The organism is Armatimonadota bacterium (assembly GCA_016223145.1).
Classification (GTDB): domain Bacteria; phylum Armatimonadota; class Fimbriimonadia; order Fimbriimonadales; family Fimbriimonadaceae; genus Nitrosymbiomonas.
In genome coordinates this window covers 57,672-99,072 of sequence record JACRPN010000020.1, presented here as the reverse complement: position 1 = coordinate 99,072, position 41,401 = coordinate 57,672, and the positions used below count along the sequence as shown (strand labels likewise).

Genomic DNA, 41,401 nt, shown 5'->3' with positions numbered 1-41,401 from the left:
TGGTGAGGAGGATTCCCCTCCCTTGTTTCGGTCCGCCGAAATGAGGGAGGGGTTAGGGGTGGGAGACAAGTGCCTCTTGATGATCTCCGGCAAATCTCGGTAGGCCAGGTAGTAGGTGCCGGGGAACTCCAGGGCCGCGTAGGATGCGGCTCTTGCCGCATCCTCGTAGACGTTCGAAAACGTGTCGCTCACGCGGAAGAGATTACTGGAGCGATAGCGTGAACTGGCTCGGGCCGTGACGAATCGGGACGAAAGTCGTCATAGGTATGGGAGACAGGGAATGACCCACATCGCACTTATCCTCGGAGTGATCTGCTTCAGCCCAGTTCAGGCATGGAAGGAACTAGCCGAGCGTCCTCATCTGGGGATCGAGTGGACAATGGCTGCTCCGTTGCCAGGGGAAACCCCAGAGTGCGCCGCAGCTCGTGCGACGTTTTCGCGCGCCATGAGGGGTAGAGACTGGCGGTCAGCGCTGGATTCATCGGCCAAGGCGATTGCCGCGATGAAGGGACTCAAACCGGAAGCTCGGGACTCGCTGGAGTTCTCTCGAGGCGAAATCTACCTGCTCGCCGACGCGCCCGCCGAAGCCATCCGGTTTGCGACGCCTGGACTCGAACCCCTGGGCGTCTACCGAGGCTCCCGCATAGCCACAGTCGCCGACTACTTCAAGTCTTGGCGAAGTCTCGCGCCGAATGACTCCGACCCCGTTGCCAAGGGGCTTCAAGAGAAGTTCTCGTACTGGCACCAAAAGCGGAAGCGGGCGCTTGAGCTCATAGTCAACGCTTTCCGCCTGAAGGGCGACCTGGCGAGTGCACTAAGGGCGCAAGAACTGATTGAAGTCGACATCGATGCCTGGAGCCCGATCGAGCCACCACGGGACCCTTGGTATGTGGACCGGGCCAGCCAGATCGTCCCTCTGCGAGCTGCCGCCAAAGGAAGGGCCGCCCTGGTTCAGATGGCTGCAGGGGGCTACGCGGCTGATCGAAAGCTGGATGTCGACGAAGCTGAGCAGAAGCGGCTCGTGGCGGTTTTCGCCCTGATGGCGCTCGGCGGAGACGCCAAAAGGCGTGGAGATTGGGCAGGAGCAAAGCACCACTTCCTGGAGGCTAAACGACTGATGGAAGTGTGCAAGCCAATCGTCAACAGGGAGATGCTCCAGTGGCTCATCGCACGCGAAGAACTCACCAGGCTGTCAGGAACATCTATCCTCCCGCAATCGCCCCGATCACCATGAACGGCTCGCTGCCGTTCACGATCGCCTCTGGAAGCGCCAACTCCGGATCCTGAAACGAGATGTCCTCGGCACAGGCAAAGAACCTCACGAACGGCCTGCGCTTCAGCGACCCATGCTCCCGAATTGTCCCCCGAAGGTTGGGATGGGCGGCCTCCAGCGCTTCCATGACGGTCCGGATCGTCACCGGATCACCCACTTCGAGGGTCACCTCGGCCCCAACACGAGCCAGGTTGCGGAGGTGGTGGGGTAGGACGACGCGGACCACAGCCATGCTTTCAGTTTATGCCATCTGACGCAGGACCCTCAATCGAAGTCGAAGATCTCACTCAGGAATCCCCCGCGGCGCTTCTTGCGATCCCGATAGTCGTCATCGTCGTCGTCCTCTCGCCTTCGTTGGCCCTCGCGACGCCCATCGTCGCGATAGCCTCCGGATCTTTCATGCCGATCTGAATCGCGGACCACGGTCTGCTCGGAGACGGGCCGGAATCCTGCCGGCGCTCCGATGTGAGGATCTGCCTGAACGATCAGTTTCTCCAGTTCACCGCGGTCGAGGAACACGCCCCGGCATCCCGGGCAGTACTCGATCTCGACCCCGCTGCGCTCGACGATGACCATGATCTGGTCGTGGCATTTCGGACACAGCATCTCAGGCAGCCTCCTCTGACGATCCGATGTCGGACGCCGCAACGGGCCATTTCATCTGGAACTCAAGCTCCTCCTCGGTCTCGCTCCGCTCGTGCTCGATGCTGAGCGACGCGCTTGCCGGCACCAGAATGCGTTCACCTGAGACTTGGAGTGCGTGTGGCTTACCCTGCTCCAGGCTGTCTGCCAGCTTGCGCAGGGCCGCTACGAACTGCGAAACGGAGCGCACGCTTTCCACGTCGCGCTGAATCGGCGGTGTCCTGTTTGTCATCGTCTGTCCTCGAACTCGATGGGTCGAAAAAAAACCTTCGCACACCCAATGTGCGAAGGTCTTGCGCTTTCTTGCCGCGCCGGCCCTTGCGGGCGTACTGACGACGTCGGCGCCGCGTTCCCGCGGGCGCTACTCCCCTTCGGAGTCCTCAGATTCAAACGTCGAATGCTGGGGTTGGGTTCCATCGACGGCACGAATTTGCCGAAGCCCTGCAAAATGACCCTATGAGCCGGAAGAGCGGTCTGGGAGGAAGTACTTGAACCCAATTCGAGGCTGGGTCGAAGAGACCCCGCTCGTGGATACCCACGAGCACCTGATCGAAGAGGAGCAGCGACTGGAAGGCAAGCTTGACGGCATCTTCCCTTGCGACGACTGGACCTACCTCTTCTGGCATTACTTTGCCGACGATCTGGCCAGCGCCGGAATGCCCGAAGAGGAGAAGAAGCGGCTCTTCGATCCAGCAACGTCGACCGACAAGAAAGCGGCCCTGCTCCTTCCCTGGTGGGAGCGTGCCAAGCTCACCGGGTACGGCCAAGCCGTCCGCCTCACGCTTCAGGGGCTTTACGGCGAGGATGACCTGACGGCCGAAAGCGCCCCGCGCATCGCTGAGAAGTACCGCGAGTGGATCCGGCCCGGGTTCTATCGAGAAATCCTTAAGGACAAATGCGGCTTGGACCATTGCCAGGTGAACTCCCTCCAGACGCTGTTCATGGAATCGAGCCAGCCGGACCTGCTGCGCCAAGACCTGAGCATCCTCTCGTTGAGCACCAGCTTGGACCGGGACTTTGTCGAGGGGGAGGGAGCGCGCTGTCTCGATGACTGGCTCGGGGTCATCGAGCGCAAGTTCCGGAAGTTCGGCCCGAAGGCGGTCGCGGTCAAAAGTCAGTGCGCCTATGAGCGCGGTCTTGATTTCGGGGAGCCCGACCAAGCCGCAGCCGAGCGGGTCTTCGTGCGATGGGTGCAAGGCGAATCGTTGTCGCCCGAGGATCGCAAGCCGCTGGAGGATTTTCTCTTCGACGCCTGCGTGCGAAAGGCCACGGAGGTCGGCCTTCCTGTAAAACTGCACACCGGGACGATGGCAGGCTACGGGTACATGCCTCTGGAGCGAGTGCGCAGAAACGCCTCGGACCTCTGCTCACTTTTGCAGCGGCACCGAGAGGCTCGTTTTGTGCTGATGCACATCGGCTTTCCCTACCAGCACGAGATGATCGCGCTGGCCAAGCACTACGCCAACGTGTACATCGACATGTGCTGGGCGTGGATCCTGTCGCCGAGAGCCTGCGTGAGCTTCCTCAAGGAGTACATGCTGGCCGCCCCGGCGAGCAAGCTGTTCACTTTTGGCGGCGATTACATCACCGTGGAAACCGTCTATGGCCACAGTCGCATCGCACGCATGGGCATCGCGCAGGCCGTTTCGGAGATGGTTCAAGAGGGCTGGCTGAGGCTTGAGGAAGCGAAGCCGCTGATCGAGAGGATCATGAACGGGAATGCGAGGGAGGCGTTCCCAAATCCCGCATCGAGCTAAGTTTCAAGCTTGCCCAAGGCGTGTCAACGCGATCGGCGGCGGGTTCCTTGCCGTTCAGCGGCCGATGAGGCAGAATGAGCGCATGACCTCCGCCGCAGCCCGAGTCTTCACTTGGCGTCATCTCGCTGGATATCTCAGCCTTGGCCTCGCCCTAATGTCGTGGTCTCAAGGCAACCCACCCTTGGCCGAGCGGATTCAGGCGCGAGTTCAGGCCAAGCTGGAGACCTTTCAGAAGGAGTCTGGGTTTCCGGGAGCCGTCTTCGGGTGGGCGCTCGCCAACGGCAAGAGCGGCGCCGTTGCCTACGGGCTTGCCGATCGAGACACCGGCGCCAAGATGCGTCCGGAAAGCCGAATGCTGGCGGGCAGCGCGGGAAAGACGTTCTTTGCTGCCTGGATCCTCCGACTCGTCGAGGAAGGCAAGCTCGACTTGGACAAGCCGATCGCTACCTGGATCGGCCAAGAACCCTGGTTTGACAGGCTCCCAAACGCTCAGTCCATCACGCTCAGGCACTTGCTACGCCACCAGAGCGGGATTCGCGAGCACGTCTACAACAATGGCCTCGTCGCCAAGTTGCGGGCCGAACCGGACAAGGTTTGGTCCCCGCAAGAGCTTATCGGCTACATGCTGGACACCAAGCCATCGTTCGAGATCGGCAAAGGCTGGAGCTATGCCGATGCGAACTTCGTCGTTGCGGCTTTCACGGCTGAAAAGGCGACGGGAAGGGCAGCCTACCGCGAGATCGAGAGGCTGTTTTTGAAGCCATTCGGCTTGGTGAACACGAGCCCCTCAGATCGTCGGGACCTTCCGGGGTTGGTGCAGGGCCACGTTACGTCGGGCGCATCATTCACCGGGGGGCCCAAGTCTATCGAGGGGGGAAAGATGGTCATCAATCCCCAGTTCGAATGGGCAGGGGGCGGATTTCTATCCAATGCCCAAGATCTCGCGCGCTGGACGCAAGCGCTGTTCAGCGGCAGGGTGCTGAATGGCGCGATGTCTATGGCGCAGAAGGAAGGCGTGCCGGCGTCGACCGGCGCCGGCCCCGGAGAGCAGTATGGACTTGGGGCCCAGATCTTCGAATCGCCTGGCGGCAAAAGCTTTGGCCACGGAGGCTTTTTCCCGGGCTATTTGACCGAAATGGAACTGCTGCCCAGCGGGGTCGCCGTCGCGATCCAGTTCAACGCGGACGGTGGGCGTGAACTGCTTCGCCATAGACGCCGCTACCTTCATGAACTGGCCGCCATCGTTGAGGAAGAGCTGAAGCTTTCAACGGAGAGAGCTCGCTGATCGTCTGAAAAGACGCTCGGCGAGCCAATCCGGCGCTCTTGATTCGCCTCAGTCGAGCGTCTGAACTTCCACGCTCAAGACGCCAGGGAAGTGCTCGCCGATCGCGTGCCAATGGTCGCCGCCATCCGGCGAGCAATAGACCTCGCCGCTGGTCGTGCCAAAGTACACGCCGCATTCGAGCATGCGGTCCACCGCCATCGCCTCGCGCAGCACGTTCACATAGCAGTTCTCTTGGGGCAGACCGTTCGTGAGCGGCTCCCAGTTGTTGCCGCCGGTTTTGCTGCGATAGACCCTGAGCTTGCCCTCAGGCACGAAGTGCTCGGAATCGCTGAAGATCGGGACCACGTAAATGGTCTCTGGCTCGTGGGCGTGCACGTCGATCGGGAACCCAAAGTCGCTGGGCAGGCCGTCGCTCTTTTCGACCCAGAGGTCGCCCGCGTTGTCCGAGACCATGATGTCCCAGTGCTTCTGCATATAGAGCTTGTCGGGGTTCGACGGGTGAAAGGCGATTCGGTGGACACAATGGCCCACCTCGGCCTCTTCATCCGGCATGAAATTGGACTTCAGGCCCTTGTTGATCGGCTTCCAGGTCTCGCCGCCATCGTCGGTGCGGAAGGCCCCTGCCGCCGAGATCGCGACATACATCCGCTTCGGGTTCTTGGGGTCGATGAGGATCGTGTGCAGGCACATGCCGCCCGCGCCGGGCTGCCAATCTTTGCCGGTCGTGTGCTTGCGAAGGCCGCTCATCTCCGTCCAGGTCTTGCCCGCATCGCGAGTGATGAAGATCGCCGCGTCCTCAACCCCCGCGTAACAGACGTCGGGGTTGTCAAGCGAAGGCTCCAAATGCCAGACGCGCTTGAAGACCCAGGGCACCTCGGTACCGTCGAAGGTCTTGTGGGTGCCGGCAACGCCATCGTAGACGAACCGGTTGCTTTCGCCGCCTGGGAAGCCCCATTCGGTCATGCGCTCGGCCTCCGTGCTGCCGGGCGTGTTCCAGGTCTTGCCGCCATCGTCCGAGCGCTGAATCACCTGGCCGAACCAGCTGCTCGTCTGCGAGCAGTAGATGCGGTTTGGGTCGACCGGTGAGCCCTTCATGTGATAGATCTCCCAGCCGCCGAAGATGGGCCCCTCAATGTTCCAGCTCTTCCTGTCTTCCGAGGTGCAGATGAAGGCGCCCTTCTTGGTGCCCACGAGAACTCTGACTTTTGGCATGATGGATACTATACTCCCGCGCAAAGTTTGGCTTGTAGGCCCGCGTTGACATTCCTCCCCGGGGCGACCTTCCACACTGCCCGTCATCCTTTTCGGGCTGGATTTCACCAAGTTGCGCTACGATGAGGGTGGCATGGTGGCTTTGGCGTTTGCTTTTTTCGTGTTGGGTTCAGCGCTGGATGACACGTATCTTGCCGCCGCCTTGAAGACTGCCGTATGGATCCGGTCCGAAGAGCAACGGCCGGCGGCCAAGACGGATGCGCCGGACCTCTCGCTGTATTCGGGCGAATCGGGAGTGCTCGTGTTCTGGTGTGAATTGGCCCATGCCACCAGGAACGCCATGCTGAAAGCGGAAGTGCAGACGAGGGCAAAGCGCCTGACCGAGCAATCCAAAGGGCTCAAGGACTTCGGCCTCTACACGGGCTTGGCGGGCGTGGCCTTCGCCGTCGACTGCGCGGCCAAGCTCACCGACGATCCGAAGCTCGCCAAGGAAGGCATGGCGCTGACCAGGAGGGCCCTCGATCTTGCCGTCGCGGCACTTAACGACCCAAACCAAAGGGCTCAGCTCTCGAACGACATCGTTTCGGGGCTCGCGGGCCTGGGCTGCCAGGCCCTGAGGGAAGCCGATCTCTACGCGGCTCGGTTCCCAAAGCCGACCGGAGCCAAGCAAGACGGCAAGAGCGAAGACGACGAACTCCGCGATGAAGCCCGCCGAATTGGGGATTACCTCTTGACGGTTGCCAAGAACCCGACCGCCGTTTCTCAGCCCAGCGGTGCCCATCTGGCCTGGGAGATGTCCCCCGGCTATACGCGCGAGATGCCCAACTTCTCCCATGGCACCGCCGGCCTCGCCTACTTCCTGGCCCAGTTGGGTGTTGCCACGAAAGAGCCGAAATACCTGGACGCTGCAAAGAAGGGCGCGGCGTACCTGATGAGCCTAACCGGAAAGGACGGTCTGATCTGGCACCACAAGCCTGGAGGCGAGGATTTGGACTACCTGGGCTGGTGCCACGGCCCCGTGGGGACGGCCCGCCTCTTCGCCGCGCTCCACAAGAACACCCGCGAGAGGGGCTACGCCAAATGGATCGATCGCGCCGCAGAGAGCCTCCAGAAGTGCGGCATCCCGGATAAGCGCGCGCCCGGCTATTGGAACAACTTTGGATTCTGTTGCGGCGACGCGGGCATGCTCCGGTTCTTCCTCGACCTCTATCGGCTGGATGGCAAGCCCGAGCAGATTGGCTTCGCCAAGCGATTGGCAGATTTTCTCCTGGCGAAAGCCGAGCCGGCCGGCGTTGGGCTCAAGTGGACGTTCGCGGAGAACCGGGTCAGTCCTAATGCGGTTCAGGCACAGACGGGCTTGATGCAAGGCGCGGCGGGCGTTGGACTCGCCTTGGTCTGGATGCATGAACTGGAAGCGAAACGCGAGGCGCTGGTGCGTTTCCCCGACGCCCCCTGGAGGTGGTAGGGGCCCCAAACACAGGTCGTCGGTTCTTGTGCACGGCAGTCCTCCGCTTAGGGATCAGCGGTGAACCTGCCGGCCTGGCGGATATTGTCATTGTTCCCGCTTGGAAAGCGAGCAATGGCCGTTCGATTGGAACTCCGAATTCGCTCAAGCCACGTCTCACAAGCAGATTGGCCGGCTCGATCCCCAAACTGGGAGAATCCTCTGCGGCTCCGAACAAAGTACTGCACGGCTGCTCCATTGTTGCCGGCAGCAACCTCAACCGTCCCAAGCTGGAACTCCGTTTGAGCAACCCAACGAGGGTGGGATTTGCCCCGCCAATAGGTCAGGCAGGATGCCAAGATGGCCCTAGCGTCATCAAACAGACCCCTCTCTCTTAAGACAAGGGCTTGCCGTGCGTGAATATCGGTCTCCATATCGCCACCATGCAACCCCTTTAGGGACTGCATGCTCGCTTTGAACCAACTTGACGCGGCGTCAAGGTTGCCTCGCTCAAAGAACAGGGTTCCAAGATCGCGAGACGCCATCGCTATTCCGCCCCGGTCCTTGAGGCGTCGGTATCCTTCGAGCGATCCCCTTAGGTGGGCCTCGGCGCTCGTCAGGTCTCCAGACTTAGTCTCGATGTCTCCGAGAGCCTCGAGGATTGCGGGCTGAGAGACATCGTCCTTTAGCGTTCGTCGTAGCTCCAACGCCTGGACGTAGTTGGCCTTCGCCTCCTGAAAATCACCCTGGGCCGCGGCGATGTCGCCGGCCATCCGCACCGCGCATGCCAAGGGAGCCACCAGTTCGTGCCTGCGAGCAATCTGTACGGCTTTCGCGATTTGGGTGCGCGCTCCTTCGAAGTCGCCCCGATGGAACCTCTTGGTTCCATCGTCGAGGGGGATATACACAGCCCACTCATTCTGGTTCTTGACCGCCGCTCCGATCGCCGGAACAACGAACAGCGGAAAACACACCGCAGTGCAACAGACGACAATGGCCGCCACGGATAGAATCAACCATCGGCGACGGCGAGACGTGCGCGTCTTGGAAAGCGCCACTTGTTCGGTGCCGCCCATTGGGGGCTGGCCCGGATCAGGCCGCTCGACAAACTCACAATAGGAGTCGCTCCACACGAGGCCAAGGCTCCTGAAAGCAAGGATGAGGGTTGCCCGGTCCACCCCTTGCCTGGCGGCCACTCTGTTCGCACTTGCCAGGCTGATCCCCATTAACTCGGCGCGAACCTCTTGTGTCAGCTTGCCTTCACGTTCGTCCCTGTCCCACACGCCGACAAGCGCGTGGTTCATCCGCTCCAGGGCCTCTACGGTGAGCCTGACCGCTCTTCTCCTCGTCTGCTTCTGGCCGCCCATCATGCCGCTCGCTCCGCTTCGAGTGCTTCGCTCAGAACCATTATCCCTTGCCCTCGACACCCAAGATAAGCTGAGATTCGGCGAACCGCTTATCTGAGCTTAAGTTGTCTGGCGAATGGCAGTGCGTTCGCCTATGCTGGGGGCTGTCCATCTGCTTTGGCACCCCGACATCCCTCATCTTTCGGAGCATCTACACCATGCGTTACCTAAAGCTACTGTCCGCTGCAACACTTGCATCTCTGATCGCTTCTTCCTCGCCAGCACAAATGATCTTCGAGGAAGACTTCGAAGCCACCATCCTCGGCAACATCCGAGGCCAGAATGGCTGGCAAGTTGACGACGGAGCTCTTCCTTACGGCAACAACATCGGGCTGGTGGACGTTGTCGATGGCCTCAATGGTCTTGAATCGCGGATCCTGTCAGGTCTTAACGCGATCGCCCCGAACCTACAAATGCGGGCATACCACCCCGTGAACATTGCGGGTGTCAGTCCCTTTGTGACGGTTACTTGGAAGGCATACGCCCAACCAGGCGCATACCCCATGTTTGCATCTCACAGTGCGGGCCTTGGGCTCAGCCCCGGTGCTGGCTCATCTCTCGGTTTTGACGTCGCAGGAGGACAGTGGGTGTTTGAAGCTCGAGGCGTTACCGGCAACGACAGCGCACGCTTTGCTGTGGCGCCGGTCTTGGATCAGCACGCCAAGTTCGAAGTCGTCATTGACAGACAAAACCTCCAAGTCTATGGCAGGTACGACATCGGAGGAGGGATGAAAGGCGAAACGCCTCGATTCACGTGTCCTGCCTGGAGGATCAACGAACTGATAAACGTCGTCGTCCTTCAAGACTTCCGCGAGCCGACGCTTTATACCGGATTTGAGGTTGATGATATCCAAGTCCGCCGGCGGGTCAGGATTCCCAACAACTTCTAGGCAGCAAACTCCCTGAATCCCGGTCTGTGCCGACGCTCGAATAGGAGTCAACACCTCGCCGATTTGCGCTTCTTGCCGATGCGGCCCATTGAGACCACCTTGCGGATGTAGTCCGGCGCAAACGGGACCTTGCACGCGGTCTTGCCCATGTCCACCTTCACCCTGCCGATCTCCTCTCCGGCTTTCAGCGCCTCGTCTGTGAGCGCGCTCACGTAGGAGCCAAGCGAGATCACAAAGCCGTTCATCTTGGAGCGCACGCGGTTTGGCTGATCGTGGATCGTCGTCTTCACACGCTCCAGCAGCTCTTTCAGGGCGTTGATATCAAGCTGGGAGTCCTCCCGCACCGCAACCACACTCGACAGCGTTCCCCAGCCCACGACTGCGGCATCCTCATCGCCCGAATCAATCCACTCCAGAGCCAGATCCCAACCGTGCGGACCCTCTGCCGCGACCCAGGCGACCGCATATTCGGCTACCGGTGAGCTTCCCGCTTTCTTCTGCCAGGAGCGCAGGTCGTCTTGGGTCATCTTGGTTTCGTCCGCGATGAGTCCGGCCAGATACATGGCGTCGTAGATGCCCGTGTCGAAAAGGTCGAGCGCGAGTTGGTAGTCCTTCTTGATCGCCTTCTCGTACTTCTTGAGTTCTTCGATCTTCACGCCTAAGAGCGGCTCCGGCACGCCGTGGTTGCGCAGCACGCGACGGTAGCCCTCGGTTCCGAGCGGCTCGATCTCCGAGATGATTTGCTGTGCGGTCATGCAAGCCTCCGAAACTGGTGCTTGCCGACCTTGAGGACCTTGCCCTTCAGGTCGTCCACGGCCGCCTTGCCGAAGGGGTCGGTGAACTTCTCCCCCTCGATCGAGACCGCACCCGCCTTGATGAGGTCGCGGGCCGCGCCGTTCGATTTGGCCAACGCCAGCGTTGCGATCAAGTGAGCCAAAGAAACTTGGCCTTCCTCGATCAGTTCGGCCGGGATCGCCGCCTCGGGCGCATCCACCGGCTGCTCGCGCTTCGAAAAGGTCTCGTTGAAGTAGCGCACCGCTGCATCGGCAGCCCCCGGGCCGTGATACAGCGCCACGATCTCCCGCGCCAGGCGGACCTTGGCGTCGCGCGGGTTCATTTCCGGGCCGAGCATCGCCTCGACCTCGTTCATGGGCACATCGGTGCAAAGCTCGAACCAGTTCCTGATCATGGAGCAGCGCCGCTTGGCTTCCGGCAGCGCGGCCTGGGCATCGTCGTCCGTGAACTCATCCGGAATGCTCATCACCTTGCCGAACATCTCGTTTGGCTCATCCACGATGGAAACGTAGTTGCCCAGCGACTGGGACATCTTTTCTTTGCCGTCCAGACCGACCAGGAGCGGCATGAGCAGCACGACCTGCGCCTCCTGGCCGTTCGCCTCCTGAAGCTGGCGGCCCATGAGGTTGTTGAACTTCTGGTCCGTGCCGCCGAGCTCCACATCCGCCTCAAGGGCCACAGAATCGGTGCCTTGGAGTAAGGGGTACATCAGTTCGTGCATCCCTATGGCCTGGTGGGCGTTCCAGCGTTTGGTGAAGTCGTCGCGCTCCATGATGCGGGCGACCGTGACCTTGCCGCAGAGCCGCAGGACGTCCTCGAAGCCCATGGCGCCGAGCCACTCGCTGTTTGGCCGGATCTCGGCCTTCTCGACGTCCAGGATCTTGTCGAACTGAGACTTCACGCCCTCGACGTTGTGAAGGACCTCCTCGCGGCTGAGCTGCTTGCGGGTCTTGCTCTTGCCGCTGGGATCGCCGATCATGGCGGTGAAGTCGCCGATGACAAGGCAAGCGGTGTGGCCGAGACGCTGGAAGTCGCGCAATTTGCGCAGGACCACGGCCCAGCCGAGGGTGACGTCGCGCGCGGTGGGGTCGACTCCCAGCTTGACGCGCAGCGGCCTGCCCTTGGCGAGCTTGGTCCTCAGCTCCTCTTCGCTGATGATCTCGGCTGCCCCGCGCTTAAGGATGGCGATCTGTTCGTCGACGGTCATGGAGGGCGGGAGTTTACCGGGACAAAACGAAACCTCCGACCCCAGTCAGGGATCGGAGGTCGAGTGATTCAGAGCAAAGGCTCGCTAACGGTTGCGCTTCCTTCGAATCATCGCCAGCGTTCCCAGACCCAGAACAGCCAAGCTGGCGGGCTCAGGTACCAGACCCTGATCAAAGTTGACGTTGTCGATGCCGATGTTCCAGTTGGTTCCCCACTCGATGGTCAACGCTCCGGAAGACGAGATGCCAGGAGAAAAGGACGTGTGGCCCGCGTTACCCTCAACATTCATGCTAGAAGCGCTCCACACTTCTGTGCCTGAGGCATTCAGGATATGAATTGCATCCGCCGTCAGGTCAGAAGTCGGCCACCCCGCTAGGTCAAAGCTGTTGATGGTCACCGTGTTGCCGGAATCAGGGGTAAGCGTAATTCGCGCATAGTAGCCACTGATGCCGGCATAGGCGACGTCCACGAGGTCCCCGTAACCGGTGTCCCAGTATTCCACCCAGTTCTCAACGCTCGCACCGGTGCCGTCAACCGTGTCATACGAGGCCGTCACGTTTGGCGTCCAGCCGTTCCCCATGAGGTACGAACCCGAAGGGAAACCTCCCGACCCGGTGACATTGTCTCCGTAGCCTTGGTCAATCGCGTCATAGTTCACAAGGGCGGTGCTGCCACCTGAACCATCCGGCTTTCCCAGGTCGGAAAACGTCAGAACAGTCGCACTAGACAGGCATGCAACGCATACGAGCGCAATGCTCAAAATTGACTTCATATTCGACTCCTTTTAGGCTGCAAAGCAGACATGGGCACAAAGAGCACCCTCGACCGCATTATACGAAGTTTCTTTGTTCTGTGCAAGAAGAATGGCCAAAGGCGTGTCGCATAAGCGATGAAACAGCAGTTTTGCCGGGGGATCCATAGGGCATCTTTCGACGCCTCAAGCCTGCATCAGGCACAATCAGCTTGTGACGGGCCGCTGGACCAACCTCGGACGGATGCCCTATGCCGCCTGCACGGAGCTGCAGAAGCGAGTCATGGCGGGTGTCATCGCCGGCGATTTGCCCGACACCCTTCTCTTCGTCGAGCACGATCCGCCTGTGTTCTCTCTCGGAGCGAGCTTCCACGACGAAAACCTCCTCCTGCCGGTGGAGGAGTACCGCAAGCTGGGATTCGACGTCGAGCCCACCGAGCGCGGCGGCGACGTGACCTTTCACGGCCCGGACCAACTCGTCGCCTATCCCATCTTCCACCTCGACCTCGTCGGCAAAGACCTCCACAAATGGCTTCGAGAACTTGAAGAGGCCGTGATCGTGGCGCTTAGGGACTGGAGCCTCGAAGGCTACCGATTCCCGCCCCACACAGGTGTGTGGGTGAACGGCGCGAAGGTCTGCGCGATCGGCATCAAGGTGCGCAAGTGGGTCAGCATGCACGGCATCGCGCTGAACGTCTGCAACGACCTGTCGCCGTTCGACTTGATCGTGCCTTGCGGGATCAAAGGGTACGGCGTGACCAGCATCGAACGGGAATCAGGTTCGTCCGTAACGCTGGCAGATTCGAGACGGGCTTTCACGGACGCTTTTCGGGAGGTATTCGGGATTTCCTTCGAAGAGCAAAGTCGGGAAGCGCTGTTGGCGCGTCTTTCGGATCGGGGGCTTTAGCCGCAGGTCTTCAGCCTGCGCTCCGAAGCCTCACCCAGAGGACGCGGAGGGAGGCAAGCAACCGTCGAGCAACGCGGATCGAGGATCGAAGGAGAGATGGGCAAGGAGGCGCTGCTACACCAAACGGGGATCGCCGGTATCGACGAGGCCGGACGAGGGCCGCTTGCCGGGCCGGTCGTCGCGGCGTGCGTCATGCTCCCGCCGGAATTCGATGTCGAGGGCCTGAACGACTCCAAGCAGCTCGACGCCCTGACGCGCGAAGTGCTCGCCCATAGGATCCGCGCGGAGGCCAAGTGGAGCCTCGCCGTCGTGGACCACGACGTGATCGACCGCATCAACATCTTGCGTGCAACGTTTCAGGCGATGGCGCGCGCCTTTGCCGATCTCTCGGTGCTTCCGCTGAAGGTGCTGGTGGACGGCAACAAACTCCCGCCAGGCCTCCCGGAATGCGCTGAGGCGGTGGTGAAAGGGGACGGGAAGGTGGCCGCCATTGCCGCCGCCTCGATCCTCGCCAAAGTCGAGCGCGACCGGATCATGTGCGCCTACGGCAAGCTCTACCCCGAATATGGATTTGAACGGCACTTCGGGTACGGCACGCCGGACCACCTGGAAGCCATCGCCCACCACGGACCCTGCCCCATCCACCGGCGGTCGTTCCACCCCTTGAGGCCCGAAGACCAGCTCTCGCTGAGCTTCGAGTTCGCCACATGAGCGGTTTGCAGCCCCGAAAAGCGGGTTCGGCCGCCGAGGATGAGGCGGCCCGCTTTCTGCAGGAGCAGGGGTTCACGATCATCACCCGCAGGTTCAAGGCCAGGCACGGCGAGATCGACCTGATCGCGCTGGAAGGCGAGGTGCTGGTGTTTGTGGAGGTCAAGTCCACCGTGAAGGCTGAACGCTCGCCGGAGGAGGCTATCGGGGACCGCAAGCGTGAGCGGCTGTTCGCGGCGGCTGAGGAGTATCTGGCGGGTTACGAAGGGCCGGAGCGTCCGGTGCGCTACGACGTCGTCACCGTCACGCCGACGGGAATCCGGCTTCACCGCGAAGCGTTCTGGCCATAGCTGTGGAAAGCTCAGAACGGAGCGCCCCGATGATCAGGGCATGCAAGTCCACGAGGATCTGCTTCGCGTTCCCAAACCTTTTTGTCAACGGCCGGAGCACACCCTCACCGATCCCCGATCGGAGCCACCCCTTCCATCCAGTTCCACTCGCTGTCTTCCAGGAAGTGGTGGCAGTGCTCGCCGTAGTCCACCGCCATTGGACGCCACGCGTGCATCGCGTCCACAACCCCTTGCGCCGCCTCCTCCGTCCGTTCGTCAAGCATCGCTCGAAGCTTCTCCAGGATCCCTTCAGGCTTGTCACGGCATTCCTCCACCATTCGCATGGCCCACTTGTGATAGGGATAGAGCCGCCGGTTCTCAGCGATCACCATCCGCATCGCAAAGAGTGCCAGCTCCGAGGTTGCTCGCGCCATCAGATAGGGGTCGCCCCGCTTGACAGCCTCCCCGACGAACCACCGCCAGATCATCATTTGGGAGTGAAAGCGGCGGATGCGCTCCTCGACGCCTGCCTCAGGATATTGGAGGATCTGCTCGATCAGCGGCGAGACTTCGCCTGTCCGGTCGAACAGGACGATGGCCCCCAGGAACGCCGAACGAGCCGGTTCGCTGCCGCTGGCTGCCACTTTGTGTAGAAAGCTCAGCGGAACGATCTTGCCATCCGTGTAGCCGCCCTCATAGTCGGTGAGGTCCGTTCGGTAAGTCATCAGCCGCCCTTCTGCGAGCTTGCTTTCGAAAGTGCCATCCGAGACCACCGCGATGTAGTCCACATCGGAATCCTCCCGCGCCCAGCCCTTGGCCACCGACCCGCCCACGATGATCGCCAGCACGTCGGGATCGGGCTCAAAGGCCTCCTTGAGTCGCTGAATGGCGCGCGCGTGGTGGGGGATCATGCGGCGAGCTTACTCGCGAGCCGCTTCTGGGAGCGAACGGCCAGGCGGAGGGAGAAGGGAGGGCAATTCGGAACGTGAAGGGATGAAGAGATGATGAGATGAGGGGACGGGAGTGCGGAAGTGTGGGCGGACGGAAGTACGGAGGATGAGGTCTGAGGTCTGAGGTCCGGGGCCGCAGGTTCCGGCCCCGGACCTCAGACCTCAGACCTCGGACCTCATCTGCCCGCGCCCTTACGCCCTGCCCCGCCTCCTCACGATGGCCGCCACCCCGATAAGCATCACCGAGAGCCCTGCCGGCTCAGGCACCACCCCGATGTCGTCCATGCCCATGTAGGAGCCCTGCAGGACCGGGTCGAACGGGTTCGCCGTAGCCCTAAACTCTAGGAACCCGCTTGCGGCCGGCGCGACGAAAGAAAAGCTGCGGGTCTGCCAGGTGAGCGCCACGGTATTGGCCGAGAAGGTGCCGATTTGGGTGTTGTTGAAGTACACGTCCACCACGCCGAATCCGGAATAGGGGCCGCCGTACTGCGGGATCGAGGCGTGTGTGTCGGTGATCAAGGAGGTCTGGAGCGTGTAGGTCGCGTTTATGGTGAGGCCGCTCACGTTCTGCCCAAAGGCCTCATAGAAGCCCATCGTCGTCGAGACGGCAAACCCGATGAAGCGATGTCCTTGGAACGCCAGAGTGTTGGCGAACATGTTCTGGTAGGCGGGGATGCCGGCCAGATTCCAGCCGTCGGCGCCGGTATTGTCGTACATGTCGGGGGTGAACGCGGTGGCCACCCAGGGCGTAGGCGTTCCTGCTGAGAAGATGTTGGGTCCGCCGGAATAAGCCACCCCACTTTCGAAGCTGCCGTTAACGACGAAGGCATGGCTCACGGCACAAACGGCGGCGAGCGAAGTGATGATTGTAAGTTTCAAAGTGTTCATTGTTTTTGTCCTCTGGATGAAATCGCTGTAACGACTCATTAGCCGTCTGACCCCCTTTTGGGACACTCTGGGGGTGGCTCATCTGTGGGACACGAGCTAGCTCTAGCTCAAACTGTGTTACGATGGGCGCATGGCCGAGGCCTTTGCAGCGACCGTCCGGTTCGAGCGCCAGCGCATGAAAATGTCGCTGCGCGAGTTCTCGGAGTTGATCGGGGTATCGGTCGCTTCGATCAAACGCTGGGAGGCCGGCACCGCCAAACCGGCCGAGGCCCTGCGCGAGGCCGTCTTCGACACGCTGGCCGCGGGAGAACGGTTCCAGCCGCCGGCCCATGGAGTGCACCCCGGCTGGTGGCTCCGGCTCGCGCGCCACACCCGCCGCGTTTCCATCCGCAGCGCGGGAGAGCTCTGCGACGTGTCGCCTTCGGCATGGCAGCGGTTCGAATCGGGCCAGACGCGGATCGGGTTCCAGCAGGCGAGGAAGCTAGTGTTGACGCTCGGCGACGAGGTCGTCGAGCCGATCCAGCCGCTCTCAAGGGATTTTTTGGACCGCGCGGAGGCTGAGTCGTTCCATCAGACCCACCGGTGGGGCTCGGCGATCATGACCTCGCTGCTCAGGCATGGCGGCAGCGCGGCGCACGAAGGCGAGAGCGCCGAGAACACCTGCCGGGCGCTGGTGATCCTCGCGCGGACCCTCATGCAGATCGGAGACCACGACCTCTGCGGCCAGGCCTATTTCGCCGCGTACTCCCTGGGCAAGGAGTCTGGGATTGACCCGGAGACGCTGTCGCGGTGGCAGCTTTCGTCGGTCTGGACCGGGTTTCCGGTCATCAAGACGCCCCGATTTGCCTCGGCGCGGCTCTCCTGGCTGGAGAAGAAGCTTTCGGCGATGGCGCCGGGGGAGCGGGCGGACTACGGCATCATGCGCGCGATGTTCCTGGATTGGGCCGGTTACCCGAGCCTGGCCAAGGAGATGCTGGAGCGGCCGCACGATTCGCCGGACTACGAGGTGCTCGCGCGGCTGATGATCGCCTGGCTCGAGGCCAAATATGGCGACCGGGCGGCGGCGATCCGGGAAGCTGAGCCTTTCTTCGGGGCGGACGCTGCGAACCTGGCGTTCCTGGCGCGCAAGGTGGCGTTTGAGGCGAGCTTCCAGAGCCAGGATTTCCTGAGCGCCTCCGGCCATATGTCTGCGCTGGAAGGCCTCAGGGACCTCCACGGCTACTGGTCGCCCGACCTTGCGTCACGTCGCAAAAAGGTGATTGAACGCCTTGGCGAATGAGCGAGAGGCGAGAGGCGAGAGGCGAGAGGCGAAGGGCGATTGAGCGGGCGGACGGAGCGAAGGCATCCTTGCCTGGCCCCTAGCGCTGACACGTCCTGGATCCTCGAAAAGCGATGGGCGAAGGGCGAGGGGCGAAGAGCGGGCGGACGGAGCGCAGGCATCCTTGCCTGGCCCCTAGCGCTGACACGTCCTGGATGAGCGAAGGGCGAAGGGCGAGGGGCGAAGAGCGGGCGGACGGAGCGCAGGCATCCGTGCCTGGCCCCTAGCGCTGACACGTCCTGGATCCTCGAAAAGCGATGGGCGCTGGGCGCTATTGCCCCTCCCTTGGTTTTCACTCCCGTGGAAACTGAGGGACGGGTTGGGGAGGGAGACGGTGCCCCCTCATAGCTTTTGCTCGCCCAAGCTTCCGAGTCCCTGAAATCCTCCAAATCCTCGGCCACTTCTGGATTTTGAGGACTTTGGGACTGTTATTTCTGTAGTCATCGTGCAGTGTCTACGGCCCAAGCTGAGCCCCATGCAATAGGGAAGGGAGAGGAAGCAAGGTGTCAACCTGGTCTGTGCCTACTTTGACCTTCAACGCAAGGCTTCGGGCCTCAACCCCGAGGATCGGGGTAGCCACACAACAAGAGGGCTAACGGTAGTCGGGGCTCACACGAAGTGGCCACGCAGTGACCGGCCGAACGAATGAGTCCTTCGATCTCAGCAGACTGGCGTCTGCAGCCACCCGACACTACAATTCCTCGGATTGCCCACCCGAAGGGTGGCTTGCCCGATGGAATCGGGGCAGGCACGGGCCCTCTCCCCAGGGGGAGAGGTGGTACCTAAGGTTTCACTCGGTCGGCCCTCAGGGCCTACGGGGAGCGTCCAAGCGTAGCTCTCAGAGCCCCCTCACCCGGTTCACTACGTTCACCGGCCTCTCCCCCAAGGGGCTCACCCCCGTTCGCTGTGCTCCCCGATGGAATCGAGGCAGGCACCGTCCCTCTCCCCAGGGGGAGAGGTGGTTCTTAAGGTTCCACTCGGTGTGCCCTCCGGGCCTGCGGGGTGGTGATGGGCATGCACGTTTAGCTCTCGCCCCCCCCTCACCCGGTTCACTACGTTCACCGCCTCTCCCCCAAGGGGCGAGGTGGTACGCGAGATCATGGCCCTGCAATCCGGACCCCTCACCCCCGTTCACTGCGTTCACGGACCCTCTCCCACGAGGGGGAGAGGTGGTTCCTAAGGTTCCACTCGGTCGGCCCTCAGGGCCTACGGGGAGCGCAGGTGTGCGGTGCGCGGTTGGTGGTTGGTGAGAGCTCTCCGTTCGGACCTCAGACCCCGGACCCCCTCACCCCCGTCCCGTAAGGCGCGGCATCTTCGATTCACTGCGCTCCCCGATTGAATCGGGGCAGGCACGGGCCCTCTCCCCAGGGGGAGAGGTGGTTCCTAAGGTTTCACTCGGTCGGCCCTCCGGGCCTACGGGGCGAATGCTATAGCTCCCTGCACTGCAGGCCAGGCGTGGATGCTTGCGCTCCGTCCCCGCCACTCCCAACACCCTCGCCCAATCAGCACCCTCACCATCGTCGCCGACTCACCGATTCACCGACTCATCCCATCACCGACTCACCACTCTCACCACTCTCACCATTCTCACGACCCTCACCATCCTCACAGACTCACCATCCTCACAGACTCACCATCCTCACCGACTCACCCCATCACCGGCTCACCGTCCTCACCCACTCACCATCCTCACCCCAAGGGGTCTGGCAATCGCAGCCCGAGGTTCGTAAAATACGGGACGCACACCCAATGTCCGACCAAGAGCCTGAGAGTCCAAGTCCGCCCAAATACCGCACCGGTTTCGCCCTGCTGCGAAGGCTGATGCCTGAGCTAAGGCCGTTTCGCAAGCTGATGATCCTGGTCTGGACGCTCACGATCCTTCAATCCGGGTTCGGCTTTGTGCCCCCGCTCATCTTGGGAGACATCGTCAACCGTCTCCAGCGAGGCGAAAACGTGAACGCGCTCATGTACCTTGCGTTCATCGTGGGGTTCTCGCTAACCGCCGGATTTCTCGGATACGCGCTTGGCGTTTCCACGAGCCTCTTCGGGCAGCGTGTGCTTCTCACGGTTCGCGGCAAGCTCTACGACCACATGCAGCAGCTTCCGTTGGCCTATTTCGAGAAAAACCAGACCGGCAAGCTGGTCAGCAACATCATCAACGACGCGAGCACGGTCAACGGCCTGATCACCGGCAACCTGAACACGATGCTGAGCGACCTGGTCCAGCTCACGATCGTGTGCGTGGTGCTGTTCTCGATCAACTGGCAGCTTGCGCTGATGGCCTGGTCCATCATGCCGATCTACGTCTTCAATTTCCGGCGCTATTTGAAGCCGCTACAGAGCACGAGCGAGGACATCCGGCGCACGCGCGACGTGATGTATGGCGACATGCAGGAAAAGCTCTCGGGCGTCCAGGTGGTCAAGAGCTTTGGGCAGGAGCGCTGGGAAGCCCGCAGCTTCATGGGCACGACCCGCGACCTGATGGGACTGAACCTGCGTCAGGGCGCCCTGGGCGGGGGCCTTTGGACCGCCGCCGACGCCATGACCGGTGTGGGCCAGGGCTTGGTGCTTCTGTTCGGCGGGTACTTGTGCCTGAAGGAAGAGATGGGCGCGGGGACGCTGATCATGTTCCTGATGTACTCGATCGGCTACGTGTACAACCCTATCGTGCGGTTCCTGGTGGCGATCGACCCGATGGCACGCGCCGAGGCCGCTTTGAACCGAATCTTCCGAACCTTGGACACCCCCAACAAGGTGGACGACAAGCCGGGCGCGCCGCCGATGCCGCCGATCATGGGCCGCGTGCAATTCGACGGGCTATGGTTTGAGTATGAGCCAGACCAGCCCGTCATTCGGGGGTTGGACCTGGACGTGGCCCCGGGAGAGATGATCGCTCTCGTGGGCTTTTCTGGAAGTGGCAAGACCACTCTCGCCAGCCTGCTTTTGCGCAACTACGACCCCCAAAAGGGCAGGATCGCCGTGGACGGGATCGACCTCCGGGACGTGCAACTGGCCACCTACCGAAGGCAGGTGGGCGTCGTGCCGCAAGAGAGCATCCTCTTCAACACCAGCGTGCTCGAGAACATTCGCTATGGGCGAGTCGACGCAACGGAGGAGGAGGTCCACGCGGCCGCCAAGGCGGCCATGATCCACGATGCCATCGTGAGTCTTCCCGACGGCTATGAAACCAAGATCGGCGAGGACGGCATCAAGCTCTCCGTGGGCGAGAAGCAGCGGGTCGCCATTGCCAGGGCCCTGCTCGCCGATCCGAAAATCCTCATCCTCGACGAGGCCACAAGCGCGCTCGATTCGCAGACCGAGGCCCTGCTCCAAGAGGCCCTCGACAACCTGCTCGCAGGGCGGACGAGCTTCGTCATCGCGCACCGATTGAGCACGATCGTCAAGGCCAACCGCATCGTGGTTCTGGATCGGGGAGAGATCAAAGAGCTGGGTCCCCACGAGAAGCTGCTCGACCACGACGGCCTCTACGCAGCGCTCTACCGGCAACAGTTTGCGGTTGCGCTGGAAGCCGGCGCGGAGTAGCGCGGAAGCGCTCCTCTGAGGGCTATCAGCACTAAAGACTTCGATCTGGACGAGCTGTTTTCACTGTGTCTCAAGCAATGAGTGCCGCTGAGGTGGGCCTCAGGGGCACTCATTGCGGGCACAAGCCTTCCCAACAAGACTCAATACTCGGATGCTTACGAGCGGTGCTTGCGGCGTAGATACGCGAGCACTGGCAAGCCAAAGACGAGGAACGACGCTGGCTCTGGCGTCAGGACCACAGAGCCTGTATTGCTGTACGTCGAGCCGTTGATAACGATCGAGTACGATGTTGAGACGGTGTTAGGCATACCGAGCGCCATCACTCTCGCGACCTCGCTATCAATTTGCGCTTGGTCGGTTCCGGGCCACGGCCACCATGCATTGCCAACTCCAACGTAGCATAGTTCGTTGACAAAGTTCGTGCCAGCTTGACCGCTGGCATAGACGATGTCGTCAAGCGTGCCCTTAATACCGTCCCCTCCATAGTCAATGCCCATGCGCCTGGCTTCGTAGGTGTAGCCAATGAAGTCGCCGTCGAAGTCCAGCTCGTTGCCACCGTCCGAACTGTTCATGTCGAACGTCAGATCCTCGAGCCTGAACCTGTTTGCCGTTCCCAGCGAGATGATCCGCAAACCGAAATGCAGGCGATTGCCTAACTCCGAGGCGAACGCTGGGCCAAAAGCCGTTCCGGGGTCGGCCTTGCCGAGCCAGGAATTGAAGCTCGTGACCATGTTGCGGCTCAGCGGAGCGGTAGTCACCTGATAGTAGGCCGTCGGATCCGTCGCAGGCGTGCCCACACTTGAAAGCCCATTCTCAAGTGCATACATCGCGTTCGAGACGTAGCCTCCCCAACTTGGCGAACCGTAGGCGTTTGGCGCAAACGAGCCGTAGACGTCAATGGTTGGTCCCGACTGTGCGAGCGCGACGCCCGCCAGTGAAGCGCTCAGCGCGCAAACTGAGTATCTCATTACCCTCATGTTCTGATCTCCTTTCATTTAGTGGATACGCGTCTTGTAGCAACGTTACAGCACTGTGATAGCTGTGTTTTGGGATATTGTCAGACTTCGCATCACAACCTGCTATTGTTGCGAGTAAACCAAAGTGTGACAATCTATACTTCTTTTCATAGAATCCGGAATCCAGGTATCTTCCGGCTCGTGAAATATGTGCCTCTGCTGATCGGTATTGCGTTGTCCTCGTCTGCTGCAGCCGATCGCTTTATTCACGGTCCGATCGCACAAAAGCTCCCTTACGGGGCGCTGAAGCTGGAAGGGCTCTGGAGCGGCGCCGAGGGAAGAACGGCCTCACAGCGGGTCGGCCTAGGCTTTGCGACGGTCTTCGACGGAGAGCTCGTCTGGGACCGGCGGCCGGGGCACGAGTCCCAATTCACTTTCGACCTTGCCTACAATTACACCGATCCGGTGGTGACGCTGATCCCGGGCGTCTCGATCGGCGTTCAAGATGCTCTGAACAGGTCGGAGGCCGGCCGGCGGTTCTACTGGGTGACCACCTACCACTACGGCCTTGACGGAAAGCTCAACCAGAATGTGCCCTTGGAGTTCACGCTGGGCGCCAGCCTCGGAGCGCGAAACGGGGCGATTGCGAGCTTCAACATCCCGTTTGCGAACTGGATCCGGCTCGTAAGCGAATACGACGCCGGACGGCTAACCCAAGGGCTCGAATATCGGCCCTCCAAGGAGGCGGTTGTGCGGATGCTCTTCGAGGAGAAAACGGTGCTCTGGACCGCCAGCTTGGTCAGGCGTTTTTGACCGGTTCCAGAAACACGCCCATCACCCCAATCCCAAACGAAACGGCGATCGCCATCAGGCACCCTGATGCTTGGTTCCCCGTCATAAAGGCAACCGAATCGCCCGCCGCAACCTCGAATTCCAGCGACTTGGTGACCAGCGTGTTGTAGACCTTGAGTGCGTGCTTGCCGGGCTCGATTTCCTCCTGAACGGAGTCCCCGGGGTTCAGAACGCCTATGGGGCGCTCATCGAGAAACACGTGCACCTGACGAAAGCCTGAGTCCTTGGGCGAGTCCCTTCTTACGGTTAGCGTCGGCAAGAGCTACTCGACCTCCTGAACCATCCTGGATATGTCCGCCCAAGCCGTTCTCAGATCGGCAAGCAGCGGCGTGGCGCTCCTGGCTATGGCCTGTAGATCGGGATCAATCTTCGCCATCAGCAGGTGCTCCTCGATGAGCGGACTTTCGGCGATCGGGTTGCCCATGGGATCGAAAACCATGCTGCCGCCGACGAAGCCCTTCCCGCCTTCGAAGCCAGTCAATTGAACGTTTGCGGTGAACAGGCCGTGCTCCTCGGAGATGGCCCTCAACATGCGGCGGTAGCGCGCGTGGTTCTCTGGTTCCGACCCGTGGAAGCCCCGTCCAGGAGAAGCGCTCGGAACCAAGATGGCCTGAGCGCCCTGCACCGCGCAAAGGGTCGAGAGCAGAGAGTGCCACACGTCCTCGCAGATGAGCACGCCAAAGCGCCCCAGCCGCGTGTCGAACACCCCGAGCTTGTGGCCGCGCGAAACGAACCGCTCCTCGTCGAAGAGACCATACGTCGGCAAGAAAAACTTTCGGTAGTTGTGAACGGCCTTGGCGCCGTTTGGCTGCAATTCCACATAGAGGGCGCTGTTGTAGAGTCCGCCTCCCGCCTTCTCGTAGTAACCGACAAGAATGTCTGTCGGTTGGCTCAGCCGCCCTTGCGTGGCGCGGTCCAGGCGGGTGCAGAGGTCCTCGGCTTCGAGGGCGTTTTCGAGCACGCCACCCTCGAGGTAGTAGCCAGAGACCGCTGACTCAGGAAAGAGAACCAGATCGGCGCCCCCCTGGGAAGCTTGCACCGTGAAGTCGGCGATGCGCTCGATATTGGCGTCAAGTTTGGCCTTTTGGGGCGCAAGCTGGGCGCAAGCGAGCGTGAACGGCATGAGGGGAGTGTACCGCCGGGCGACGATGCAGCCCGGAAGGGGAAGGGCCGCAGGCGGCGAATATCCTTCGCATGGAAGACCAGGGCGGTTCGATGACGCGCCTCAAGCTCGCAGTGTCCCTTGCCGCTTCTGCGGCTTCCTGGTGGCTGCTCCGTGGGCTACCGGGCAACCAGGCGCCGGTGGCGGCGGTCTTTGTCCTCACGGTCACGCTATGGGTTAGCGAGGCGTTGCCGCTCACCGCCACAGCCCTGCTCAGCACCGCGCTTCTCGTCTTTGTTGGCGGGATCGATGAAAAGAAGGCATTTGCCGCCTACGGCGACACCATCGTTCCCCTTTTCGTCGGCAGCTTCATCCTTGCCAAGGCCATGGAGATCACCGGCCTCTCCAACCGCTTCTCCTGGCTCATCCTGACCCAGAAGTGGGCGACGCGCTCACCGTCATCACTGCTTTTGGCGATGGGGTTCATCGGCTGCGCCATCTCGCTGTTCGTCTCCAACACCGCCACGACCGCCATGCTGCTTCCGATCGGGGTCAGCATGTTGTCCGCGCTGGGAGCGGGTACCGACGAAATCCCGTTCGCGACGGCCATGATGCTCATGCTCACCTGGGGATCGAGCGTGGCTGTTGGGCTACCCGTCGGAACTCCGCCGAACCTAATCGGCATCGGTATGATCCAGGAGACCGCCGGTGTAACGATCACTTTCATGCAATGGGTCGCGTTTGCGATGCCCATCACCTTGGCGATGATTTTGGCCGCTTGGGTCGTGCTCTGGGTCCTCTACCGAAGGAATGCGCCGAGCATCGCCCACGCGCGCCCGCTGGCCCTTGAACGCTACCGCGAACTTGGAAGGATGGGCCCCGCCGAACGAAACGTGCTGATCACCTTCCTCATCGTGCTCGCGCTGTGGATGATCCCAGACCTCTCTTCGGCCGCTACCGAATTGGCGCAAGGAAAGGCCGCGCCCTGGACCAAGTGGCTCCAGGGCCATCTGACGCCCGCCGTGGCCGCTCTTTTGGGCGTTGCGCTGCTGTTCATCCTTCCGGCGCGCGACACGGGCCACGGCCGAACCATCACCTGGAAACAAGCTGCCAGTATCGACTGGGGCGTGATCATGCTTTTTGGGGGCGGCATCGCATTGGGGCAGGCGATGTTCTCCTCTGGGCTCGCCAAGACCTTCGGCCAGACAGCCGCAGACCTGACGGGAGCCCATTCGCTTTGGGCCATTACCGCCCTCTGCATCGCGGCGGCGATCATCCTGAGCGAGCTTGGAAGCAATACAGCGGCGGCCACGACCCTCGTGCCGGTCGCCATTGCCATCGCGAACGGCGCCGGTGTCTCGCCGATTCCTCCGGCACTGGGTGTGGCTCTGGGCGCGAGCTTCGGTTTCATTCTGCCGGTTTCGACCGCGCCAAACGCGATCGTGTATTCGAGCGGATTGGTTCCTGCCAAACAGATGATGCGGTCCGGCGCCCTGATCGACGTCGTCGGCTTCGTCGTCACGCTGGGGTGCCTGTATCTGATCTTGCCGGCAATGGGCCTGGCGAAGTGAACTGGCTGTCGTAACAAGTGCTCAGGGGCTGACGAGCTGCTTTGGACTTCCCCCAGATGTTTCACACAAAGGCGCCAAGATTCGGAAGACACAAAGGGCTCCAGAACGTTGTCAGCGGAGCTTTCCGTTGATGACTCGCTTGATGCCATCTTTGATTAGTGGCACGTTGAAATTGATCAGAAGTCCGAGTCGCTTGTCGGCGACCTTGAGATAGGTGAGAAGCTGTTTGAAGTGAACGGGCGCTATCTCCTCGACCGATTTCACTTCCACAATGACGATGCGCTCGACAATCAAGTCGGCTCGATAGCCCTCAGGCAACTTCACATCGCCGTACATGAGGGGAATGGGATGCTGCCGCTGTACGAACAAGCCACGACGACGAAGTTCCTGTTCGAGCAACGCCTCATAGGCCGACTCAAGCAACCCGGGACCGAATGCCTCGTGGACCCGAAAGGCGCAATCCACGATGATGGTCGCCACCTCGTTCTCAGTCCGCGGTAGGTTGCTCATGCACTGCACACCGAATACCAAATTGGAACGTGACACCCTTTGTGGCTTGTGTGTCCCCTTCGTGCCTCTGTGCGAAATCCGGAAGGTTCAATCCCCACACCGCACACGGCCCAAGTTGATGTGTCCCCAGCCGCCGGTTTCGCGGTCCACGGCCCGGATGCGCAGCTTCTGGCCCTTGAGCGCCGACACGTCCCAGACCCGTTCGTCCATCCGCTCCGTATTGCGTCCCCGTTCGACGAAGAGGCGTTTGCCGCTCGCATCGATCAGCTCCACGTAGGTGCCCTCAAGCGATCCACCGCCGACCAGCAGCCGAATCCTGGATTTGGTGACCGAAAACTCCGGCGACGTGATCGAACCTGTATAGGCGTCGTCGTAGTTGCCTTTGCCGTCTTCGCAGGTGCCGATGAACCCCTCCCCGCGCTTGACGCCGAAGTCTAGGCGTTCGGACCAGGTCGGCACTTCTGGGAAACTCCCCTCGATGAGCCAGCCCTCCATGCGCCAATCCTCAAAGTCGAAGGTGGGATCGGTGAGCGGCTTGGGCTTGACCACGTACTTGGCCCCCTCGAATCCGCCGTCCACGATGACGGTCCAGTCCTTGGTTTTGTAGACCGGGCCGAACTTGTCCAGCAGCCAAGCCATGCTCGCCAGGCCCGACCCTTCGCCCCAGTCGAATCCGGTCCTGCCCGACTGATGGTCCGAGCCGCCGTGGCAGCAGTTCTCCGGTTGGAGCCCGAGGGGGTAGTTCGGGTTCGGATAGATGCCGAGCTCGTGGTGGAGCGGATGGTTGATGAGCGTCATCGCCGCGCGTGTGGCGGCCACCCCGCGCTCGAAGTAATCCCGCCGTCCCAGCGCGGCGCCGAAGTCCGCTAAAGTGCACCCGAACTGCGCTTGGCGGGCGTCGTTGTACTCGCCGTCGGAGTTCTGGACCCCGAAGCCCCCGAACGTATAAGCGGTCTTGCGATAGTTCATGTTCCATGCGTTCTGGTAGAGCGCCATGATGTCCAGGGCCTTGAGGGCAGCGGCTTTGTAGATTGCGGATTTCGGATTGCGGATTTCGGATTGGGCCGGGGTTTGGGAGTGCGCGAGCTTGCTCGCGCTTTGGCTTGGCTTCCCACGGATTTCCTTTGATTCCGCGGAAGGGCCCGGAAAAGCGCGAGCAAGCTCGCGCACTCCCAAAGGCACTCCCAAAGACTCTTGTCCCAGCAGCATCGACGTCTTCATCAACGCCACCGCGGCCCACTGCATGCAGAGGGTGTTTTGGGGCGGCGAGAGCGTGTGCGTATCGTGCATCGCGGGGTCATCGATGACGCCGTTCATTTGCAGGCACTGCTTGGGAGAGCAGGAGAAGAAGGTCTCGAAGTCATACCAGCGCTGCTGATCGACGACGTTCTTGACGAGAAAGTCTGACGCGCGTGCGGCCCCGGAGGCTCCCGCGACCGGATTCGGTGACGGGACGTGCTTCGACAGCAATATCTCGGCGAGGAACCACGCCGGCAGAGCCGTCTGCGCCGAGTGATCTAGGATCGGCACCACCTTCTGGTCCTTCGTAAGCCAGGTGGGAATGGACCCATCGGCGTTTTGCAGTCGCACCATCGCCCCAGCAATCTCTTGACACTGTTTCAGGATGTCTTCGCGGCGAGGGCAATCCTCAAAGTCCAGCCACCGGAGCATCCAGATGCCCTTCCAGGCGATGTTGGTCAGGTCGTAATAGCAGTCGGCCCTCGGACGGATAAGCGAGCCCAGCCAGGCTTTCTCCTTGATTTGATAGGTGGTCGGGCAGAGGCCCCGGTCCATCGGCGCGGCGAGCGCCAGGTTGAGCATCTTGTTGCTCTTGTCGATCCAATCCTGGTTCTTCAGCTTCAGGCCCCACCAGTGCAGCCCCCAAGCCGACCGGAGCTGGTTGAACCAGCTTTGCCAACTCACCCAACCCTGCTGATACCCCCAGCCAGCAGGGATTCCGCCACAGATCTGGCCATCAATCTCCACCTCGAACCATCCCGGCTCCGTGGGGTAGTTGCGCGCCGGGTCCACCGTCTGGACCCCATTGATCTCTTTCAGCCTTCCTCCGTTGATGGCTGCCGGATAGCAGACCTTGGCGTACTCCTCGAACGGCATCGCTTGCGGCAGGATCTTTTCGAAGGTCTCGTGTCCGTACCACTCCCACTGGTGCTTTACGGCCTGTCGATACGCCCCAAAGGGTTCAGCCTTGGCGTCCAGGATCAGGCGGTAGGCCAGTTTGAGGTCTTGAGGTACGCGCCGAACCATCGAGGCGTCGTGGGCGTACCACACGTGCCCCACACCGCGATGATCGGCGAAGCCATAGCTCATCAGCGTTGCGTCCACAACGTCGTTCTTGGCGTCCAGGTCAAGAATTGTGGGGATCGGGCGGTTTTCGGCGAGTACATTGACATCCGGCATCATGAGCGCGGCGATCGTTCCCCTCTGGGCCGAGATGACGGGAGCCCTGAAGAAGTGGTCGCCGACAACCTGGTTGTCGCCCTTGCGCAGCCCCGGCGAGAAGGTGGAGTCCGGCTTGCCGCCCTGGCTCAAGGTCTTGCCGTCCGGCGCAAAGGCCAGCGAATCCACGAAGTACTCAATGTTCTCGCGGGGCTTGGCCATATGCGCCCTCAGCGAGACCTTGATGACCTTTCCTATAGCCGGCACCTCGACGATCTTCTGGATGACTCGCTCTCCTTCCGCGCGCTTTAGGGTGAAGGTGCTCCCTTCTTTGCGGCTGAAGAGGATCGTTTGCTGGAAGGCGAATCCGGGCGGCTCGATGAAGAGCCTTCCGGCGCTCTGGCGCAGGGCCGTGGGTTGCGGGACCGAAGAGGTGAGCTTGACCCGAGAGGAAGTCGGAGAGGTAAGGACCATCCGCCACTTGCCCTTGGCGTCTTTGGCGTAATACTCCTCAGCCACGTCGGCGATCCCGGTCTTGCCGATGGGGGTCATCACGACCCTCAGTCCAACGCTCTCGCCAAAGAACTCGGCAACATGGCCTTTGGCTGGAGTTTGGGCGACAAAGAACAGCGCGATGGCGGCAAGCATGCGCTCTTATTCGACGGCGAATGAAGAAGTCCTATCGGCGGGGCAACCGCGGCACCGCTCCAGGGCTACTTCTTCTCGCCGGGAATCTGCTGAAGCTTGTCCTTCTTATACCACTGGGGCTGCAGGTCCGATTCGTTCGGGGTGGGCCGGAACATGGACTTGTTGGCCTTGAGGATCGTCGGCACCGGCGCAAGCGTGGGGTTGTCTTCGGGCGGACCTGGGGCCTGCTTGTCAGATTTGTCACCCAGGCTGACCCCCAGCGCGCTCTTGTTGACCGTCGGACGCGACTCGCCGGTCTTGGGGATGTTGTTCTTGGCTTCCTGCTCTGCCATCTTGCGTTGATCTTCCTCAGAGACCGGTTGGTTCATCTTTCCGAAGAAGATCACGGCGCATGCCAGGGCGACGAGAAAGGTCACGGCGGCGATCGGTGCAGGTTTCTTTTTCATGGCCTTGTCGGCTCCCGGAGCGCTCTATTATGGTCCATTCCAAGCAGCCGGAACCCAGCTCTCGGGGCTCGGAGCCATAATTCGCTTTGGGTTCCGGGTGTCTGATCTGCAGACATCGGGCCAAACGAACGCCATGGAGCAGCCGATCGTCGCCATTGATGCACGCCTGGCCGGCGGGTCCTCCACGGGCGACAGCACCTATTGGACGGGCCTTCTCCACGGGCTCGCGAGCCAAGACCATGGCTTGCGCTTCCTGCTTTTTTCCAACAAGCCGAGACCCGCAGAGATTCCCGATTCAGCGGCGTTTCAGTGGATTTGCCTGCCCGCGAGGTCGTCGCGTTGGTGGTCGCTCGTTTCGTTTCCCGTCGCCGCACGGAGGATGGGGGCGCGCGCCATCCACACGCAGTACAACCTGAGCCCTCTTGCAGGGCGAATTGGGCTGACCACGATCCACGACGTGTCTTTCTTCATTGGGCCCGAGTGGTTTAAGCCGCGCGACAGGGTGCTCCTTCAGAAGTTCGTGCCGGCCTCCGCCAAGCGGGCGGCTCGTGTGCTCACGGTTAGCGAGACCTCGCGCGCCGATATCGAGCGTTTTGTTCCGGCAGCGAAAGGAAAGGTCCGAGTCTCACCGCTCGCCCCTGGCCTTGGCATTCGGCCAACGGAGCGCGAACTCGCGAGACAAATGGTGTCCTCCGAACTGGGAATCCAGACCCCGTTCCTGCTCACCGTGGGAACCCGTTGGCCCCGAAAGAACATGGACCTTGCCCTTCGCGCTGCCGAACGCCTTGGTGACGCCCTACCCCACCGACTCGTGGTGACGGGCAAGGCGGGATGGGGCGAGGAGGCCCTGGGGTCGCGCGGTTTCGCGACGGGGTTCGTCACTGACCGACAGCTCTCCGCGCTCTATTCGGCTGCCGATCTCTACCTTGCGCCGAGCCACTACGAGGGCTTCGGGATCACGCTCCTGGAGGCGTTTTCGTGCCGGTGTCCCGTGCTCTGCAGCCCAGGAGGCGCACAGGCCGAGGTGGCAGGACAGGCCGCCGTGATTGAGCCTTCGAGCGAACCCGAAGTTTGGGCTGCGAGGGTCCGAGAGATGCTGGGCGATTCGAGTAAGCTGGAGTCCCTTCGTGGGGCCGGCGAGGCAAGGTCGCGCCAATTCACCTGGAAGGGCATGGCCTCCCTCGTCTGCGCAGCTTATCGTGAGGTGATCCAATGACAGAACGCGAAGAACTCGAAGGCGTCATCGACGCCGAACTCCTGAGCATCCTTGCGTGCCCCCTTTGCGCCGACCGGCCCAAGCTGGATCTGCACGGACACTACTTGCTCTGCGGCCAGTGCCACAACGCGTTTCCGGTCGTCGACGGCATCCCTCAACTGACTCCGGAAGACGGGGTGCCCATCAGCAAGATCAAGGACCAACTGGATGACTAACGACAATCTGAAAGTGCTCGTGCTGCACGGGCCCAACCTGAACCTGACCGGCTTTCGGCAGCCGGACATTTATGGCAAACGAACCCTCGAAGAGATCGACGCCGACATCCAGGATGCGGCCAAGGCGCTCAAAATGGACGTTCGCATCCTTCAGAGCAACTCGGAGGGCGTTCTGATCGACACGATCCAGGAACACCGCAACTGGTGCAACGCCATCGTGGTCAATCCGGGCGCCCTTACCCACTACTCCTATGCGCTCCGCGACGCTCTGGTCAGCGTGCGGCTCCCCGTCATCGAGGTGCATCTGAGCAACGTCCATGCCCGGGAGGAGTTCCGAAAGACCAGCGTGATCGCTCCCGTTTGCATCGGCCAGATCAGCGGGTTTGGCGCGCAAAGCTACGTTCTGGCGCTGAACGCCATCGCAACGTTTGTCGAGGAAACCGTCTGATGTCCAACCTAACCCGTCTTCAGGAGGCCGTGGCCGCCCGCAACCTGGAGGCTTTTCTCGTCAGTGAAATTGCCAACGTCCGATGGGCCTCCGGCTTCTCGGGCAGCGCCGGCTGGGTGCTGCTGAAAGGAACCGAAGCGGTCTTTTTGACCGACAGCCGCTACACGATCCAAGCCGGCGAAGAGGTTCATGGAATGCCCGTATTTACGTTTGCGAACCCTGTGACCTCGGTTCAATTCCTGAAGGAGCACGTCGAGAAGATGGGGATCGGCAAGCTTGGCTTCGAGAGCGAGTCGGTGACCTATGCGACTTTCGAAGATTGGGCCAAGGCTTGGTCCAGCGTCGAGCTGGTCCCCGCAAAGAACCTGGTGTCTCCGCTTCGGATGGTCAAGAGCGCCGAGGAAGTGGAGGGCATTCGGCGCGCCTGCAAGCTCGCTGACGCTTGCTTCCAGCATGTCTGCCGAATGATCCAGCCTGGGGTATCCGAATACGACATCGCCCTGGATATCGAGTTCTTTTTCCGACGTCAGGGCGCCCAACTTGCCTTCGAGCCGATCGTGGTCAGCGGCGAGCGCAGCGCCAGGCCCCACGGCCACGCCTCTGAGAAGAAGCTCGCTGTCGGCGATTTCGTCACGCTCGATTTCGGCGCGCAGGTGGATGGCCTCTGCAGCGACATGACCCGTACCGTGGTGGTCGGAGAGGCTTCGGACCGGCACAGGGAGGTCTACACCCAGGTTCTGAAGGCCGAAACCTCCTGTATCGAGATGATGAAGGCGGGCCTAGAAGCAAAGGCTGTCGATGCCCACGCGAGAGCGGTACTTGACGAAAAGGGCCTCGCGCAGTACTTCGGCCACGGGTTGGGCCACGGCCTCGGGCGTGTCGTTCACGATTCCGGGCGAATGAGCCCCACGAGCGACGACATCTTGGCTCAGGGACAGGTCTGGACGGTTGAGCCGGGCGTGTACATCGAGGGCTTCGGCGGCGTGAGGATCGAGGATGACGTGCTGGTCACGGAGACCGGTGTGGAAGTGCTGACCCACTCGCCGAAAGAGCTGCTCGTCCTGCCGGCCTGAATGCCATGACGCCGCACCTTCATCTGGACGGCCTGAGCCTCGGGGACTCCGGCCCTGGAATCGGCTTGCGCCTGGACGGCCGGCGGACGTTGTCCGTTTTTGGCCCGATCGGTTCTGGGAAGTCCCGCCTCATGAAGGTCTTGGCCGGGATGGAGCGTCCAGCGCGTGGGAACCTTGAGGCTTCGGGCAAGGTGGTGTTGGCGGCGCCAAACGGGCTGCCCAGGAAGGCCACGCCGCAATCCTTGGCGCAAGAGGGCGCGTCCAGGGGCTCCCACCACGTGGCCGAAGCCTTGACCAGTCTTGGGCTCTGGGACGTGCGCCAGAAACAGGTGTCGGACCTTGCCGCCGGCCGCCAGCAGGCGTGCCTGCTCTTGCCTGTGCTCGCGCGGACCGCGGATGTGATGCTCATCGACGGGCTTTTGGACCTGCTCGATCCTTGGACCTTTCATGACGTGCTCGCGGTCCTGCAGAAGCGGGTGGCCGGGGGGGCGATTCTCGTTGTCGCTACCCAAAACCCGGACTGGGCGGAGATGACCGACCACCTTCTGGTGCTCCGCTCGGGTGCGCCGGCGTTCGTCGGATCGATCGAGGACCTGCGCCGCGAGAACGCCTTCGAGGAGATCGTCGTCGAGACCACGGAGTTTGAGGGGGTTCGGGCGCTCTGCCAGCCGTTCGAAGTGCATTTTGAGGAGAACGGGTCCGAGCTAAAGATACGAACTCGGGAGGGCCAGGCGCTCGCGGCGAGCCTGCTCTCGGAGGGATACAACGACGTGCGCTCCGTGACGATCAGGCAGCCCTCGGCAAGACAGCTTCTCGAGAACCTGCTTCGCTAGGTGGCTCAGATGCTGCATAGCTCCAGCGGGCGATTGAGGAGAACTGGCCCTGCCAGGGGTCAGAAGAGAGTGGCCAGGGGTTGAGCGAACCAACACCCTTGGCAAGCCCCCACCAATCCTGCACCCCGCAAGGGGTGCCAGACCAGAGCCGCCCTACTTCTCTCCCGGCAGCACAATGCCTCTCATGATCACTCGCTGCGCCAGGAGAAACACAACCAGCGTCGGGAGCGCCGCCATCGTCAGCGCCGCCATCATCACCGACTTTGGCGCGACGTTCTGCAGTTGGTAGATCCATACCATGATCGTCCACATGCGCTGGTCCTGGCAGACCAGGAACGCATACATGAACGCCGAGTACGCCCCCATAAACGCCAGCAAGGCCAGGTACCCCAAGACCGGCCGCGCCATCGGAAGGGTGACTTTGAACATCATCGTGGTCTCGCGCGCGCCGTCGAGCTGGGCGGCCTCATAGAGCTCGGCGGGCAGAGAATCGAAGAACCCCTTGAGCAGGAAGATCATGTACCCGGAGGCCGCGGTGGGGAGGACCAGTGCTGAAAACGTGTTCAGCAGCCCCACGTCCTTCAGCAACAGGAACGACGGGATCATCGCCACCTCGGCTGGGAACGCCATCGTCGCCAGGAGGAACAGGAGGATGCGAGAGGTCGCTTTCAACGGGTAACGCGAGAGCGCGTAGGCGGCGAGGGGGTTCACCGTGAGCTGGGTCAGGATCGCCAAGAGGCAGAACAGCGCCGTGTTCACCACCGCTCTGCCGTTCAAGAGCATGTAGTCCACAACGTAACGGTAGTTGCGGGTCGAAAACTCCCAGCGCAACTCGCCGGCCTTGCCATCGACCGTGGCATGGTCCAAGCTCGCGACTGGAAGGGGTCCGGGATCGACCCTGGCCCAGAGCTCCTCCACGGTTCCCCCCGGGAAGCGGTCTCTGAGCTCGATCTTTCGGAACTCCTCGTAGAGCGGCCCGGACCGAACCAGCTTGATCTGCTCGAACTTGGCGGCCGCGCTGGCAACCTCCTTCGGCAATTTGCCGAACTGGTTCTGGGTCTTCTTGCGCAGGAACTCCTGGTAGAGCCGTTCCTCGCGAACCGGGATGCGGAATTCGATCGGGAGGTTCGCCTTGAAGTCGAGCCACTCGCGATACTTGAGGGTGTCTGGCCTCGCCCAATTGGCCCTTTCGAGCATCTCGGTGGGCGGCGCGACGCTCTGAAAGGCCAGCGCCTCCTCTATATAAGCGCGGTTCATCGCGTCGATGTCGTTGCGATAGCGCTCGCGCAGCCAGGCCTGATAACGCTGGGCGAGCTTGCTGGTCACTTGGTTGGGGGCGGTGCGGAATCCGGCGGACCAGCAGTCGAGCGGGAGGTCCTTTAGGAAGCCGCGATACCTCTCCAGGCTCTCTGCATTGGCGTCCCGTCCGACCTGGCTGCTCTCGATCAGGCTCAGATCGCCCATGTACTTGTCGTTCAGGAACTTGAACTCCAGCGAGCCCTGGTTGAGCTTGCCACCCTCGTCACGCTCGCGGACGTCGCGCCAAAAGTCGGGGACGAGGGCGTTGTCGTTCTGGTCTGTCGGGCCTTTGAAACCTGTGGAAACCATGATCGCGAACGGGTAGAGCGTGGTGATCGCTCCAGCGCAGAGGGCCAGGTAGATGATGCCCAGCGCGATCCGCGCACGCGGCCTCCTGCGCCCGACTCTGCCCACAAGGCTCATGGGGGCATTTTACAGGGACAGCAAGGGAGTTGAGTCGATAATAGGGGTGAGTCGGTGCGTTGGTTCCCAGATTAGGCGAGGTCCGGGTAGGTGGCATTGCGGCACCGGGGCATTGGGGCATAGAGGCATTGGGGCATAGAGGCATTGGGGCATTGGGGGCTAGAGGTTTGCGTGGCAATGGGGTGGCGCACCACCGGGAGTCCGCGAGGCTTGGGGCGCGGAGGGCAGGGCTATAGGGCAAAAGGCACAGGGGGTTAGGGGTGGAGGTTCCGGGAAGCCTGCGGGTTGCGAGCGCACTGGCCCCCTCATGCGGTTCGCTTCGCTCACCGACCTCTCCCCCCTCGAGCAAGGTGGTTCAGACTCCCCATCGCGCATCGCGTATCGCCCTCCGCGTCCCAGGCCCGCTCACAACCCTCACCGACTCACCATCTCATCGACTCATCCCCCACCCCACTCCCTGTAAACTGCCCGCGTGCACGATCTCAGCCTCGCAAAGGACCTTCCCCAGTTGGCGGTCTTGTTCTTGATCGGGGCGATCGCTTCAGGCATCAACGCCGTTGCCGGTGGCGGCTCCTTTATCTCCTTTCCTGTCCTCACGGCTTTCGGCATCCCCAGCGTCATGGCCAACGCCACCAACGCCGCTGCGCTTTGGCCCGGCTCGCTGGGCAGCGCTTACGGCTACCTGAACCTATTGCCCAAGACGGGCCACCACCTGAGGTCGCTGTTCTGGCCGACGCTCTTCGGCACGGTCATCGGCGCTTACCTGCTACTCGCCCTAGGCCAACGCGTCTTCGACATCGCTGTACCGTTCCTGATCTTTGGGGCGGCCATCGTGCTGACGTTTCAGGACCGCATCAAGGCGGCCGTGAACCAGCATCACGGCGAGGTCTCGGTTCAGTTGGGCATGCTCCTGCAGTTCCTCATCTCGGTCTATGGCGGCTATTTCGGCGCGGGAATGGGCTTCTTGATGCTCGCCTCCTACGCGCTCTATATCGAGGGGAATCTCCATGAGCTGAACGCAATGAAGGTCTGGCTCGGGCTGCTCATCAACCTGGCCGCGAGCGTTCTCTTCGTGGTGAAGGGGCAGGTCCTGTTCACCTCCGGGGCCTTTCTCTCGCTCGGAGCGATTGTTGGAGGCTACTTGGCGGCGCGATACGCCCAGCGCCTGAACGCCTCGAAGATGCGCGGCTGGGTGGCGGCTTATGGGTTCGCCACAGCGGCCTACTTCGCTTGGCGGGTGCTTGGCTGATGTGCGTGTACGCCCATAGGGGCTTTTGGGCCCTTTCGGCTCATGCCAAGCGTCGCGAGCGACCATACTGAAACCCAATGAGCCTCAATGATCGATGGGTTCAGCCGGTGGTCTTGGAGGGTGTGCACGTCCGCCTTGAGCCCGTTACCATGGCGCACGTTCAGGGCCTCTTCGAGTCGTGCCGCGACCCCGCCGTTTGGACTTACCTGACACAAAGGCAGCCCTCGACGCATGCCGAAATGGCCGATTACGTCGCCGACATGGTCAGCCTCTTGAGCAGCGGCAGCCGGATCGCTTTCGTGATCGTTCGCCGCGTTGACGGTGTCGTCCTTGGGACCACCAGCTACTTCGACATCAGCGCCTTTGACGAAAAGCTCGAGATCGGCTACACCTGGCTCAGCCCGAACGTCTGGCGAACCCCGATCAACACCGAGTGCAAGTTCTTGCTCCTGCGGCACGCCTTTGAGGAGCTGGGGTGCGGGCGCGTCCAACTCAAGACCGATGCGAGAAACACCCGGTCGCGCAACGCGATCGAGCGGATTGGAGCGAAGCCAGAAGGCGTGCTGCGGCGGTTCCAGAAGCGCTTCGATGGCTACGTGCGCGACACGGCGATCTTCTCGATCACACGCGAGGAATGGCCCGAAGTGAAGGTGAGGCTCCAGGGTCTGATGAGCGGCCAAACGGCCGAGACCTCCTGATAGAAGCGCTGGATTCGACCCGGAATCCTTGGCAATCGCGCAGATGCGTGATAGGGTAACGATTGCGCCTTAGGGCGCGTGAAACATCATCAGGCGGCGTCATGGGTCAAAGCCGACACGTGCGCCGCGATGACAGGCCCCGCCAGGGTTTGCTGGCACTTTGGGCGGCAACGACCTCTACCGCCCCATGAAGTGAAGGAGAGCTTCGCAGAATGAAGCGCCTTTTTTGGTCCCCGTGCGTCGATCGCGCCGGGGACCCTAATCTTCGGGCCAGGTTGAGAAACCTGTGCGCAATTCAGCGCCTTTTTGCGCATCTGCAAGTGAAAGGCGCCCGCCCAAATGAGGCCCTTCGGTCCACCCCGAAAGAATTCTGAGATGCGCCCTAATACCTCTCCAACTCCAACTCCGAAGCGATGACCGCGGCCTCGCCGCGGGTCTCGACGAAGTCCAGCACCTTGTCCAGCAGCGCGTTGGCGTGCGAGGGCTCATTGCTCACACAGGCCACTCCCAAAGTCGTGCGGCGGTGCTTGTCTAGGTCGCCTACTTCCGCAATCGCCACGTGATACTCACGCCGAATGCGGTCCACCAGGCTGCGCACGATGCGGCGCTTGTCCTTCAGGGAATCGCACCCCTCAAGCGACAGCGTGACTTTGAGAACCCCAACGACCATGGCGCGATCAGCCCATCGGGTGCCGGTTCAGCGCGGAATAGCGCCCCGTCGCGTAGTGTTCGAGTTGGCGCTCGATGTCGGCGAGCAAGGTGCTTGCGCCCACCCTGAAGAGCTCTGGCTGAAGCCAAGCGTCGCCAAGCTCCTCCTTCATCAGGATCATCCAATCGAGCGCTTGCTTGGCCGTGCGGATGCCGCCGGCGGGCTTGAAACCGACCCGGAACCCGGTGCGCTCGGCGTAGTCCCGGATCGCGCGGACCATGGCCAGCCCTACTGGGATCGTCGCATTGACGGGTTCTTTGCCCGTCGAGGTCTTGATGAAGTCCGCACCGGCCATCATCGCGACGATGGACGCCTTGGCCACGTGGCGCAGGGTCCCAAGATCGCCGGTCCCCAAGATCGCCTTGAGGTGCGCTTCGCCGCAAGCCTCTCGGAACGCCGCCACCTCGTCGTAGACCGCCTTCCACTGGCCCGTGAGCACGTGCGAACGATTGAGCACGATGTCTATTTCGGCCGCTCCCGCATCGACCGAAGCGTGAATCTCATCAATCCGCTGCTTCAAGGGGCTCTGGCCGTGAGGAAACCCCGCGCTGACCGCCGCAACGGGGATTCCCGACCCTGCTAGCGCTTCGCAGGCAATGGCGACCTGATGGTGATAAACGCAAACGGCCCCCGCGCGAATCGGCAGGGCCGTGGCGCCGAGGACCTCCAGCAAATCCTGCCGGACCGGCTGCCTGGCCTTGGCGCAGAGCCGCGAAACCGTTCCGGGGGTGTCGTCGCCGCTCAGAGTCGTCAGGTCGATGAGCGTGATTGCCTTCAGAAGCCATGCGGCTTGCCATTGCTTTTTGACTGTGCGCCTGCCGGGAAGAGTCGTCGCGCGTCGCTCGATGGCGCTGCGGTTGGCCCGCATGGATTCGACCCAGTCCAGGTCGAGGGTGCAGCCGGAGTTCCGCCCCAGGTTCGGGGTCCTTGCGTTTAGGGCAGCCATGGGTGGTCTCTCAAGTATAGAGCGCCGTAAACCGAAAGGAAACTTTGTCGGTTGGAGTATGCTCGATCCATGAGCGGTCAGAAAGCCCTCCATGTGATCCGAAACGCCAAGGCGGCGGAGGTCTTGATGCACCCGATCCGCCAGCAGCTACTTTCGCTCCTGGCCGAGCCGGCATCTGCCGCAGCCGTGGCGCAGACCGCCGGCATCACACGTCAGATCGCGAATTACCACCTCAAGGAACTCGAAGCCGCAGGTCTTGTCGAAGCAATCCAGGAGCGCAAGCGCGGAAACGTGACGGAGAGGATCCTGCGGGCCAAGGCGCTGGCCTATGCTCCCTCACCTGAAGTTGCCGGACCTGTCCAGGCGAACCCCGATCTGGTCGCCGACCGGTTCTCGATCGAGTACTTGGAATCGCTCGCAGCGCGGATGCTCTCAGAGGTGGCTCAGGTCGAGGAGCAACCAACGACAGTTGGCGGGCGGGTACCGAGCATGTCGCTGGAGGCGGCGGTCAAGTTCCGCTCGGCCCAGGATCGTGCGGCCTTTGCGAGCGAGCTCTCGGGTGCGGTGAAGAAGCTCATCGACCGCTATCATTTCGCCAGCTCTACCGATCCCGACACCTACCGCTTTCTCCTCATCGCCCACCCGCTTCCTCGGGAATAGCAGGCTCGTCGCTGGAGCCGAAGACTTCAGAGAGCTCACCTGGCGAGCAGACGCGACCCCTGGCCGGCTGGAAGCCCCGCCCCTTAGCGGCTGACATCAGCCGCCACTCTGCCGGCCGCCGACGCCTTCAGGCTGCCGGTCTTGGGCCACTGCAGAGAGTGCCCGACGATCTCCGCGGGGGCTCGACTGCGGTTGCGGGCGAGACTTTGGGAGAAGAGGCCGCGTCGTGAGGGGCGCCCTCTGGCAGGTCTGTTGCGTTCCACCTCGCTCCACCGGGGCGATTTGGGAACACGCAATGCAGCGATGGGGCATGAGACCCACCTTCACACCACGCCCTCTGCACCCAGTGCCCCGCACCCTGCGACCCGCACCTCAAGTGCCGGAGGGACCAAAGGCCCTCCCCTCCTGATCCCACCTTCGACACAATAGGGCCGAGACACGAACTGCGAAGCCGCATTCACTTTGGGCCCCTGCCGCGCGACGAAGGTGTCTCACGAAAACAAGAGTCGCAGAGGGCCGGCAAGCGTGCGACGGCGCAGGAGGTGCAAGGGCGATGCTCAGCCTCCTGATAACGTCGACAATCGTTTCAGCCGCCTTCCTGACGGTCGAAACCCTCTTTGTCTCCGCTCTTTTCGGCGGGTTGATCCTTTCGTATCTGCTCCTCCTTGGCGCCGGCAGGTTCCGGTTCCTCCGCCTCAGGTTGCCTAGGTTTCTCGCGAAGCCGTTCCTTAGGGTGCGGTTCAAAGCGAGCGGCAATGTCAACCGGCTGGAAGCGCTTCCTGGCGCGGTGCCGATGTCGCTCGGACTCAGTGTTACGGGGTTCGGGCTCTTCGGCCTGTTGCTCAGGGATCAGGCGCACTGGCCTTCCGGGGCGTCGGTGCTCGGAGCCCTCGTCCTCAGCCTCGGTCTCACAACGCTGTTCCTCACAGCTTTGGCGCGCCTTTTCGGGCACACCGCCACTGCGCTCAGCGGTGAGGCGCTGGTCGGCAAGGTTGCAGCTGTCAGCCTGGAGATCCCTTCAGGCGGGGTTGGCCGCATCGCCTATGAATCCGACGGCAAGCGCCACACCATGCCGGCGCGGTGCGAGAGCGCTCTGGGTGAGCAGGCCCTAGTGCCTGGGACCCGGGTGTTTGTGGTGGGTCTGGAGAAGGGCATTGCCAGAGTCGAGGAGCTGTAATCGGAGACAACAATGGAAACCCTTCTGCACTCGCCGCTGACTTGGGTTGGCGCCGTCGTCCTCGCGATGTTCGCCATCCTCGGTTACTTTGCCGGCCGCTATGAAAAGGTCGGACCTAATGAAGTCCTGATCGTCAGCGGCCGCCCGTCCAGCTATCAAGGCGCCGACGGCGTCCGCGTCAACAAGAACTTCCGCATCTTCCACGGAGGCGGAACGTTCGTTTGGCCCGTGCGCGAGCGCGTCGACCGACTGAGCCTTGAACTCATGACGCTTGAGATCAAGACCCCCGAGTTCTACACGAAGTTCGGTGTCCCGATCATCGTGGACGGCATCGCCCAGATCAAGGTGCGCAGCGACGACCCGGTCGCGCTGATCACTGCCGCCGAGATGTTCCTCTCCAAGTCTCGCACGGAGATGAACGAGATTGCCCTGCAAATGATGTCCGGCCACCTGCGCTCGGTCATCAGTACCCTCCCGTTCGAAGAGATCCACTGCTCGCCCGAGATGTTCGCGCAGACGGTCCAGCGTCTGACCGCCGAGGACCTCGCGAATATGGGCATCCAGGTCGTGAGCTTCACCATCCGCGAGATCCAGGACCCCAAGGGCTACCTTCAGGCGATCGGACGCCCGAAGATGGCCGAGGTTCAGAAGAACGCGGTGCTTGGCGAA

Annotated in this window: 42 protein-coding genes (1 of these 42 running past the window's edge); 22 read left to right on the top strand and 20 right to left on the bottom strand. The window is 61.9% G+C overall.

Features of this window, described 5'->3' with window-relative positions; genetic code table 11:
* Positions 1-192: hypothetical protein (locus tag HZC36_15525; protein MBI5708392.1), on the bottom strand; the 192-nt coding region annotated here is incomplete at its 3' end.
* A gap of 88 nt (positions 193-280) precedes the next feature.
* Here HZC36_15525 and HZC36_15520 point away from each other — a divergent pair.
* The gene (locus tag HZC36_15520; protein ID MBI5708391.1) at positions 281-1,234 is read left to right on the top strand and encodes a hypothetical protein; all 954 of its coding nucleotides are present in this window, start codon (positions 281-283) and stop codon (positions 1,232-1,234) included.
* Here HZC36_15520 and HZC36_15515 read toward each other — a convergent pair.
* From HZC36_15515 to HZC36_15505, 3 genes are read right to left on the bottom strand one after another with little or no spacing between them, the layout of a single operon-like run.
* Positions 1,203-1,499 carry a MoaD/ThiS family protein gene (locus HZC36_15515; protein ID MBI5708390.1) on the bottom strand — a complete coding sequence of 99 codons (297 nt, stop codon included), beginning with the start codon at positions 1,497-1,499 and terminating at the stop codon, positions 1,203-1,205. The genes HZC36_15520 and HZC36_15515 overlap by 32 nt on opposite strands.
* A gap of 38 nt (positions 1,500-1,537) precedes the next feature.
* Complete coding sequence (locus HZC36_15510; GenBank protein ID MBI5708389.1) at positions 1,538-1,879, bottom strand: zf-TFIIB domain-containing protein; 342 nt, start codon at positions 1,877-1,879, stop codon at positions 1,538-1,540.
* Position 1,880: 1 nt separating this feature from the next.
* Complete coding sequence (locus tag HZC36_15505) at positions 1,881-2,147, bottom strand: amphi-Trp domain-containing protein (protein ID MBI5708388.1); 267 nt, start codon at positions 2,145-2,147, stop codon at positions 1,881-1,883.
* A gap of 256 nt (positions 2,148-2,403) precedes the next feature.
* On the opposite strand from HZC36_15505, the gene HZC36_15500 reads away from it, so the two are divergent.
* Together HZC36_15500 and HZC36_15495 are read left to right on the top strand one after the other, a co-directional pair.
* Positions 2,404-3,672, top strand: coding sequence for an amidohydrolase family protein (locus HZC36_15500; GenBank protein MBI5708387.1), 1,269 nt, complete (start codon positions 2,404-2,406; stop codon positions 3,670-3,672).
* A gap of 82 nt (positions 3,673-3,754) precedes the next feature.
* Entirely contained in the window at positions 3,755-4,957 is a 1,203-nt protein-coding gene (locus HZC36_15495; protein MBI5708386.1) for a beta-lactamase family protein, read from the top strand.
* A gap of 48 nt (positions 4,958-5,005) precedes the next feature.
* Here HZC36_15495 and HZC36_15490 read toward each other — a convergent pair whose 3' ends face one another.
* Positions 5,006-6,169: an exo-alpha-sialidase gene (locus HZC36_15490; protein ID MBI5708385.1), complete on the bottom strand. Its 1,164-nt coding sequence runs from the start codon at positions 6,167-6,169 to the stop codon at positions 5,006-5,008.
* Positions 6,170-6,281: 112 nt separating this feature from the next.
* On the opposite strand from HZC36_15490, the gene HZC36_15485 reads away from it, so the two are divergent.
* Positions 6,282-7,634: a hypothetical protein gene (locus tag HZC36_15485; protein MBI5708384.1), complete on the top strand. Its 1,353-nt coding sequence runs from the start codon at positions 6,282-6,284 to the stop codon at positions 7,632-7,634.
* 47 nt (positions 7,635-7,681) lie between these two features.
* Here the strand turns inward: HZC36_15485 and HZC36_15480 are convergent, their stop codons facing one another.
* On the bottom strand, positions 7,682-8,983 hold the full coding sequence (locus HZC36_15480; protein MBI5708383.1) for a tetratricopeptide repeat protein: 1,302 nt from the start codon (positions 8,981-8,983) through the stop codon (positions 7,682-7,684).
* Positions 8,984-9,177: 194 nt separating this feature from the next.
* Between HZC36_15480 and HZC36_15475 the strand changes: the two genes are divergently transcribed.
* Positions 9,178-9,909 carry a hypothetical protein gene (locus HZC36_15475; GenBank protein MBI5708382.1) on the top strand — a complete coding sequence of 244 codons (732 nt, stop codon included), beginning with the start codon at positions 9,178-9,180 and terminating at the stop codon, positions 9,907-9,909.
* Positions 9,910-9,956: 47 nt separating this feature from the next.
* On the opposite strand, the gene HZC36_15470 is transcribed toward HZC36_15475, so the two are convergent.
* From HZC36_15470 to HZC36_15460, 3 genes are all read right to left on the bottom strand, one after another.
* A complete protein-coding gene (locus HZC36_15470) occupies positions 9,957-10,664 on the bottom strand; it encodes a DNA alkylation repair protein (GenBank protein MBI5708381.1) in 708 nt (235 codons plus the stop codon).
* Positions 10,661-11,911 carry a tyrosine--tRNA ligase gene (locus HZC36_15465; GenBank protein MBI5708380.1) on the bottom strand — a complete coding sequence of 417 codons (1,251 nt, stop codon included), beginning with the start codon at positions 11,909-11,911 and terminating at the stop codon, positions 10,661-10,663. Before HZC36_15465 ends, HZC36_15470 begins: the two co-directional genes overlap by 4 nt.
* An 84-nt stretch (positions 11,912-11,995) precedes the next feature.
* Positions 11,996-12,682, bottom strand: a complete 687-nt coding sequence (locus HZC36_15460) for a PEP-CTERM sorting domain-containing protein (protein MBI5708379.1) — start codon at positions 12,680-12,682, stop codon at positions 11,996-11,998.
* 193 nt (positions 12,683-12,875) lie between these two features.
* On the opposite strand from HZC36_15460, the gene lipB reads away from it, so the two are divergent.
* The 3 genes from lipB to HZC36_15445 all read left to right on the top strand — a co-directional run bounded on the left by lipB (position 12,876) and on the right by HZC36_15445 (position 14,626).
* Entirely contained in the window at positions 12,876-13,568 is a 693-nt protein-coding gene (gene lipB, locus HZC36_15455) for a lipoyl(octanoyl) transferase LipB (GenBank protein MBI5708378.1), read from the top strand.
* Positions 13,569-13,664: 96 nt separating this feature from the next.
* On the top strand, positions 13,665-14,279 hold the full coding sequence (locus HZC36_15450; protein MBI5708377.1) for a ribonuclease HII: 615 nt from the start codon (positions 13,665-13,667) through the stop codon (positions 14,277-14,279).
* Positions 14,276-14,626, top strand: a complete 351-nt coding sequence (locus tag HZC36_15445) for a YraN family protein (protein MBI5708376.1) — start codon at positions 14,276-14,278, stop codon at positions 14,624-14,626. Before HZC36_15450 ends, HZC36_15445 begins: the two co-directional genes overlap by 4 nt.
* 104 nt (positions 14,627-14,730) lie before the next feature.
* Here the strand turns inward: HZC36_15445 and HZC36_15440 are convergent, their stop codons facing one another.
* Positions 14,731-15,516, bottom strand: a complete 786-nt coding sequence (locus HZC36_15440; GenBank protein MBI5708375.1) for a DUF4037 domain-containing protein — start codon at positions 15,514-15,516, stop codon at positions 14,731-14,733.
* A 231-nt stretch (positions 15,517-15,747) separates the two neighbouring features.
* Positions 15,748-16,434: a hypothetical protein gene (locus HZC36_15435; protein MBI5708374.1), complete on the bottom strand. Its 687-nt coding sequence runs from the start codon at positions 16,432-16,434 to the stop codon at positions 15,748-15,750.
* Between the two features lie 139 nt (positions 16,435-16,573).
* On the opposite strand from HZC36_15435, the gene HZC36_15430 reads away from it, so the two are divergent.
* The gene (locus tag HZC36_15430) at positions 16,574-17,722 is read left to right on the top strand and encodes a transcriptional regulator (GenBank protein ID MBI5708373.1); all 1,149 of its coding nucleotides are present in this window, start codon (positions 16,574-16,576) and stop codon (positions 17,720-17,722) included.
* Between the two features lie 1,788 nt (positions 17,723-19,510).
* A complete protein-coding gene (locus tag HZC36_15425; GenBank protein ID MBI5708372.1) occupies positions 19,511-21,304 on the top strand; it encodes an ABC transporter ATP-binding protein in 1,794 nt (597 codons plus the stop codon).
* A gap of 155 nt (positions 21,305-21,459) precedes the next feature.
* Here the strand turns inward: HZC36_15425 and HZC36_15420 are convergent, their stop codons facing one another.
* Complete coding sequence (locus HZC36_15420; protein MBI5708371.1) at positions 21,460-22,281, bottom strand: hypothetical protein; 822 nt, start codon at positions 22,279-22,281, stop codon at positions 21,460-21,462.
* A 180-nt stretch (positions 22,282-22,461) separates the two neighbouring features.
* Here HZC36_15420 and HZC36_15415 point away from each other — a divergent pair, with 180 nt between their 5' ends.
* On the top strand, positions 22,462-23,073 hold the full coding sequence (locus tag HZC36_15415) for a hypothetical protein (GenBank protein ID MBI5708370.1): 612 nt from the start codon (positions 22,462-22,464) through the stop codon (positions 23,071-23,073).
* Here the strand turns inward: HZC36_15415 and HZC36_15410 are convergent.
* Positions 23,060-23,371, bottom strand: a complete 312-nt coding sequence (locus tag HZC36_15410; GenBank protein ID MBI5708369.1) for a hypothetical protein — start codon at positions 23,369-23,371, stop codon at positions 23,060-23,062. The genes HZC36_15415 and HZC36_15410 overlap by 14 nt on opposite strands.
* 3 nt (positions 23,372-23,374) lie before the next feature.
* Positions 23,375-24,235 carry a beta-ureidopropionase gene (locus tag HZC36_15405; GenBank protein MBI5708368.1) on the bottom strand — a complete coding sequence of 287 codons (861 nt, stop codon included), beginning with the start codon at positions 24,233-24,235 and terminating at the stop codon, positions 23,375-23,377.
* A gap of 71 nt (positions 24,236-24,306) precedes the next feature.
* Here HZC36_15405 and HZC36_15400 point away from each other — a divergent pair, with 71 nt between their 5' ends.
* Positions 24,307-25,785: a DASS family sodium-coupled anion symporter gene (locus tag HZC36_15400; GenBank protein MBI5708367.1), complete on the top strand. Its 1,479-nt coding sequence runs from the start codon at positions 24,307-24,309 to the stop codon at positions 25,783-25,785.
* 111 nt (positions 25,786-25,896) lie between these two features.
* Here HZC36_15400 and HZC36_15395 read toward each other — a convergent pair whose 3' ends face one another.
* From HZC36_15395 to HZC36_15385, 3 genes are all read right to left on the bottom strand, one after another.
* Positions 25,897-26,295 (bottom strand): GxxExxY protein, encoded by a 399-nt coding sequence (locus tag HZC36_15395; protein MBI5708366.1) that lies wholly within the window; start codon positions 26,293-26,295, stop codon positions 25,897-25,899.
* An 87-nt stretch (positions 26,296-26,382) separates the two neighbouring features.
* Entirely contained in the window at positions 26,383-29,340 is a 2,958-nt protein-coding gene (locus tag HZC36_15390) for a hypothetical protein (GenBank protein ID MBI5708365.1), read from the bottom strand.
* 65 nt (positions 29,341-29,405) lie between these two features.
* Positions 29,406-29,786 (bottom strand): hypothetical protein, encoded by a 381-nt coding sequence (locus HZC36_15385; GenBank protein MBI5708364.1) that lies wholly within the window; start codon positions 29,784-29,786, stop codon positions 29,406-29,408.
* Between HZC36_15385 and HZC36_15380 the strand changes: the two genes are divergently transcribed.
* From HZC36_15380 to HZC36_15360, 5 genes are read left to right on the top strand one after another with little or no spacing between them, the layout of a single operon-like run.
* On the top strand, positions 29,785-31,002 hold the full coding sequence (locus HZC36_15380; protein ID MBI5708363.1) for a glycosyltransferase family 4 protein: 1,218 nt from the start codon (positions 29,785-29,787) through the stop codon (positions 31,000-31,002). The two genes, HZC36_15385 and HZC36_15380, sit on opposite strands and share 2 nt — an antisense overlap.
* Positions 30,999-31,217 carry a Trm112 family protein gene (locus HZC36_15375; protein MBI5708362.1) on the top strand — a complete coding sequence of 73 codons (219 nt, stop codon included), beginning with the start codon at positions 30,999-31,001 and terminating at the stop codon, positions 31,215-31,217. Before HZC36_15380 ends, HZC36_15375 begins: the two co-directional genes overlap by 4 nt.
* Entirely contained in the window at positions 31,210-31,665 is a 456-nt protein-coding gene (gene aroQ, locus HZC36_15370) for a type II 3-dehydroquinate dehydratase (protein ID MBI5708361.1), read from the top strand. Before HZC36_15375 ends, aroQ begins: the two co-directional genes overlap by 8 nt.
* Positions 31,665-32,738, top strand: a complete 1,074-nt coding sequence (locus HZC36_15365; GenBank protein ID MBI5708360.1) for an aminopeptidase P family protein — start codon at positions 31,665-31,667, stop codon at positions 32,736-32,738. Before aroQ ends, HZC36_15365 begins: the two co-directional genes overlap by 1 nt.
* A 5-nt stretch (positions 32,739-32,743) precedes the next feature.
* Positions 32,744-33,571, top strand: a complete 828-nt coding sequence (locus tag HZC36_15360; GenBank protein ID MBI5708359.1) for an ATP-binding cassette domain-containing protein — start codon at positions 32,744-32,746, stop codon at positions 33,569-33,571.
* 153 nt (positions 33,572-33,724) lie between these two features.
* Here the strand turns inward: HZC36_15360 and HZC36_15355 are convergent, their stop codons facing one another.
* The gene (locus HZC36_15355) at positions 33,725-35,293 is read right to left on the bottom strand and encodes a carbohydrate ABC transporter permease (protein ID MBI5708358.1); all 1,569 of its coding nucleotides are present in this window, start codon (positions 35,291-35,293) and stop codon (positions 33,725-33,727) included.
* Positions 35,294-35,765: 472 nt separating this feature from the next.
* Here HZC36_15355 and HZC36_15350 point away from each other — a divergent pair, with 472 nt between their 5' ends.
* Together HZC36_15350 and HZC36_15345 are read left to right on the top strand one after the other, a co-directional pair.
* Positions 35,766-36,542 carry a sulfite exporter TauE/SafE family protein gene (locus tag HZC36_15350; protein ID MBI5708357.1) on the top strand — a complete coding sequence of 259 codons (777 nt, stop codon included), beginning with the start codon at positions 35,766-35,768 and terminating at the stop codon, positions 36,540-36,542.
* A gap of 77 nt (positions 36,543-36,619) precedes the next feature.
* Positions 36,620-37,240 (top strand): GNAT family N-acetyltransferase, encoded by a 621-nt coding sequence (locus tag HZC36_15345; GenBank protein ID MBI5708356.1) that lies wholly within the window; start codon positions 36,620-36,622, stop codon positions 37,238-37,240.
* A 382-nt stretch (positions 37,241-37,622) separates the two neighbouring features.
* Here the strand turns inward: HZC36_15345 and HZC36_15340 are convergent, their stop codons facing one another.
* Both HZC36_15340 and deoC read right to left on the bottom strand, forming a co-directional pair.
* Positions 37,623-37,910, bottom strand: coding sequence for a DUF503 domain-containing protein (locus tag HZC36_15340; GenBank protein ID MBI5708355.1), 288 nt, complete (start codon positions 37,908-37,910; stop codon positions 37,623-37,625).
* 7 nt (positions 37,911-37,917) lie between these two features.
* Complete coding sequence (gene deoC, locus HZC36_15335) at positions 37,918-38,895, bottom strand: deoxyribose-phosphate aldolase (GenBank protein ID MBI5708354.1); 978 nt, start codon at positions 38,893-38,895, stop codon at positions 37,918-37,920.
* 69 nt (positions 38,896-38,964) lie between these two features.
* Between deoC and HZC36_15330 the strand changes: the two genes are divergently transcribed.
* The 3 genes from HZC36_15330 to HZC36_15320 all read left to right on the top strand — a co-directional run.
* Positions 38,965-39,555: a helix-turn-helix transcriptional regulator gene (locus HZC36_15330; GenBank protein ID MBI5708353.1), complete on the top strand. Its 591-nt coding sequence runs from the start codon at positions 38,965-38,967 to the stop codon at positions 39,553-39,555.
* A 553-nt stretch (positions 39,556-40,108) separates the two neighbouring features.
* Positions 40,109-40,732: a hypothetical protein gene (locus HZC36_15325; protein ID MBI5708352.1), complete on the top strand. Its 624-nt coding sequence runs from the start codon at positions 40,109-40,111 to the stop codon at positions 40,730-40,732.
* Between the two features lie 12 nt (positions 40,733-40,744).
* A protein-coding gene (locus tag HZC36_15320; protein ID MBI5708351.1) for a flotillin family protein crosses the window boundary here: on the top strand, positions 40,745-41,401 show its beginning. It continues 912 nt past the right edge of the window; 657 of the gene's 1,569 nt are visible here — the first part of the coding sequence; the start codon lies at positions 40,745-40,747; its stop codon lies off the right edge, out of view.

What these genes read in the sequence shown, in the direction of transcription:
- aroQ (MBI5708361.1), top strand. Translation starts at nt 31,210, where the DNA reads ATGACTAACGACAATCTGAAAGTGCTCGTGCTGCACGGGCCCAACCTG.
- HZC36_15420 (MBI5708371.1), bottom strand. Translation starts at nt 22,281, where the DNA reads ATGAGGGTAATGAGATACTCAGTTTGCGCGCTGAGCGCTTCACTGGCG.
- HZC36_15495 (MBI5708386.1), top strand. Translation starts at nt 3,755, where the DNA reads ATGACCTCCGCCGCAGCCCGAGTCTTCACTTGGCGTCATCTCGCTGGA.
- HZC36_15340 (MBI5708355.1), bottom strand. Translation starts at nt 37,910, where the DNA reads ATGGTCGTTGGGGTTCTCAAAGTCACGCTGTCGCTTGAGGGGTGCGAT.
- HZC36_15470 (MBI5708381.1), bottom strand. Translation starts at nt 10,664, where the DNA reads ATGACCGCACAGCAAATCATCTCGGAGATCGAGCCGCTCGGAACCGAG.
- HZC36_15440 (MBI5708375.1), bottom strand. Translation starts at nt 15,516, where the DNA reads ATGATCCCCCACCACGCGCGCGCCATTCAGCGACTCAAGGAGGCCTTT.
- HZC36_15450 (MBI5708377.1), top strand. Translation starts at nt 13,665, where the DNA reads ATGGGCAAGGAGGCGCTGCTACACCAAACGGGGATCGCCGGTATCGAC.
- HZC36_15390 (MBI5708365.1), bottom strand. Translation starts at nt 29,340, where the DNA reads ATGCTTGCCGCCATCGCGCTGTTCTTTGTCGCCCAAACTCCAGCCAAA.
- HZC36_15460 (MBI5708379.1), bottom strand. Translation starts at nt 12,682, where the DNA reads ATGAAGTCAATTTTGAGCATTGCGCTCGTATGCGTTGCATGCCTGTCT.
- HZC36_15345 (MBI5708356.1), top strand. Translation starts at nt 36,620, where the DNA reads ATGAGCCTCAATGATCGATGGGTTCAGCCGGTGGTCTTGGAGGGTGTG.
- deoC (MBI5708354.1), bottom strand. Translation starts at nt 38,895, where the DNA reads ATGGCTGCCCTAAACGCAAGGACCCCGAACCTGGGGCGGAACTCCGGC.
- HZC36_15355 (MBI5708358.1), bottom strand. Translation starts at nt 35,293, where the DNA reads ATGAGCCTTGTGGGCAGAGTCGGGCGCAGGAGGCCGCGTGCGCGGATC.
- HZC36_15425 (MBI5708372.1), top strand. Translation starts at nt 19,511, where the DNA reads ATGTCCGACCAAGAGCCTGAGAGTCCAAGTCCGCCCAAATACCGCACC.
- HZC36_15490 (MBI5708385.1), bottom strand. Translation starts at nt 6,169, where the DNA reads ATGCCAAAAGTCAGAGTTCTCGTGGGCACCAAGAAGGGCGCCTTCATC.
- HZC36_15365 (MBI5708360.1), top strand. Translation starts at nt 31,665, where the DNA reads ATGTCCAACCTAACCCGTCTTCAGGAGGCCGTGGCCGCCCGCAACCTG.
- HZC36_15330 (MBI5708353.1), top strand. Translation starts at nt 38,965, where the DNA reads ATGAGCGGTCAGAAAGCCCTCCATGTGATCCGAAACGCCAAGGCGGCG.
- HZC36_15400 (MBI5708367.1), top strand. Translation starts at nt 24,307, where the DNA reads ATGGAAGACCAGGGCGGTTCGATGACGCGCCTCAAGCTCGCAGTGTCC.
- HZC36_15505 (MBI5708388.1), bottom strand. Translation starts at nt 2,147, where the DNA reads ATGACAAACAGGACACCGCCGATTCAGCGCGACGTGGAAAGCGTGCGC.
- HZC36_15325 (MBI5708352.1), top strand. Translation starts at nt 40,109, where the DNA reads ATGCTCAGCCTCCTGATAACGTCGACAATCGTTTCAGCCGCCTTCCTG.
- HZC36_15375 (MBI5708362.1), top strand. Translation starts at nt 30,999, where the DNA reads ATGACAGAACGCGAAGAACTCGAAGGCGTCATCGACGCCGAACTCCTG.
- HZC36_15385 (MBI5708364.1), bottom strand. Translation starts at nt 29,786, where the DNA reads ATGAAAAAGAAACCTGCACCGATCGCCGCCGTGACCTTTCTCGTCGCC.
- HZC36_15510 (MBI5708389.1), bottom strand. Translation starts at nt 1,879, where the DNA reads ATGCTGTGTCCGAAATGCCACGACCAGATCATGGTCATCGTCGAGCGC.
- HZC36_15430 (MBI5708373.1), top strand. Translation starts at nt 16,574, where the DNA reads ATGGCCGAGGCCTTTGCAGCGACCGTCCGGTTCGAGCGCCAGCGCATG.
- HZC36_15360 (MBI5708359.1), top strand. Translation starts at nt 32,744, where the DNA reads ATGACGCCGCACCTTCATCTGGACGGCCTGAGCCTCGGGGACTCCGGC.
- HZC36_15445 (MBI5708376.1), top strand. Translation starts at nt 14,276, where the DNA reads ATGAGCGGTTTGCAGCCCCGAAAAGCGGGTTCGGCCGCCGAGGATGAG.
- HZC36_15480 (MBI5708383.1), bottom strand. Translation starts at nt 8,983, where the DNA reads ATGATGGGCGGCCAGAAGCAGACGAGGAGAAGAGCGGTCAGGCTCACC.
- HZC36_15475 (MBI5708382.1), top strand. Translation starts at nt 9,178, where the DNA reads ATGCGTTACCTAAAGCTACTGTCCGCTGCAACACTTGCATCTCTGATC.
- HZC36_15380 (MBI5708363.1), top strand. Translation starts at nt 29,785, where the DNA reads ATGGCCTTGTCGGCTCCCGGAGCGCTCTATTATGGTCCATTCCAAGCA.
- HZC36_15395 (MBI5708366.1), bottom strand. Translation starts at nt 26,295, where the DNA reads ATGAGCAACCTACCGCGGACTGAGAACGAGGTGGCGACCATCATCGTG.
- HZC36_15405 (MBI5708368.1), bottom strand. Translation starts at nt 24,235, where the DNA reads ATGCCGTTCACGCTCGCTTGCGCCCAGCTTGCGCCCCAAAAGGCCAAA.
- HZC36_15465 (MBI5708380.1), bottom strand. Translation starts at nt 11,911, where the DNA reads ATGACCGTCGACGAACAGATCGCCATCCTTAAGCGCGGGGCAGCCGAG.
- HZC36_15520 (MBI5708391.1), top strand. Translation starts at nt 281, where the DNA reads ATGACCCACATCGCACTTATCCTCGGAGTGATCTGCTTCAGCCCAGTT.